This window comes from Herbaspirillum sp. 1173 (genome assembly GCF_031455335.1).
In the GTDB taxonomy this organism is placed as follows: domain Bacteria; phylum Pseudomonadota; class Gammaproteobacteria; order Burkholderiales; family Burkholderiaceae_D; genus Herbaspirillum; species Herbaspirillum huttiense.
On record NZ_JAVDSP010000011.1, the window covers coordinates 1 to 55938 of the forward strand.

Sequence of the window (55938 nt, forward strand, 5' to 3'; positions counted from 1 at the left end):
GAGCATTTAATATTTAAAGTTTCCAGAACCGAAGTTCTGTCGCACTTCATTAAACGCCCACGCTTATCGGCTGTTAATTTTTAAAGATCTGTCTGTCGCAAACGCGCTTGGCGCTGTTTGCATCGCTGCGAATCGTTTTGTTCGTCAGCAGGGGGCGAACTATAGCAACGCATCCGGCAGCGCGCAAGTACTTTTTGAAAAATAGTTCAAAATAATTTAGAAGGATATGGGCCAGGCTCCGTCTGGTACGCCGAAAAGCCTTACCCAGCTTGGGCCTCAGAGATTCTGGCCAGCACCGAAAAAAACCAAAAGAATCCGGGCCATCCCTGGCGGGACGGCCCGGATTCTTTTTTACTGGTCTAAATAATTCAAATAATTACCGGATTTTCTGCAAACCCAAGCGGCTCTGCTTAACCCGCCTTCACGGTCAGGTCGCTCTTCACATCGCGCACTCCCTCGACCCCGGCGACCAATTGCAAGGCATGCTGGCCCAGCTCGGCGCTGGGGACGGAACCCTTCAGAGTGACCACGCCATCCTTGGTGCTGACCTTGATCTTCATGGAAGAGATCTGCTTGTCTTCCACCAGCGCCGCCTTCACCTTGGCGGTGATCACGGAATCGTCAATATAGGCGCCGGCCTTCTGCGCAGAGGGCGCATTGGTGCTGGCGGAATCCGCCGCGCGGACTGCCGGCGCGGCAGCGGCCATCACCATGGCGGCGGCCAGCAGTCGTGCTGCAAGTGAAGATGTCTTCATGGAGTTCTCCTTGTTCAATGAGGTGGACCTGGCATTGCCCTTCCCTTCACCAAGGCGGGCAACTCTGGTCTATACGTTCGCAAATGCCATGCCACCCCAAGCTATCCTCAATGAAATCAGTGACTTATCGCGCGAACTCAGCAGTCCGGCAGCAAAGATGAGCCGGCAAACCCACCATTTCCGTCGGCCGGACCCGACATCATGTCCTAGCGACAAGCGCAACTCCTTGATTTCAAACGACTCCGTCCTGTCGCTCCATCACGACGGCCTCCTCGCCACCCCGGAATCGCCTTGGATCCAGTCCATTCTTCTGCAGCAGCCGGTAAAACTCGGTTCGATTGCGATCAGCCAGCCGGGCCGCGTCGGAGACATTGCCATCCGTCAGCTTCAGCAGCCGCACCAGGTAATCCCGCTCGAATTTCTGCTTGGCCTCTGCATAACGCAGCAGATCCAGCGTCGGCACCCGTAAAGCGCGCTGGACTAGCGACGCCGGGATCAGCGGCGCGGTCGACAACGCGCACACCTGCTCCACGACGTTATAGAGCTGGCGCACATTGCCCGGCCAGTGGGCCAGGCTGAGCACTTCCAGCGCATCCGGGGCAAATCCCGTCAGGCGCTTGGGATAGCGCGCGGCGATGGTCTTGAGGAAATGATTGGCCAGCAGCGCGATATCCTCACGCCGCTCTTCCAGCGGCGGCAGGCTGAGCGTGACCACATTGAGCCGGTAATACAGATCGGCCCGGAAGTGCCCCTCATTCATGGCCGCCTCCAGGTCGCGGTGGGTGGCCGAGATCACCCGTACGTCGACCTCGGCAGCCTGGTTGGCCCCCACCTGCCGCACGGTCTTTTCCTGCAGTACGCGCAACAGCTTGACCTGCAAGGCCAGCGGCATATCCCCGATTTCATCGAGAAACAGGGTACCGCCTTCCGCCGCCTGGAATAAACCTTCACGATGCTCTACAGCGCCGGTAAATGCGCCTTTCACATGGCCGAACAGTTCGGACTCCAGCAATTGCTCAGGAATGGCACCGCAATTGACGGCAATGAAGGGCTTCCCGGCACGCGGACTGGCGCGGTGAATGGCGCGGGCCAGCACTTCCTTGCCGGTACCGCTGTCGCCACGGATGAGGATGCTGGCGTCGGAGGCCGCCACCAGCCGGGCCTCGGCCAACAGTTCATCGACCCGCTGGCTGCGGCTGATGATGTCGGCGCGCCAGGCTTCATCCGGCGTCTCCTGGGCTGGCGCGGACAGGCTCAGGGCCTGCGCCACCTTGTCCAGCAGGACATGGCCATCAAACGGCTTGGTGAGATAGGCGAAGGCCCCCTGCGTGGTGGCCTCGACGGCATCGGGAATGGTGCCATGGGCGGTGAGCAGGATCACCGGCAAGGCCGGATAGCGGCTGCGGATCTCGGCAAACAGCGCCAGCCCATCCATGCCGGGCAGACGCACATCGGTGATCACCAGCGCCGGCAGCGCAATGGCCAGCTGGGCCAGGGCGGCCTCGGCGCTTTCCACGGCCAGGATGCGGTAGCCGCTGGCGTTCAGGCGCAGCGTCAGCAATCGCAGCAGGTCGGGATCATCGTCGACCAGCATCAGGGGGGCAGTCTTTCCCATCGGGACTCCAGTTCCAGTAAAGGGAACGGCCCCGGCGGGATGGCGGCATCCCCGGGTCTTCGGGGATGCAGATTACTTGCCGCCAGCCGGCAGGGTCCGTTCGATGTTCTTGAGCGCTTCCAGCTTGTCGTTGAGCTGATCGACCTTGCGCTGCGCTTCCTTCAGTTGCACCGAGGACTTCTCGGCACCGTCGGCCACGCGGCGCAGGTCGGAATAATGTCCAACCAGCAACTGCACCAGAGGCTTGAGCTTCTCCGCTTCGACGCTGCGATCAGCCATGACGTTCCATAGCTGGGCTTCGGCCTTGGCCAGGTCGATGGCGTCGCGCGTCAAAGACAGGGCCATGGCGCGGCGCACATTGGTCGCCGGACCGGCCGGATAGGTATTGACACGCTGCAACTCGCGGCCCAGTTCGGCCGGCGTCATCTTGCGCAGCTGGGCGTTGTAGGCCAGCAGTTCGTCGATGTTGCTGGAGGATTGGATGAGCTGGACGGTCGACGTCGGTGCGGACGGCTGCGGCCCCACACACGCGGCCAGCACGACGGAACAAGCCAGGATCAGGATCTTATTTTTCATCAGGCAACTCGATTCGGAAATGCGCCCCGCCCTCACGCGGGACCAGATAGACCTTGCCGCTATGCGCCTGTACGTACTCGCGCACCACGGACAGCCCGATGCCATTGCCACGGCGGGCACCGGTGGGCTGATGCAAGCCCTGGTAGAAGGGTTCAAAGATGCGGGCGGTATCGGTCGGTGCCACGCCCGGCCCCTGGTCCAGACATTCCACCCGCACCATGCCCGGAGCCTCGCTCAGCAGGAAGCGGATGAAGCCGCCCTGCGGGCTGAAGCGCACGGCATTGGACAGCAGGTTGGCCAGCACGATGGCCATCTTCTCGGGATCGACCACCACGGTACGGGCCGCACCCTCGATTTCCACCTTCAGTTCGCGCGCCAGCCATTGCAGGCGCTGGTCGTCGATCACCTTGTGCAGCAGCGCGCGCAGGTCCACCGGCACCGGATGGATACGCTGGGCATCGAAGGAGACTTCGTTATAACGCAGCAGATCCTCGATCTGGGTCTGCAGCGACTGGGTATTCTGGCGCAGGATACGGGCAATCTCGCGCTGGTTCTCGGTCAGTTGCCCGGCCACGCCGTCATCCAGCAGGGCCGCGCCTTCGCACAGCGCCGCCAGCGGGGTCTTCAATTCATGGGAGACATGGCGCAGGAAGCGCGACTTCTCCGCCTCCAGATCCGCCAGCCGTTGGCGCAGCCAGTCCAGCTGCTGGCCCAGGCGGCGGATGTCGGCCGGGCCGCGCACGTCGATGGGCTGGTCGAAGCGATTGTCACCCAGCCGGCCAATGGCCTGCTCCAGCCGTGCCATCGGACGCGACAGCCAGAGTCCGAAGCAGAACGCCAGCAAGACCGCCAGCACGATGGCCCCCACCACCTGTGCGGTGAGCAGCTGGCGCTGCTGCTCCAGCGCCGCCGATAACGCATTGTTGCGGCGATCCACCTCGCGCCGGCTCTCCAGCGCGATGCGTTCATTGAGCGCGGGCAGGCGCGCAAAATCCTGGAACAGCTTGGCCTGCTCGCCCTTGTCCTTGCGCGACTCCGCCTCCAGCACGCCGGCGACTTCATCCACATACACGCCCCACTGGCTGAACAGGTCGCGCGGGGCCATCGGCAGCGAATCCGACAATTCACCCAAAGCCTGGCGCGCCTGCTCGCGCGCCTCGTTGAAACGATCATGGAAAGCGCGGTCATCCAGCACCAGGTACTGGCGCGCACTGCGCTCCATGGCCACGGTGCGCTCGGCCAGCCGCTGGGCGGATTCGGTCAGCTGCACCGCCTGGCGCGCCGTCTCGCGGCTGTTGGCCGACATGCGGTCCAGTGTGAAGAGGGCGTGGATGGACGTACCGCTCAGGAGCGCGGCGATCAGCAGGAAAGCCGCCAGCAGCAACTGCCGGAACGACAATCCAAGATAGCCGGGCTTGCGGCCGGCGGGCGACTGGGGCGGATGAGTGTGCTCGATGGCGTTGAACATGCGATTGATCTCGGTCCCACAAGACTTGCCTGGTTATCCGGCTGGCGCACTGCCCTCCGGCCCGAAACATGCCGACAGGAAACGCCGGCCACGCTGTTGCGGGCACACATTGTAATCATTTGTCGGGCGGCCTGCGATGCGGCGACGTTTCCCCACAGCAATTCCGCGAGCGCGACCTGCCGCGCAGGACCGCAGGCGCGCCCGGAACGGCGTCGGCCTCAGTCTTGCGGACCGAGGAAATCCAGCAGCATCAGGGCGACCACCTTGGTGGCCTTCTTCAGGTCATCCAGCGCCAGGTTCTCATCGGCCTGCTTGGCATTGGATTCCATGAGCGTGCGCGGACCGGCCCCGAACAGCACCACCGGAATGCCTGCTTCGCCATACAGGCGGGCATCGGTATAGAGCGCCGAACCATTGGTGGTCAGGGTCTCGCCCATGACCTGTTCGGCATTGCGCAGCAGGCTGTCCACCAGCTTCTCGTGACCCGGCAGCGGGCGCAGCGCACGCGCCAGCAGCAGGCGGCGGATTTCCACACGGATGCCCGGCAGGCCGGCCACTGCGTCTTCGATCAGCTTGCGCACGCCAGCTTCGACCTGCGCCGGATCTTCCTCGGGAATCATGCGGCGGTCCATCTTCAGCACCACCTTGCCCGGCACCACATTGGTATTGGTACCGCCATCGATGCGGCCGACGATCATGGTCGGATGGCTGATGCCCGGGATGGAGGAGCGGATGTCCTTCAATCCCGGCAGCGCGCCATAGATCGCATTGAGAATGGCATTGGCCGCCTGCAGGGCATCATGGCCGGTCTCGGGCATGGAGCCGTGCGTGGCGCGGCCATGCACGGTCACCTCGAACTGCAGGCAGGCATTGTGGGCAGTCACCACGTTGTAGCTGAAGCCGGCCGCCAGCACATAATCCGGACGGGTCAGCTTCTGTTCCAGCAGCCAGCCCGGGCCGAGCACGCCGCCGAATTCCTCGTCATACGTGAAGTGCAGTTCCACTGCGCCGCGCAGCGCTGCCCCCAAGGACTCCAGCGCGCGCGTGGCGAAGATATAACTGGCGAAGTCGCTCTTGGAAACCGCTGCCGCACGGCCATAGATGCGGCCATCCGCCACTTCGCCACCATACGGGTCATGGGTCCAGCCTTCGCCCGGCGGCACCACGTCGCCGTGGGCGTTGAGCGCCAGGGTCGGTCCAGCGTCGCCATAGGGACGGCGCACGATCAGGTTGGTGATGCTCTGCATGCCATAGTCGCGCACCTGGTCGGCCGGTACCGCGTGCTTCTCGGCCTGCCAGCCCCAGGACTGCACCAGCTCGGCCACCGCATCGGCGTGCGGGGCGTTGTTGCCGGGCGGGGTATCGGTGGGGATGCGGATCAACTGCTGCAGGACCCCGACCTCTTCCTCGAAATGCTGATCGATCCATGCGCACAGGCGCTCCGACAACTGCTGTTTGGACATGCTTGCCACTCCGTGATCAAAGGCACCAGCCGCGCTGGCGCAAACCGCCATCATAGCGCAGCCGCCCCGCGTGTGGCCGCCGCCTGCGCATCCGGGCGTTCCCCGCTATCATTGACTGGCGCTGCCTTGCGGGGTGGCGCGCATTCCAGAACCTCCAAGACAACCACGACAACAAGCGGCAGCACCAGCACGCTTGCACCGCCAACACCCAACCAAACCATGTCCTCGCAGCCTTCCACTTCCGGCACGTCCGATCCTGCCCATCACATCGTCATCGCTGGCGAGGGCCTGCCGCCCGAGCAGCGCGGGCGCGCCATCCTGGCGCTGGGCATCGCGGTCGGCCTGGCCACGCTCGACACCGCCATCGCCAACACGGCCCTGCCCGCCATGGCATTGGACCTCAACACCACACCGGCAGCCTCGGTCTGGATCGTCACCGCCTATCAGCTGGCGATGATGGTGGCGCTGCTGCCGCTGGCGGCGCTGGGGGAAATCGTCGGTTACCGCCGCATCTATATCTGGGGACTGGTGCTCTTTACCGCGGCCTCGCTGCTGTGCGCGGTGGCCTGGTCGCTGCCCACGCTGGTGATGGCGCGCTTCCTGCAGGGACTGGGCGGGGCCGGCATCATGAGCGTGAACACCGCGCTGATCCGATTCATCTATCCGACCCGCTCACTGGGCCGTGGCGTCGGGCTCAATACCCTGATCGTGGCCATCGCCTTCACGGTAGGACCATCGGTCGCCTCCGGCATCCTCGCCATCGCACCCTGGCCGTGGCTGTTTGCGGTCAACGTGCCGCTGGGCGTGGCGGCCGTCATCCTGGCCCTGCCCTCGCTGCCGCATACCGCGCTGTCGACACACGCCTTCGACCTGCGCAGCGCCGTGCTCAATGCGGCTGCCTTCGGCCTGCTGATCCTGGCCATCGGTGAAGGCGCGCACCAGGCAGAGGCCAGCGTGGTCGGACTGGAACTGGGCGCCGCCATCGTCTGCGGCCTGTTCCTGCTCAAGCGCGAACTGTCGCATCCGGCACCGATGCTGCCGGTGGACCTGTTCCGCCATCCCATGTTCACGCTCTCGGCGATCACCGCCGTGTGTTCCTTCGCGGCGCAGGGCCTCGCCTTCGTCTCGCTGCCCTTCTTCTTCCACCATGACCTGGGCCGCAGCCAGGTCGAGATCGGTCTCCTGATGACACCCTGGCCGGTGGCCGTGGCGATCATGGCACCGATCGCCGGACGGCTGTCGGATCGCTATCCGGTCGGCATCCTCGGCGGCGTCGGGCTGGCGCTCCTGTGTGCAGGGCTGCTATCGATGACCTTCATGCCGGCTGCGCCCACCGTATGGGAAATCAGCTGGCGCATGCTGCTCTGTGGCATGGGCTTCGGCTTCTTCCAGTCGCCCAATCTCAAGGCACTGATGACCAGCGCCCCGCCGCATCGCAGCGGTGGTGCCTCCGGCATCGTGGCGACGGCACGGCTGCTCGGCCAGAGTGTCGGGGCCGCGCTGGTGGCGCTGTGCTTCAACCTGTCGGAGACCCAGGGCTCGCGCTTTGCCCTCGGCTTCGGCGCCGCCTTTGCGGGGGTGGCCTGCATTGCCAGCTTCCTGCGTTTGCTCACCAGCAACCCTTATGCGCCGCCACTGAAAAAATAAGTTTTTCTCACCATTCCTCACAGCCACCGTCGGCCGGATTCTCAGGCGGTGGCTGCCTGTCTCGGTATTACATCAATTTTTCAACGATCTTCAGATCAAACATTTTCCGCACATAAACTTCCGTGCGGACGCAGGTAAAATTCGTCGGCAAGATGACGACAAGCCGCGTAAAACTGATGCCATTCTGTTACGATAGCTCGTCAGTGGAATGATGTTCACAGAACATCGCCGAGCTTCATTCCTTCAGACAACAGGCGTCCATTTCATCAGGGAAATCGAACCGCTTTCAGTACGGGAACCAGCGACAGGCACAGACCTGAATTCGATATGTTGAAATCCATCGCCTTGGCTCAATTACGGTTGGGCATGTACGTTCATTCCATCCCCGGCGGATGGATCAATCATCCTTTCTGGCGCAAATCCTTCAAGATCGAAACGCTGGAAGACCTGCAAACCCTGCGCGAGTGCCCGGTCGACGAAGTGACCATCGACACGGCCAAGGGCCGCGACATCGCCCCCGAACACGATATCGACGACGAGACCGGCGAGGCGGAGCAGGATGACGCCGCGCCCCCCGCCGAGATCGCCATCGCCCACCAGGGTGCCAGCGCCACGGTGGCCGTGCGCAAACCAGCCACCCGCACCGAGACGGCGGTAGAACGTGAACGCGCGGCGCGCATCATCTCCTCCTCCAAGTCCACCGTGCTCAACATGTTTTCCGAAGCGCGCATGGGCAAGACGGTCGACGTCAAGGATGCCGCCGAACTGGTGACCGAGATCACCTCCTCGGTCTCGCGCAATGCCGATGCGCTGATCAGCCTGGCGCGGCTGAAGACCACCGATGATTACACCTACATGCATTCAGTGGCGGTCTGCGCGATGATGATCTCGCTGGCCAACCAGCTCGGCATGACGCAGGAACAGATCAAGCAAGCCGGGATGGCCGGCTTGCTGCACGATGTGGGCAAGATGGCCGTGCCGCTGGATATCCTCAACAAACCCGCCAAGCTGACCGAAGAAGAATTCGCCTCGGTGCGCTCGCACACCGTACAGGGCCACAGCATCCTCAAACAGATCGAAGGAATTGGCGAAGCCGCACTGGATGTCTCGCTGCACCATCACGAGAAGATCGACGGCAGCGGCTATCCGTTCAATCTCAAGGCCGACAGCATTTCCATCATGGCCAAGATGGGCGCGGTGTGCGACGTCTACGATGCCATCACCTCCAACCGTCCCTACAAGGCCGGCTGGGATCCGGCCCGCTCGATCCGCCACATGGCCGCCAGCGCCGGGCATTTCGATCCGATCACGATGGAAGCCTTCGTCAAGGCCATCGGCATCTACCCGACCGGCTCCTGCGTGATCCTGCAATCGGGCCGGCTGGGGATCGTAGTGGACCAGCGGCCGGAGCACCTGCTCACCCCGCGCATCAAACTGTTCTACTCGACCACCAGCCGCATGCCGCTCAAGCCGGAAATCATCGACCTGGCCCGTGGGGGCGACAAGATCGTGGCCTACGCCGATCCGGCCAAGTGGGGCATCCGCAGCCTGCCCAGCATCGACCTGGATTAAGCCCGCGAAAATCACGCAGCCCCAAAAAAAACGGCACCGCAAGGTGCCGTTCTCACATCCGCGCGAACCTGCGCCATCAATCGCGCTGGGCGAAGGCCGCCGTCGAGGCCAGCTCATTGAGCAGCGCCACGGTGGAACAGCTGGAAACATCGTAGGGATTGAGTTCGCCCGTGACCGAATACTTCAGCAACAGCGAGCGGTTGATCTTGTCCAGGCGGATCTTGCCCATGGTCCAGGAGGAATACTGGCGCTCGTCGATCGATTCATAAGCCAGCAGGATCACGTCCTGATGACGGTCATCACGCAGCAGTCGGCCATACAGGCGATTGACCTGATCGCGCCCGCCTTCGAGCACCTGCACGAAGGTCGTGTCGCTGTAGCACAGCACGCCGGTGATGCCCTGCTGCGGATTGCGCTGGCGCGAGGCAGCCAGGATGCCCTCGATGGTCTCGTGGGTGATGGTCTCCCGCGAGCGGCTTGCGTAGATCAGACGAACCAGCATGATTAACCTCGTTGACGTTGGGAAATCAGCGCCAGGAATTCACGGCGCAGGTTGGCATCACGCAGGAAGGAACCGCGCATGACGCTGTTGATCATCTTCGACTCCACATCCTTGACGCCGCGCCAGTGCATGCAGAAGTGATCGGCTTCCATGACGATGGCCAGGCCATCGGGCTGCAGCTTCTGCATCAGCAGGTCGGCGGCCTGGGAGACCGCTTCTTCCTGGATCTGCGGGCGGCTCATGATCCATTCCAGCAGACGCGCGTACTTGGACAGGCCGATCAGGTTGGAATGTTCATTGGGCATCACGCCCACCCACACCTTGCCCATGATCGGGCACAGGTGGTGCGAGCAGGCACTGCGCACCGTGATCGGGCCGACGATCATCAGCTCATTCAGGCGCTCGATGTTGGGGAACTCGGTCACCGGAGGCGCCGCCTGGTAGCGGCCCTTGAAAACTTCGTTCAGGTACATCTTGGCCACGCGCTTGGCGGTGTCCTGGGTGTTGTGGTCGCTCTCGACATCGATCACCAGGCTCTCCAGCACCGCGGCCAGCTTGGACTGTACCTCGGCCTGCAATTGCTCCAGTTCGCCTTCCCGGATGAAGGCGGCGATATTGTCGTTGGCGTGGAAACGCACGCCGGCCGCCTTGATGCGCTGGCGGATGCGGGCCGATACCAGCTGCTCATGCACGCTGGGCGCTGCAATCTCGGCGCTGGTGGCGGCCTGGTTCTTGTCTGTTGCCATGATGGAGTGCGATCACGCCAGGCGGGACCGCTGAGTTGGGGGTGGCGTCATTATGCACGGAAAAACGCAGACGCATTGAGGGCAAACCAGCGTCAAGCCCGAGTCAAAGCGATCACAACAGCGCGGCTGTGGCGTGCCGTCCACGGCAGCGCCGGCGACGAAACCGGGAGCCGCCGGATTCGTCCGTATGACCTCCCTGCCCCGTGTTTAATGCTCGTTCACAGGAGCATTCATCTGCGCTTAATGCTGTCCAGCGCACGACTTAACCGCCATTGATGATTGTTTGCCGCACTTTACACGGGCCTAACCGCTGCTTACGCCTGCAGCCACCATCATCCCTGCACGCGCCGCCCGCGCGTTCATGCTTCCTGCGAGGTGGCTGCCCGCCTCAGGCAAGCAGCAGCTCAGAAGCAGGCAACAGCGGGCGGTGGCTCGTGCCGGGCATCCAGCCTGGCCGCCATCGGGGGAGTACCATGACATTCCAGTATCGCCTTGCCGGTGCCTGCGCACTGGCCGTTTCGCTATCGGTCTCGCTGTCGGCCTGCAACAGCCCGGCGCCCATGGTGACCGGGCCCACCAGCGTGCGGCCGGCCTACCAGGTGGCCAACGTGGAAAACAATGGTGCCATCTTCCGCGTCTCCAGCGCGCAGCTGTTCGAAGAGCCGACCACCTACAACGTGGGCGACATCATCAAGATCGACATCTCCGAATCCATCAGCAGCAGCAACAAGGCGGCCACCACCAACAGCCGCGACACCACGCTCACGCAAAAGGGCCCGGGCTCGGGCGCGCCGCTGGGCGGACTGTTCACGCAACTGTACGACGCCAATTATTCGGCCAACGGCAGCAATACCTTCAAGGGCTCCGGCGACAGCAGCAATACCAACACCATGACCGGCACGCTGATGGTCTCCATCGTCGAAGTGCTGCCCAACCGCAACCTGGTGGTGGCCGGTGAAAAGCGCATCGGCGTCAACGGCAACACCAACACCCTGCGCTTCTCGGGGGTGGTGCGCACCCGTGACATTCGCGGCGGCATCGTGGCCTCGTCCAACGTGGCCGATGCACGGCTGGAACAGGTCGGCGGTGGCTCCATTGCGGATGCCAGCACCGATGGCAACTTCTTCCGCCGCCTGCTGACCATCTGGTGATCGGATGATGATGTGATCGGGTACGCGCTGCAGGCGCGAGGACACCCGGTCTGCAAACGACAACGGCAAGCGCGCAGCTTGCCGTTTTTCATTGGAGGCGCAACAGCGTGATCGCCGAGTGCGCCGTATCTCGTCTTCCGAATCCGGCTTCAGAATCCGTTGGCCGCGCTGCGCATGTTGTCCGGCGAATTGTCCGCCACCTGCGGATTGCCCGGGAACAGCGCATCGATCAGCGGTGCCAGCTTGTCACCCGCGCTGGCCCACTTGTCCTGGCCGAAGGAACCGAGCCGGTACTGCGCCGTGCCCAGCACGCGGCCTTCGCGGCGCAGGGTCAGTGCGGCATAGGTGAGATAGGGGGTATAGGCATCGGTGAAGACCTTGGTGTCCCATTTGACGTAGCCCACATAGCTCAGCGTCACGGGGCAGGCCAGCGACTGGGTACCGGCATCGTAGACCCGGCTCTGCACGCCGTGTTTCTGCAGCTCGCCCTGCAGGCCGGGCACGAAGTCGCTCAGCGCCACCGAGCCATTCCACTCGATGCAGACTTCGTGGATCGGATCCTTGCTGTAGACGATGGGATTCTGTACCGAGTTGGGCGTCATCGCGCGCACGCTGGAGGCGGTGGATCCGACCAGTCCCACGGCGTCGACCAGGGCATTGCCGGACGTGACGATGCAGCCCGACAGCGATGAAGCCAGCAAGGTGGCAATGATGATGGTGCGCATGATGCTCTCCCCGAGCGCAATCCCTTGGCTTTCACGATCCCTGCATGGCGCAGGTGGCCGGGATTACAGGCTGCCCATCATAGCGGCGCATATTGCAGCCTCAGGACCGTTTTACCTTGATTTACGCTGACCCTGTGCAGGCTTAACAGCCACGTACGTCACGCAAATACAAGGCTTGGCGGGGACCTGCACAGTACTGGCACAATAGCCGCCTGTGCCGTTTCATGTGCTGCCTTACAAGGAGACTTCCATGCCCTCGCTCATCATTCGTTCCCTGCTGGCCTCGCTCGCCTTCACCGGCCTGCTGCAGGCCGCCCAGGCCGATACCCTCAAATCCGACACCGAAGTGCGCGCCCTGGCCGACAAGGTCATGGCCCAGGCCGGTGCCGGCCGCACCGATGATGCCTATGGCCTGCTTTCGCCCTATGCGCTGGTGGACATCCGCGCCTTCGAGGGCGCACGCACCAGTGCACGCAGCGCGCGCACGGCCATCGAAGCCCTGGTCGGCAATTCGGTCGGCTACGAATTCATCCGCTCCGAGAAGGTGGGCGAATCGCTGATCAAGCTCACCTACATCGAAAAAACCGAACGCCAGGCCATCCCGTGGATGTTCATCTTCTACAAGACGCCTGGCGGCTGGGCCGTGAGCAGCTTCAGCAATGGCGACAATGTGGATGCGCTGTTTGATCGCTGATCATTGATCATTGATCATTGATCGGCAGCGCTCCGCTCAGAACGTGCGCTGCGGCTCCAGGTCGGCGCTCTCGATGGCGCTGGCCACGCCCGAGATCTTGTCGGCGATGATGGCCGAGGACCCGCAGGCCGTGGTCCAGCCATTGGAGCCATGGCCGGCGTTGAGCCACAGGTTGGCATAGCGGGTGGCACCGATGAGCGGTGCGCCGTCCGGTGTCATGGGGCGCAGCCCGGCCCAGTACTCGACCTTGGCCAGATCGGCGCCCTGTGGATAAAGATTCTTCAGCGACTTCAGCGCGGTGGCGCAATCGCGCGGGGTCACCCGCGCATCCCAGCTGCCGATCTCGGCCGTGCCTGCCGCGCGGATGTGATTGCCCATGCGGGTGATGGCGACCTTGTAGTACTCGTCCATGACACCGCTGCGCGGCGCGCTCTTGGGATCGGCCACCGGCACCGTGATGGCATAGCCCTTGACCGGATAGATCGGCAGGTCCAGCCCCAGGGGTTTCAGCATCGGTACTGACGCACTGGCGCAGGCGACCACGTAGGCATCGGCGCGCAAGGTACCAGTGGGTGTGCGCAGGCCGCTGACCTGGCCACCGGCCACCTCGATGGCCTGCACCTCTGTGGACAAGTGAAACTCCACCCCATGCGCCTGCAGCCAGCCGGCCAGCGCGCGCGCAAACAGCGGGCAATTGCCGGTTTCATCCATCGGCAACAGCAAACCGCCCTTCAATTCATGGCGGGCCGCATGCAAGCCCGGATCGAAGGCCACGCAGCCATCGGCATCCAGCAGCTCGAAAGGCACGCCGGCTTCGGCCAGCACCTTGGTCGACAGCCCGGCATTGTCCAGCCCTTCCTGAGTACGGAACAATTGCAGGTTGCCGCCGGTGGTCTGTTCGTAGCGGATATCGAGACGCTCGCGGATCTGCTTCAACTGGCCGTGGCTGTAGCGTGCCAGGCGCCCCATGCGTGCCTTGTTGACGGCATAGCGCTCGGGCGTGCATTGCGCCAGGAAGGTCTTGAGCCACTTCCACTGATGCGCATCCAGACGCGGCGTGAAACGCAAGGCCGCCTCGATCCCCAGCCAGCTCTGCACCGACCACTTCAGCGACTTGGCCGGCATGCCGGGAGCCGCCCACGGCGTGGCATACGAGGGGCAGACATGGCCGGCATTGCCGACGCTGGTCTCGGCCGCCACCTCGGCGCGGCGTTCCACCACGACCACTTCATGGCCGCGCTCGCGGAGGAAATAAGCAGTGGTGACGCCGACGATGCCGGCGCCCAGCACGATGATGCGCATGGTCTCAGTTCAACTTCCGAAAAATGTAAATGATGCTGATGATGTGAATGATATAAATGATTTAAACGATTTAAATCGTTTCTGCATTACAGGGTCAGTCCGCCATCCACGTGCCACACCTGTCCGGTGACGTAGGAAGCCGCCTGACTGAGGAGGAAGGCGATCACATTGGCGATCTCCTGCGGCTGTCCCAGACGCTGCAGCGGGATACGCGCCAGCGCCGCCTGCCAGGCGGCCGGGTCGATGGCCGACTTGGCCGGATCGCTTTTCTGAACGTAGCCGGGCGCTACTGCGTTGACCGTCACCCCGGCCGCGGCCACCTGCACCGCCAGCGATTTCACCAGGGCCTCGATGCCCGCCTTGGCCGCCGCCGATGCCGGAAAGCCCGATTCCCCCAGGCGGAACACGTGAGCCACGAAGGAGCTGACGGCCACCACACGGCCCTGACCGCTGGCCTGCAGCGGCTCGCGGCAAGCCGTGATCAAGCGGAAAAAGCCACCCAGGAGGGCATCGAGCGAACGCGACCAGTCCGTATCATCGAGTTCGCCGATGCGCTTGCGATCGGCAAAGCCGGCATTGGCCACGAGCGCATCGAGCCTGCCGTAGTGCGTGAGCGCAGCGTCACGCAACTGCGCTGCGGTGTGCGGATCGGCCAGGTCGCCCAGCGCCAGCGTGCACTGCGCGCCCTGCGCGCGGCATTGCTGCGCCACCGCCTGCAACTCCGGCGATTCGCTGCGGGCATGCAGGACCAGGGCGACATCGGGTGCCGCCACGGTGGTGGCCACCGCCGCACCGATGCCGCGCGCGGCACCGGTGATGAGGATGACACGCACAGAAAGGGGAGAACTGGCAGCAGGAATGGAAGAAAAAGGGGACGGGTTCATGATCCAAAAGGTGAAACAGCACGTTCCCGCTGACCGGGAATTTGGCATAACACTTCACTTGCGCAATCCCGTCATTTTAGCCAAAGCCCGCATCTACGGGGGTTCCCGGCGCATGATGAGACGTTTTGTTCAGTTCGTGCTCCAGGCGTTCTCCTTTACAATGGCCGGGTTCGCGGCACGCCGCAGCGTCGGTTGCGGTCGCCTGCAATCCATGCGCGGGCAGTTCTTCCCACGTCCTCCCTCCTCTCGGTACCCGGCGCACAACTGCCCCGGAGGGATAGGGCATGGTTCGTGCATGCGCTGCACACCCTGCCCTCCCCGGGCTCATGCAATTGGCAACCAAGGAAAATCGCAGATGTATCAATGGGACTTCGGCTCGCTCTGGCAATTCAGGAGCATCATCGGAATCGGCTTCGTCTATACCCTCTCCTACACCGTAGCCTGTATCGCGCTCGGCCTGCTGGTCGGTCTGGTGGTGGGCCTCGGCCGGCTGTCGTCGAACCCCTTCATCTCCGGACCGCTGCGCGCCTTCGTCGAAGTGTTCCGCTGCACGCCGGTGCTGGTGCAGCTGGTGTGGTTCTACTATGCGCTGCCGGTGCTGCTGGGCATCGAGATGTCGGCGGGCACGGCGGCCATGCTGTCGCTGGCGCTGTATGGCGGCGCGTTCTATTCCGAGATCATTCGCGGCGGCATCGTCTCCATCGATGTCGGCCAGTCCGAAGCGGGCTGGGCACTGGGCATGACGCGTTTCCAGCTGATGAAGCGCGTGATCCTGCCGCAGGCCTTCAAACGCATGACGCCACCGCTGGTGAACCAGTCCATCATGCAGCTCAAGAACACCTCGCTGCTGTCGGTGCTGGCCGTGCCCGACCTGCTGTACCAGGGCCAGATCATCGCCCACGAAACCTATCGTCCGCTGGAAATCTACACCCTGGTGGCGATCATCTACTTCGTGATCCTGCTGCCGGCCACCATCTGGGCCAAGCGCCTGGAAAACCGCCTGTCGGTCCAGCATGGTTGAGGAGAAGACGATGAACAATCAACATGCGGACGCGATGATCCAGATCAGCAATCTCAAGAAGGCCTTTGGCGAGCACGTGGTGCTCAAGGACATTTCCATCGCCGTGCCCAAAGGCAGCGTGGTGGCCATGATCGGCCCCTCGGGCTCGGGCAAGTCGACGCTGCTGCGCTGCCTGAACCTGCTGACCGTGCCGGACCTGGGCACGGTACGCATCGGCGAGCGCCACTTCGAATTCAATGGCCGCAAGTCGCGCCTGCCCAAGGACCGCGAGCTGGCCGCCTTCCGGGCGCGCACCGGCATGGTGTTCCAGCACTTCAACCTGTTCCCGCACATGACGGCGGTGGAAAACGTGATGGAAGGCATGGTCACCGTGCTGCGCACGCCCAAGGCCGAAGCGCGCGCCAAGGCCATGGCGCTGTTGCAGAAGGTGGGCCTGTCGGACCGTGCCGACATGTATCCGCAAAAGCTCTCCGGTGGCCAGAAGCAGCGCATCGCCATCGCCCGCGCGCTGGCCATGCAGCCGGACGTGATGCTGTTCGATGAAGCGACCTCGGCGCTGGACCCGGAACTGGTCGGTGAAGTACTCAACGTGATCCGTGGCCTGGCCGCCGATGGCATGACCATGATCCTGGTCACGCACGAGATCGCCTTCGCCCGTGAAGTGGCGGACCAGGTGGTGTTCATGCGCGATGGCGTGGTGGTGGAAGCCGGACCGCCGTCGCAGGTGATCGACAATCCGCGCGAGGCGGCAACGCAGGCTTTCCTGGCCCGCTTCAATGCCTGACCGGGAGTGATGGAGATGGCATCGAAACCGCGCTGACAGCAGCTTTTCAGCCGGACGAAAAAATGGCGCGCAGATTTCTCTGTGCGCCATTTTTTTCATCTGCCCTTGCCGGTCTCAGGCGCGGGCCTTATCGGAGATGATGCACCTCCTGCAGGCCATACACCGGTGTCGGAATACCCTCCATGCGCGCCTTCAGCTGCAGCGCCAGATACAGCGAGTAGTGGCGCGACTGGTGCAGGTTGCCGCCATGGAACCACAGGGCGGGCTGCTGCGTGGGCTTCCACATGTTGCGCTGTTCGCCTTCCCACGGTCCCGGATCCTTGGTGGTGGCCGATCCCAGGCCCCAGCACTTGCCGACCTTGTCGGCCACCTCGTGCGAGATCAGGTCGGCGGCCCAGCCATTCATGGAACCGTAACCGGTGGCATAGACGATCACGTCGGCCGGCAATTCGCTGCCATCGGAGAGCAGGATGGAGTGTGCGCGGATCTCCTTGACGTCGACGCCGCTCTTGAGACGGATCTTGCCGTCGGCGATCAGCTCGGAGGCACCCACGTCAATGTAGTAGCCGGAGCCGCGCCGCAGGTATTTCATGAACAGGCCGGAATCGTCATCGCCGAAATCGAGCAGGAAACCGGCCTCTTCGAGACGCCGATAGAAATCCGCATCGCGTTCGCGGATCTTGTCGAACACCTGCTTCTGCATCGACGGCAAGACCTTGTAGGGGATCGACGCAAACAGCAGGTCGGCCTTGCCTGTGGTGAGGCCGCTGGCCACTGCGCGCTCGGAATAGAGATCACCGAGGGCCAGTTCCATCAGGGAATCGGACTTGACGATGTGGGTGGAAGAGCGCTGCAGCATGGTCACGTCCACGCCGTTCTCCCAGAGTGCCGCACAGATGTCGTGCGCCGAATTGTTGGAGCCGACCACCACCACCTTCTTGCCGCGATAAGGATCGGGGCCGGGATGGCGCGAGGAGTGATGCTGATCGCCGCGGAAGTTTTCCGCTCCGGGAAACTGCGGCACATTGGGCTTGCCCGACATGCCGGTGGCCAGCACCAACTGTGCCGGCTGCAGCACGACTTCCCGGCCTTCACGCTCGACCACCACGTTCCACTTCTGCGTGGCTTCATCGAAGCTGGCGGACTTGCAGACGGTGGAGCCCCAATAGTTCAGTTCCATCACCTTGGCATACATCTCCAGCCAGTCGCCGATCTTGTCCTTGGGCGCAAAGACGGGCCAGTTCTCGGGGAAGGGAATGTAGGGCAGATGGTCGTACCACACCGGATCATGCAGGCACAGCGACTTGTAGCGCTTGCGCCAGCTGTCGCCGGCGCGCTCGTTGCGTTCGATGATGATGGTCGGCACACCCAGCTGGCGCAGCCGTGCACCCAGCGCAATGCCCCCCTGCCCGCCGCCGATGATGAGGCAATACGGTTGCTGCTGGTAGCCCAGTTCACGCGCCTCCGCTTCGCGTTCTTCCTTCCAGGTACGGCGCTGCGTATGCACGCCATGCACCGCCCCGCGCGGGCGGTTCACGCCCTTGGGTTCTTCGTGGCCCTTCAGTTCGGCGGCGGTGGTCAGCAGGGTCCAGATCTTGCCGTCGCGCAGGCGCAGGTAGCCCTTGCCGCGGGCGACGGCGGTCTCCAGCAGGATCCAGCCCTGGGTTACGCCATCGGCTTGCGAGGGCGTCTCATCGGGGTCGGGACGCAGCTGTATCGATCCCAGCTGCGGCAGCTGCGATTGCAGCATGGCGCAGATCTGGTCGCGGCCTTCCAGGGTCTTGATGTTCCAGGTGAAGGCAATCAGGTCGCGCCAGTAGCCGTCCTCCCCGAACAGGGCGGCGGCCTTGGCGGCATTGCCTTCGCGCAGGGCGGCCTGCAGGGTTTCCAGCAGCTGCGCGATGGTCTGGCTGGGGGTTTCTTCGGGCATGACAAGTCTCCTCTATCTCGACAATAGATCTCGTGGTTGGATGGGGGGTGGCGGTTCTGTGACCGCCTCGGTGAAGCCTGCCGCGCTAACGTCGATGCGGCGGCAGGATGCGGTAGCGCGCCATGCGCCGGTACAGCGTGGCGCGTGACATGCCCAGCAATTGGGCGGCGTGCGGCGCACGCCATTTGCATTCGGTCAGGGCGGCGACGATCTGGTCGCGCTCCTGGCGTTCATTGGCTTCGATGACGGGGCTCTCGCTGCTTGTGGCCACCGGCGTCGCCGCCGCATGGGCACGGGCCGGACGCACCGCACGCGAGACGGGTGCGCGTACGCGGCCATAGAGCGTGCTGCCGCCATGCAGGCGCAGCAGGTGCAAGCCTTGCAGGGCGCGGCTGTCGAGCAGGCGTTCGAACTGCAGGTCGAAGATCTCGCCCATGGGGCGCGGCAATTGCTGCAATCCGGCGATGCATTCGCGCGCGCGGCGATTGGCCGCGATGATGTTGCCCAGGGCATCGAAGGCGATGAGGATTTCCGGTTGCGCTTCCACGTAATGGCGGCTGCGATGGACCAGCAGCACCCAGGCGCAGGCCATGGCATTGAGGAAATAGCCATCCTCGATCAGGGTGGCGCTTTGCTGGACGATGCGGTTGACCAGGTTCTGGCTGTCGCGCGCATCGGGCGAGCGGATCGCCGAGGCATCGAGCACGCCGATCAGCTCACCCGACGGCGAGAAGATGGGGGCGGCGCTGCAGGTCAGCGTGGTGAAGGCGGCGCGGAAGTGATCGCTCTTGTGGACCGTGATCGGCAAGGCATCCTGCAGCACGGCGGCCACTCCGCAAGTCCCCTCTTCGCTCTCGGACCAGCAGGAACCGAGATAGAGACCGGCCCGCTTGAAATCATGCCGGCGCTCGCGGTCCACGCGATAGTCGATGGTGGTGCCGCCGGCATTGGTGAGCATCACGCAGTAATCGGCTTCGCGCACGGTCTGGTGCAGCACCGACAGGCACTGCCCTGATGCCCGCAGGAAATCTTCCTCGCCCTGCTGGACCTGGCGCAGCTCGCCGGAACTCAGCACGCGCGGACCGCGCATGTCGGCCGGGTCGAGATGGTGCTGGTCGAGCGAACGCAGGTAAGACGAGCTCAGCCGTTGCAGGTAGGGACTGGCGGCAGGATCGGGCTGGCCGTCGAGCAAGCGGCGCACGCGGTCGAGATGGCTGACTTTCGCAACGTAGGGCATGGGGGCTCCTGGCTGGACGGCACTGCGCGGATCCATCGGCATCAATGCGGATCAGGGCGCAAACGACGGTGAAGCGATGGGTGATGTTGTAGCACAGCGTGCGCGGCGAGTTGTCCTGCGGCGCAGCATCGGGGGATGGTGAGACGCTTGTCTCAAGGCGCGAAGGGGGGCTCATGTCGACGCTGATCGGAGCATGAGGGGCGGTTCACAGGCCCCGGCCAGCAAGACAAAAGCCCGGCAGCGGCGTTCTTGTGCTTGCAAATTGTCAGCGAATATTTTTCTGCTTCATGATGCCGGCTTGCAGAAAGACGCTACCAGCGTGCGAGAGATGCTCCGCAAAAAATCGAGACCCTCCTGCAAAAATCTGCAATGGCCTCGACTTCAGGCAGGGCATCAGGCAAGTTCGCGGTTCTCCCCTTTCCCTGTCAGGAGGTTCATCATGCGTACTGCTGCCGTCGCAACCATCGTGGTCGAAGCCACCGCGCAAGAAGAGAAGATCATCGCTGCCAAGGCCCGCAAACTGGGGCTGCAGATCTCGGAGCTGATGTGTCTCGGTGCCCTGGCGTATGAGGCTGCGCAATGGGAAGAGGAGCTGGACACACTGGCCATTCTGGCGCAGGAAGCCGCCGAACGGGCCGGAGCCAGCGCCGATGCGTCGCTGGCCTTCATCGAGGCCAGCAATGCACGGCTGGCTGCGCTGGACGCATCCGCCCGGTCCTGGAGCGCCTGATGTTCGGCATTACCGGCCGTATCTGGAGCGCCTTGGCGACCGTCATCAAGCTGGAGGACAAGGTGATCCGGCAAAGCGAAGCCCTGCGTCAGCAACAGATACGGATCGAAAACCTCACCGAGCGCATGATCAAGCTGGAAACCCTGCTGGAGGTGGTGCTCCAGGCCAGCGAGTTCAAGCGAATCAAATGATTCAATTGCATCAGAGGCGATCCGCCCTGCCATGAAAAAACCCGCACGGCATCACCGGTGCGGGTTTTTACCTTGTTCACTGCATGGCCTGGAGGCCCATGGATTACAGCGGAATCTGCGCCGGTACATCCTCCGGCTTCACCCCGGAGAGCTTCTGCAGATTGCCCAGCACGGTCGGCTTGATCTTGCCGGCGGCGCGCTCGGCGGCGATCCACTTGTTGATGGTCTCGACCCAGGCCTTGTCCTCTTCCTTGGGTACGCCGATGTTGGTGGAAGTCGCTTCCAGCGGCTGCGGCACATACATCTTGCCCAGCGCAGGATTCTTCTTGAGGATGTTCAGGGCCAGCAGCCACACCAGCACCTGCGCATCGACGCGGCCGGTCTGCAGCGCCAGGGTGGCGTCGTCCGCCTTTTCCAGGCGCACGATGGTGGCGTTGGGACAGACGCGGCTGATCATCTGGTCGTGCGAGGAACCGATGTCCACGGCGATTTTGACTTCCGGCTTGTTCAGGTCGGCCCAGGTCTTGAACTCCTTCTTGGAGACCACCGTGAAGGCGTTCAGGAACAGCGGTTCGGTAAAGCCGATCACTTCGCGGCGCGCCGGGGTCGGGTTCATGCCGAAGAACAGGTCGATCTTGTGCGTCTGCAGGTCCAGCACCGAATTGCCCCAGGTGGTTTCGGTGATGTCCAGCTTCACGTTCAGGCTGGCCGCCAGGCTCTTGGCGAAATCGATCATGAAACCGCCCCACTCGCCGCTGGCCAGGTCCTTGTTGTAGTACGGTGCGGCACCGCGCACGGCACCGATGCGCAGGGTCTTGGTCCGCTGCACGCGGGCCAGGGTCGGTTCCGTGGAGCCGGTCGCAGCGGCGGCCTGGGCGAAGACATTGGGGATGGCAGTGGCGGCGGCAAGGCCGGCCACGCCGGTGATGAAACTGCGACGGTTGGTCATTCTCGGTTCTCCCTGATTTGGCGGATGGTACCGCTGCGCTATGGTCGGCAGCATGGCACACGTGGTCTGCCGCCCGGCCCTGGCCGGACGGCGTCGATGATTTTAGCCCAGCCGCCAGCCGCTCGCGCAGGCAAATGCCATGCACGGGGAGCCACATGGCCCTGCCTCCCAGCAGGCAGGAAATTATTTACGTGCACGTGAAGTAGCCGCCGCCCTGACACGCCTGTACGAAAATTGACAGGTCACGCTATTTTTCGAACGCCATTGAAGATTTTTTTACAGCCACGCCATCCGGGTAAAACCGGGTAAGCCACCCCCAACGGCAGCCATGCCGCGCGTAGGCTTGCCCTGTCGTGTTGATGCCGCAGGGCAATTCTGCCGACGGCACGCGTCACGAGCACAACGGGGGATCTCATGCGCACTCAACGTCAACATCATCGCCGCCGCGCCAGCCTGGCCGCAGCCTGCCTCGGTGCTGCCGCCTTGGGCGGCTGCGCCAACTTCAGCGAAGTCAGCGCCGGGCGTGGCGATCTCTACACGGTCTCGGCCACGGGGGTGAGCTATACCATGTCGATTCCGGCCCTGACTTCGGCCGCGCGCGAGAAGGCGACCGCCTTCTGCGGCAAGCAGCAGATGCAGGCCGACCTGCGCCAGCTCATCCGTGGCTGGCGTCCGATGCAGGTAGAGCTGATTTTCCGCTGCCAGCCTGCAGGAACCAGCCTGCAGGCGCTGCTGGACTGAGCCCGCCGATCAGGCCGCCGGCAGATCGCGCGGACGCACCGGCTGTCCGTGCTCATCAAAGCCATCGGCCAGGCGCACAGCCGTCACGCCCAGCGAGGCCACCGCATCGGCGGCATCGAACAGCACCGCCTGCAGATCGCCCTCGACCAGATGTTCAGAGCGGGCCAACGTGGCTTGCGCATTGCGCAGTACGACCTGCAGGGTGGTCTCGTCGTCCTCGTCCACCAGCGCGATGTAGGCACTCGCCTCTGCCGCCTGTGCAGCGGATTGCGCCAGACCGGCTTCCAGTTCGGAGAGCATCTGCAGGGTGCGGTATTCGCCATTGCCGGTGTGCTTGGCGCCATGGAACAGATCCTGGTACAGGAAGTGCAACTGGCACTGCGCCGCCTCGCCGGTTTGCCCGGTCAGGCATTGCTGCATCAGCGGCGTGATCTCTTCGCTCCACTGGCGGAAGCGTTGCGCGCGCGATTCGAAGTAGGCATCGGCGGCCGCTTCTTCCTGTGGAATCGCATAGAAGGGATCAGTCACCTCCTTGAGCGAAAAGCCCAGCAGGAAGCGCAGTTCCAGCGCCTCATCGTCGGCCGCGAAATGGCTGGCCGGCCAGCCGCGCATGCTGCGCTCGATGGCCGGTACGCTCAGGATCTTCTTGTCGGTCAGCGAGGCAAAGGCATCGCGATTCATGGCTTCCACTTCACTGAAGCTCAGGGCGTTGATCTCTTCCGGATGATAGAGATGATGCACCAGCACCACGCGCGCCTTGGGACTTTCCAGTCCGGCTTTTTGGATGCTGTCGCGCAGGGTATCGAAAGCTTCGCCATCGGCCAATGCCTGCTCCTCGCGCAGGCCACCGCGCGTGCGCGCCAGCAGGGGGATCAGGAAGGCATTGATTTCCAGTTCCTTCTCGCCCCGGCGCAGCACGATGATGTCGGCGCCCTCTTCCACCACTTCACGCAGGAAAGCATGGCCACGCGGATCGTCGTATCGCAGCTGTTCCAGCGCTTCGTAGAGGGTGTCGTCATCGCGCTCGCGCAGGGTATTGCGCACCATGCGTTCCAGTTCATCCTGGCCGACGCGGCGGCCTGCGCGGTCCGGCGCATCGGCGGCCACCGCACTGGCCAGCGCCACCATCTGCTGCACGCGCAGTTCATCTTCATCCAGGCTCTGCGAAGCCGCATGCGCCTGGTGCTGGCGACGGCGGGCGGCTTCGGTGGAGACGTGGGTCTTGGGCTTGTCGCGTGCCGGGCCCGCGGTCGCGGGCTTGGGGCCCGCCTTCGCGGCTGGCTTGGCGTGGCCCGGGGGGGCTTTCTTGGGGCCGGGGGAATGTGGTTTGCCGGTGGGGCGTTTGGTTTGATTCATTTTTTTCCTCGCTCAGTTCAGCGGTAACTTGTCGGCAGTATTGCGGCCCGGCAGCGTGGCCAGGAACATCCCGGCCAGGGCCACGGCGAAGGCACCGGCCTGCAGGGCCGAGAGACTTTCACCCAGCGCCAGCACACCGACCACGGCGGCCGAGACCGGCAGCATCACGGTAAAGACGCCGGCACGCGCAGCCGGGACCACCTTCAATCCCGTCATCCACAGCCACACGGTCCAGACGCTGGCGGCCAGGGCATAGAACACCAGCAGCAGCCAGATGTTGGCCGGCACGGTGGAGAAATTGAACTGCAGCGCGGTGTAAAGGCCCATGGGAGTCATCAGCAACAGGCCCCACAGGTTGATGACGGCGCTGATGCGCTTGGGCGTGAGGACCGTGGTCAGCTTCTTGCCGATGACGGCATAGGCGGCCTCGCACAGCACCGCGCAGAACACCAGTACGTTGCCCAGCCAGGCGCTCTGCCCGCCGCTGGCAGCGGCCGCGCCATGGCTGTCCTTGGCCAGCGACAGCAAGCCGATGCCGATGGCCCCGCAGGCCACCGCGCCCCAGACGCGCAGGCTGATTTTTTCCTTGAGGAAGACCCAGCTCATCACCGCCACCACCGCCGGAATGGAGGACATGATCACGCCCGCCGAGACCGCATTGGTCATCGACACGCCGGTAATCATGCACAGCGTGAAGAGGAAATTGCCGAGGAAGGATTCGAGGAAGACCAGCCAGCGCGACTGCGTGGAGAGCGGTTTTTCATCGGCCGGTTTTTTCAGCCAGCGCAGCATGGCGACCGCGCCGATGGCGAAGCGCAGCCAGGCCAGCAGGAACACCGGCAGCAGCGCCGCCAGCGGCTTGGTCAGCGCGACGTAAGCGCCGACCAGGGACATGCTCAGGATCAGGCAGCCATAGCCCATGGGGCGGCTGGGGGTGTAGCTCATGTTCGGTTCGGATATCGTGTCGAGGCCGGCGGTATGGACGACGCTGGCTCCGGTGAATGGAGCCAGCATTTTACCTGCTCGAACGAGGGGAACCGGATGAGGGCGTGCAGCCCTGTGGAAAAGATGGATGCGGTCAATGAATCAAATCACCAAGCCGCCAAAATCCCTCCCTTGAACTCCGTCTCGATATACCGCTTCACTTCCGGTGACTGATACGCCTGCACCAGCTTGCCCAGCCAAGGCTGCGCACGGTCCTTGTCGCGCACGGCGATCAGGCAGGCATAGGGGCTGTCGCCGCTTTCCACGAGCAGGCTGTCGCGCGCCGGATTGAAGCCGGCCTTGGAGGCGTAGTCGGCATTGATGGCCGAGGCATCCAGGTCATCGAGCGTGCGCGGCAATTGCGCGGCGTCGATCTCGACGAACTTCCACTTCTTCGGATTCTCGGTGATGTCGATGGGCGTGGCATTGGTGCCGGTCAGCGGATCGATGCCCTCGCGCAGCTTGATGAGGCCCTGCTTCTGCAACAGCAGCAGCACGCGGCTCTCGTTGGCCGGGTCATTGGGAATGCCGATCTTTGCCCCCACCGGCAGGTCCTCCAGCTTGCGATACTTGCGCGAATAGATCGCCATGGGCCCGATCATGGTCTTGCCCTCGGCATAGAGCTTGTAGCCGCGCGCCTTGATCTGCGCATTGAGGAAGGGACGATGCTGGTAGCTGTTGGCATCGAGCTCGCCTGCGTCCAGCGCCGCATTGGGCTGGATGTAGTCGTTGAACTCGATGATCTTGACCTTGTAGCCCGGATTGTCACGCTCGAAGACGCGGCGTGCCTGCTCGAAAATCTGCGCATGCGGACCACTGGTCACGCCCACGCGAATCACCTGGTCGGTGGCGGCCTGGGCCGTGATGCTGGCGCTGGCCAGCACGCCGATGGCAAGGTGCGAAAGCCAGTTGGTGACGATCGATTTCATTGTTTTCCCCGGTTGAAAAAAGGCCAATGTAGCGAGCCCTCAACCGGTGCGGAAGGAATCATTTCCGCTTTGCTTATGTGCTGCGCGCATGTGCCTGCGCGCAGCCACCAGGCGATTTTCTTCAGGCGTGCTCGACCGCCGCTCCCGCCCGGAAACCCGCACCCACGTGCTCTTGCGGCAAGGTGGCACCGCGCTGGAAAAGTTTTTCACGCAAAGTTCCCTGGGCGTATTCGCGCTTGTAGGAACCGCGTTCCTGCAGGACCGGAATGACCAGGTTCACGAAGTCTTCGAAACTCTCCGGCGCGACCGTACGGGTCAGGTTGTAGCCGTCGATGCCGGTGTCGGCGACCCAGCTTTCCAGTTCATCGGCGATGCGGTCGGGCGCGCCCACGATGCTGGCATAACGGCCACCCAGTTCGAGCTGTTGCAGCAGCTTGCGCTTGGTCCAGTTCAGCTCCGGTTGCGTAACCACCTTGGTCAGCGATTCGATGGCATTGGTCTTGGCCGCGCGGATCGGTTCATCCAGTTCATACTTCGAAAAATCGATGCCGGTGCCCGCCGAGAAATGCGCGAGCCCCGCTTCGGGACTGGCGTAGCTGGCGTATTCGCGGAAGCGCTCCTGGGCCTCCTCGTCAGTGCGGCCGGTCACCACCGTCAGGCCCATGAAGATCTTGATGGCATCCGGATCGCGTCCCTCGCGCACCGCACCGTCACGAATGCTCTGCACCAGCTTGCGCGTGGCGTCCTTGCTCTGGCTGGAGATGAACACGCATTCCGCATGGCGTGCACCGAAGGCCTGTCCACGTCCGGACGAACCGGCCTGGTACAGCACGGGCGTGCGCTGGCGCGACGGCTCGCTCAGGTGGATGCCTTCGACGTGGTAGTAGTCGCCGTGATGCGCGATCTTGTGCACCTTGGCCGGGTCAGCATAGACGCGGCGCGCGCGGTCACGCACCACGGCACCGTCTTCCCAGCTGCCTTCCCAGAGCTTGTAGACCACTTCCATGAATTCATCGGCGCGGTCATAGCGCTGATCGTGTTCCAGCTGTTCATGCAGGCCCATGGCGCGTGCGGCGCTGTCGAGATAACCGGTAACGATGTTCCAGCCCACGCGGCCACGACTTAAATGATCCAGCGTGGACATGCGGCGCGCAAACAGGAACGGCGCCTCATAGGTCAGGTTGGCGGTGACGCCAAAGCCCAGATGTTCGGTGACTGCCGCCATCGCCGAGACCAGCATCAGCGGGTCGTTCACGGGCAGCTGGATGGTCTCGCGCAGGGTGAGATCGGTATTGCCCTGGTAAACGTCATAGACGCCCACGATATCGGCCAGGAACAGGCCGTCGAACTTGCCGCGTTCCAGCAGGCGCGCCAGGTCGGTCCAGTAGGCGATGTCGGTGTAGTCCTGCGAGCGGTCGCGCGGGTGCGTCCACAGGCCGTGGTTGATGTGGCTGACGCAATTCATGTTGAATGCGTTGAGACGGATTTCCTTCTTGGCCATGCGGGCTCCTCAGATCGCGCCGTGGCGCGGCGGCTTCTTGCCATTCAGGACGTAATTGCCGATGGCGTGATATTTCCAGCGCACCGGATCATGCAGCGTATGGGTGCGGGCATTGCGCCAGTGGCGGTCGAGATTGTGTTCGGACAGGGTCGATTGCGAACCGGCCAGCTCAAACAGTTTGCTGCCGGCCGCCAGCGAGACTTCGGTGGTCAGCACGCGTGCCTCGGCCACCGCAATGGACGCCTCTGCGATGCTGTCTTCCGTGGGCGCGGCAGCGGCGGCATCGACCTTGCGGCCGGCGCGGCGCACCAGCGCTTCGGCGGCGTGCAGCTGAATGGTCAGGTCGCCCACTTCGCGAATGGTGAGCGGATCGTCGCCGGCGCGTTCCACACCGCTGTCAACCCAGGGCCGCGAGCGGGTGCGCACGAATTGCAGCAGGTCCGCATAAGCTGCGCGCGCAATGCCCAGATCGATGGCCGCGTGCTGGATCTGCGCCATCGGGCCGATCTGCGTGGGCCGCGAAAAGGCAGTGGCAAACCCGATCACGGCATCGGCCGGTACATGGACGTTCTCGAATACGGCACTGCCGCTGCCGGTGGTGCGCTGGCCGAAGCCGGACCAGTCATCGATGATGGTCAGGCCCGGTGCATGGCGCGGTACGATGGCCAGCTGCTGCACACCCTCTTCGTCGATCACCGAGGTCGGCACCCAGTCGGCATAGAGCGCGCCGGTGGCGTAGAACTTGCGGCCGTTGATGCGGTAGCCGGGGCCATGTTCGTTGCGGGTCAGACGGGTCTTGCGGTCATGCGAAGTCTTGGTGCCGAGTTCGGCCAGGGCGTTGCCGAAGCGGTCGCCCTGCAGCACCCGGTCGAAGAAGAAACGCTTCTGCGATTCGCTGCCGTTGACGCGGATCAGTTCCACCGCATAGAAATGGTTTTGCGGAATCTGTCCGATGGAACCATCCGCCGCCGAGATGGTGGCGATGACTTCGGCCAGGGTCCCGTAGCTGACGCCTGCGCCGCCGTATTCCTTGGGCACGGTGATGCCCCACAGGCCCGAACGCACGTAGCGTTCCAGCTCGTCCCAGGGCAGCTTGCGCTCGCGGTCGCGCAGCGCGGCTTCGCGGCTGAAGTCCTCGGCCAGCTTGCGCGCGGCGGCGATGGCTTCGGCGTCGTCGCGGATGCGCGCCACCAGGCGCGGTGGCGTGCCCGACGGCGGCGGCAGGGAATCGAGCGTGGTGTGGGTGGCCTGGGCGGCAGCGGTCTGGGTCATGATGGTTCGCGTTTGAATGAGGGAAGGCCGGGTCCGGGCATCAGCTCCAGGAGTGGCGCGGCGGCGGCGTGCCGTTCAGGGCGTAATTGCCGACCGCAAAATATTTCCAGCGCACCGGATCATGCAGCGTGTGCACGCGCGCATTGCGCCAGTGGCGGTCGAGGTTGTGGCTCGCCAGGGTCGCAGCCGAGCCGGAGAGTTCGAACAGTTTTTCCGAGGCCAGCAGGGCCACTTCGGTGGACAGCACCTTGGCCTCGGCCACGGCTACCGAGGCTTGCGCCATCTGCTCGAAGCTGATCTTGGCGGGCAGGCTGTCGAGCACGGCGGCCGCCTCTTCCAGCAGCGCTTCGGCCGCATGCAGGCGCAGGCTCAGGTTGCCGATGTCGCGCAGGATGTAGGGGTCGTCGCTGGCACGCTCCAGGCCGCTGTCCACATAGGGACGCGAACGGGTGGTGACGAAGGCGATGGTGTCCTGCACGGCCGCATGGGCGATGCCAGCATCGATGGCGGCCTGGATCAGCTGCGAGACCGGGCCGATGTTGTTGGGCTGCTGCAGCGCGTCCTTCAGGGGCAGCACCTGCGACGCCGGCACGCGCACGTTGTCGAACACCACCGTACCGCTGGCCGTGGTGCGCTGGCCGAAGCTGGACCAGTCATCGATCACCCGCAGACCCGGCGCATCGTGGCGGCTGTAGACCACCAGCGGCTGGCCCTCATCATCGATGGCGCGGCTGGGAATCCAGTGCGCATAGAGCGCACCGGTGGAATAGAAACGCGTGCCATTGAGCAGGTAGCTACCATCCCCTGCTGCGGTGTCGAGGGTCGCGCGGGTACGCACGTCGAGCACGTTCTTGCCGTTGCGCTCGGGACCGGCATTGCCCAGTCGCGCGCCTTCGAGCACCTCGTTGAAGAAGAAGCGCTGTTGCTCTTCGCTGGCGAGCTTGGCGATCAGGTTGAGATTGCCGAAATGATTTTGCGGAATCTGGCCGATGGAAGGGTCGGCCGCAGAGATCAGCCGAAACACCTCGGCCACCGTCTGCCATGATGCGCCGATACCGCCATGGGAGCGCGGCACGGTGATGGCCCACAGGCCGCTGTGCGAAAAGCGTTCGATCTGGTCGAACGGCAGGATGCGCTCACGGTCGCGCTCGGCGGCGCTTTGCGCGAACTCGGCGGCCAGCTCGGCGGCAACCTGCAGCGCCTGCGCTTCACTGGTGATGCGCTGGGCCTGGCGCAGGCCGGGACGGCGGACGGTTTCTAGGATGTGCGCGGACATGAACCACTCCTGAGGGATAGTGCGGGCAGCGCCGAATGGCGCGCGCGAGGGGTCTCATTAGAGCAAAGCGAGGGGGGAATCCGAACGAAGCATTGCGCATGTGCTTGCTTGTTTTTCGCATGCTGCAGAGAACGCGGATGCTTATGCGGAAATTGCATGGAGGCCCGGCAAGCCCGGCCATACTGTGTTTTCAACCAGTATCGGCGGCTGAAATGGAGTAGAATGCGCCGACGTTTTACCTTACGTCTTTATCAAGAAATACCGCCATGCTCACCCTCACCGAACTCGAAGATGCAATCAACTACTGGCGCCACCAGCGCCCGGCCAGCGGAGAGGAGTGCGCACTGTCCCCGGAAGTCAATGCCCTGGCGGGCTTATACGCGATGATGATTTTCCATCGCCGCCATGAAGTGGACCTGGAGCAGATCGATGCCCAGGCGCGCCAGCTGATCGAGGCCTGGCTGGCCAGCTGAACTCCAGGTTTTTCGTACGTCCGCGTACAGTGACGGTCACTTCCGTGTAAGCGCGTTATCCTAGACTCCTTCTGAACATTCAGAACGTTCACGTTGTTCCCGGATCAATCCGGTATCCCCAGAAAGGAAGAACGATGCGCAAGGATCAGGATCAGTCGCCGCCCTCCCCCCGCCGCAAATCCGCCCCCGCCGCCGTGGCTGCCAAGCCGCGCGTGGCGCTGGTGCTGCAGGGAGGCGGTGCGCTGGGCGCTTACCAGGCCGGGGTCTACCAGGCCCTGCACGAGAACGACCTGACCCCCGACTGGGTGGTCGGCACCTCCATCGGTGCCATCAACGCCGCCTTGATTGCGGGCAACCCGCGCGAGACCCGCATCGCCCGCCTGCGCGAATTCTGGGAGACGGTGGCGCATCCGGACGTGTTCGACCTGCGCCAGGTCCCGGACGCCTTGCGCCCCTGGGCCACCCGCCTGACCACGCTCGATACGTTTCTGCGCGGCACGGCCGGCTTCTTCCGGCCGCGTCCGCTGAACCCCTTTGCGCTGGGCCTGCCGGTGCCGCCCGACGAGGCCAGTTTCTACAGCACTGCCGAGCTGGGCGAGACGCTGTCGCGCCTGGTCGACTTCGATTACCTCAACGGTCCCTCCGGCATCCGCATGACGGTCGCGGCGGTCAAGGTCACCTGTGGCACCCTGGTCAATTTCGATTCGCGCCAGCGGCCGCTGGGACCGGAACATGTCATGGCCAGCGGCGCCCTGCCCCCGGGCTTTGCGCCGGTGCGCATCGACGGCGAGCTGTACTGGGATGGCGGGCTGTATTCCAATACGCCGCTGGAAGCCGTGCTCAACGATGAGCCGCGTACCAACCTGCTCTGCATGATGGTCGACCTGTGGCATGCCGACGGACCGGAGCCGCGTACCCTGGAAGAGGTGCAGACGCGCGAGAAGGATGTCACCTTCGCCTCCCGTTCACAGCGCCACATCGATGCCTATCTGCAGCAATACAAGCTGCGCCGCGCGGCCCACGCGCTCTACAAGCGCCTGCCGCCCGACATGCTGACCCAGCAAGACCGCCAGATGATGGCCGAACTGGGTGCCGACAGCACCATCCACATCGTGCGGCTGGCCTATGCCGGGCGCGACTGGAACATGGCCTCCAAGGACGTCAACTTCGCCAAAGGCTCGGTGATGTGGCGTTGGGAGCAAGGGTATCAGGATGGCCTGCGAGCCATCGCGCTGGGCAAGGGCTGTCCGTTTTCCGAGAGCGATACCGGCATCGTGGTTCATGACCTCCCCAGCGGCGACACCCACGTCCGCCCGGAGAAAACGACCGAACGTTCGGCTTGATCGCCCGCAAAGCCGCTGCTGGTGCGGCGTAGCAAAATGTCCACGCGGCGGATTATTTTTTTGTGCGCCGCACAAATAACACTTGATTTCACCAAAGAAGTGCATAAAATAAGAATTGTTGCGGCGCACAAATCATGATTGTTGATTGATTCTGGTCGAAAGCCGCGCTCGAACGCCGATTGTTTTGATCGTCACGCTCGTCGGCAAGCTCATTTGTTCATATCACCTAGGAGATGCACATGTTTTCGTACCAAGATCAGTTTTCCGCCGCCACCAAGGCCAACCTGCAAGCCCACCTGGACCTCATCAACAACCTGACCGCCAAGGCCTTCGAAGGCGTGGAAAAGATCGTTGAACTGAACCTGTCGGCCACCAAGGCCACCTTGGAAGAAGCCACCGCTGCCGCCAAGCAGCTGGCCGCCGCCAAGGACCCGCAGGAACTGCTGTCGCTGGCCGCCGCCCAAGCCCAGCCGGGCGCTGAAAAGGCCACCGCCTACAGCCGTCACCTGGCCGGTATCGTGTCCTCGACCCAGGCTGAATTCACCAAGGCTGCCGAAGCCCAGATCTCCGAAACCAGCCGCAAGCTGTCGGCTCTGATCGACGAGATCAGCAAGAACGCGCCCCCGGGTTCGGAGCAAGCCGTCTCCATCCTGAAGGCCACCCTCACCAACGCCAACGCTGCCTACGAGCAACTGTCCAAGAACTCCAAGCAAGCTGTGGAAACGCTGGAAGCCAACCTGGCCAACGCGACCAAACAGTTCACCGCTGCTGCTGAAAAGACCGTCGCTTCGGCCCGCGCCAAGAAGTAATCTTCACTTCAGGCCGTAAAAACAAAACGCCGCCCCGGGTCACCGGAGCGGCGTTTTGCTTTGGGCGGTCCTGGGATCAGCCCTGTCCCACCATGTCCAGCGCCAGCGCCTCGGCCACGCGGATGCCGTCGATGGCCGCCGACATGATGCCGCCGGCATAACCGGCACCTTCACCGGCCGGGTACAGGCCCTTGGTATTGAGGCTCTGCAGGGTGTGGTCGTCACGCTTGATGCGGATGGGCGAGGAGGTCCGCGTCTCGATGCCGGTCAGCACGGCGTCATGCATGGAGTAGCCACGGATCTGCTTTTCGAAAGCCGGCAGCGCCTCGCGGATGGCATCGATGGCGTACTTGGGCAGCGACGGGTTGAGGTCGCCCAGGGTCACGCCCGGCTTGTACGATGGCTCCACGCTGCCCAGCTGGGTCGAGGGACGATTGGCGATGAAGTCGCCCACCAGTTGCCCCGGTGCATTGTAGTTGCCGCCGCCCAGTTCGTAAGCGCGGCTTTCCCACTCGCGCTGGAAGGCGATGCCGGCCAGCGGATGGCCCGGATAGTCGGCCGGCGAGATGCCCACCACGATGCCGCTGTTGGCATTGCGCTCGTTGCGCGAATACTGGCTCATGCCGTTGGTGACCACGCGGCCCGGCTCGGAGGTGGCCGCCACCACCGTGCCGCCCGGGCACATGCAGAAGCTGTAGACCGACCGGCCGTTGGAGGCGTGGTGCACCAGCTTGTAGTCGGCCGCGCCCAGGATGGGATGGCCGGCACCGGGACCGAAGCGGCACTTGTCGATCAGCGACTGCGGGTGCTCTGCGCGGAACCCGATGGAGAACGGCTTGGCCTCGATGTAGACACCGCGCTCGTAGAGCATCTCGAAGGTATCGCGGGCGCTGTGGCCGATGGCCAGCACCACATGGTCGGCTTCGATCTGTTCGCCGGTGTTCAACGTCAGGCCACGGATCTGGCCGTCTTCGATCAGCACATCCTCGACGCGCTGTTCGAAGCGGAATTCGCCGCCCAGCTTCTCGATCTTCTCGCGCATGAGCTGGATCATCTTGACCAGGCGGAAGGTGCCGATGTGGGGCTTGCTGACGTACATGATTTCGGGCGGCGCATCGGCGGCCACGAATTCAGCCAGCACCTTGCGGCCATAGTGCTTGGGATCCTTGACCTGGCTGTAGAGCTTGCCGTCGGAGAAGGTCCCGGCCCCGCCCTCACCGAACTGCACGTTCGATTCCGGTTTCAGTTCGCGCTGGCGCCACAGGCCCCAGGTGTCCTTGGTGCGCTCGCGCACGGTCTTGCCGCGTTCCAGGATGATGGGATTGAAACCCATCTCGGCCAGGATCAGTGCCGCAAAGAGGCCGCAGGGACCGAAGCCGATCACCACCGGACGCTTCTTGATGCTCGCCGGGGCGCGCGTGACGTAGTGATAGGAGGTATCGGGCGTGGGGCCGACATTGGTGGTCTTCGCATGGCGTGCCAGGACCGCCGCCTCGTCCTTCACCTCGACGTCGATGGTGTAGTTCAGGGTGATGGCCGTCTTCTTGCGGGCATCGTAGCTGCGGCGAAACAGCGTGAAGGACAGCAGGTCGCCGGCCGGGATGCCCAGGCGGTCGAGGATGGCGGCGTTCAGTTCGTCTTCCGTATGGCTCAACGGAAGGGTCAGTTCAGAGATGCGCAACATGTGCGGGGACTTTCAACAAGACTGGGGATGCAGGAGGTGGCGCAGGCCACGATGGCCGGTGTGCTCACGGCGGAAGGCTGCGCGAAAGGCGACATTTTACTCCAGCCCGGCAGGCGCTCCCAGCCCGGCCCCGCCAGTTGCGCAGGTGCGACAGCCAACATGGCCCGGGCTGCCAAACAAGTTGCATAACGCAAGCATCTGGCGCAGCATTGATTGCACTTCGCAACCATTACCGGATCTTGCCATGGACTATGACGGCCTGCAGTCTCCCCCGCGCGACCAGACCATCCGCCAGTTGCGCGAGCTGTCGCGCAAGCTGGTGCGGGAACTGGGCTTCATGCGCAGCACCCTGGCCGGCAGCGACCTGGCCCCCTCGGCGGTGCACGCGCTCATCGAGATCGGACTCAAACCCGGCCTGCAGGCGCGCGAGCTGGGCGAGCTGCTGTACCTGGACAAATCCAACACCAGCCGCCAGCTGGCCAAGCTGGAGGCACTGGGGCTGGTACGGCGCAGTCCGGTGCCGGGCGACGGGCGGGCCTACAGTCTGGCGCTGACCGAAGAGGGGCAGGCGCTGCGCAAGAAGATCGACAAGTTCGCCACCGACCAGGTCTCCGGCGCCCTGCGGCGCATCCTGCCGGAAGACCAGCAGGGCCTGGTGCGGGCGCTGGCGCTGTATTCCGAGGCCCTGTCGCGCGACAACCCCAATGCAGCAGCGCGCCCGGCCAAAGGCGCGACATCGGAATTGAGCACCGGCTACCAGCCCGGCTGCATCGGCGATATCGCCAGCCTGCATGCGCGCTACTACGCCGCGGCGGCCGGCTTCGGGGTGTTCTTCGAGCACAAGGTGGCCAGCGAACTGGGCAGCTTCGCACAAACCCTGCCCCAGGCCGGCAAGCAACTCTGGACCCACGTCGAACACGGGCGCTGCCTGGCCTCCATCGTGATCGATGGCGATCTGCAGCATCGGCAAGCGCACCTGCGCTGGTTCATCGTCGACGACAGCCTGCGCGGCAGCGGCGTGGGACGGCGCTTGCTGGAACAGGCCATGGCCTTTGTCGATGCCCATCGCCTGGCCTGCTATTTGTGGACCTTCCAGGGACTGGATGCGGCACGCCACCTGTATCTGTCGGCCGGCTTCGAACTGGTGGAGGAATCGCCGGGTGAGCAATGGGGAAGCCGCGTGGTGGAGCAACGCTACGAGCGCCCGGCGCGCAGGAAATGAGCGGTGCAGGGTGCGCGGCATGTATCGGTATGCCGCGATTTGTTACCGGATTCCCCCGCGCTGCGCTGCCTTCGGGCTGCAATACGGCAGCGCTGGCAGGCACGGACACAACTGGAAACACAACATTACAGTCTTAAAGAAGCCCGGCTCCTACAGTGGTTTTCACAGCGCGGCCCCGCTTGCGCTGCATCCACGCACCACCACCTTGCAGGAGTCCAACATGAAAACCAAGATCACTCGCCTCGCCTTCGTCCTTCTCACGACCCTGTCAGCGCTCGCTGCCACCGCAGCCCTGGCGCCTGCCGCGCAAGCGCAGGTAGTCGGCGTCGATGTGCGCATCGGCACGCCACCGCCCGCCCCGCGTTATGAAGTGGTACCCGCCCCGCGTCACGGCTATGCCTGGGCACCCGGCTACTGGGCCTGGAACGGCCATCGCCACATCTGGATCGGCGGCCACTGGGAACGCGTGCGCCGCGACTACGCCCGCTATGAGCCGGCCCACTGGCAACCGGGTCCGGGTGGCTGGGTATTCATTCCGGGTCACTGGGTGCGTTGAGGCCGATCGCTGAATCCGCGCCGAAACGGGCCGGGTCCAGCGCCGCCACCAATTCGCGCGGCAGCGGCAAGGGCTCACGCTCGATCATCGCGGCCAGCAACTCGGCCATCAGCGGTGCCCAGATCAGGCCGCGCGAGGCATAGCCCAACAGGCCAAAGATCCCCGCCTCACCCGGCAAGGCACCGACCAGCGGCAAGCGGTCCGGCGCGATGCAGCGCTGGCCGACCCGCCCAGGAAGATCCGCATCCGCCTGCGGCAGCGACATGTGTGCCGCGATCTGCGGCAGCATGTGCTGCAGGCGGGCCAGGTTCTCGGCATGGCTGTCGGCACGCAGGGCTGGATCGTCGAAGCGATCATAGCTGGCCCCCATGCACACCTGCCCGGCATAGGGGCGCGTGAGGTAACCGTCACCACACAGCGCATGCGGCAAATCGGGGAAGCCTGTTGCCGGCAGGTGCGTGACCTGGCCGCGTACTGCATTGAGCGGCAAACCCGCCGCCTGCTCCAGCACGCGCGCCTGCGCGCCCGCAGCGAGGATCACCACCGGCGCTTGCGCGATCAGCAGGCCAGCGGCATCGAGCGCCTGCCATTGACCGTCCACGCGTACCAGACGGGCGACGGCGCGATTGAAATGCGTGCGCACCTCGCCGTGCGCCTGCGCCACCGCCAGCATGCGGCGGCACACCGAGGGCGGATTGAGCCAGCCCGCTTCCGGGAAGAAATAGCCGCCACCCATGGTCGGCATGCCCAGTGCGCTTGCCGTCTCACCGGCGGACATCCAGCGCGCATAACGCGGCGGATACTGCCACTCCTGCGCGCCCTGCTCGAAGGAGATCGCCTGCTTGGCATCGCGGCCGAATTGCAGGATGCCGCAGCGCTCGCCACGAATGGCAGCGTGATCGTCCAGACCGACCCCGCCCAGATCATCGAGACGCTGCGAGGCAAACAGAAAAGCCGCACGCGTGAGCCGCGCCAGCGGGCTGTCATCGCGAGCCAGCGCGGGCATGAAGAGACCACCGTGATTGCCTGAAGCGCGGGTGGCCACCTCCGGGCCCGCATCGATGAGATCGACGCACCAGCCGCGTGCCGTGAGCCGCTCGGCCGCAGCGGTTCCGGCCAGCCCGGCGCCGATCACCAGCGCTTGCCGCGCATGCGGCAGATCGCGCCGCAAGGGCGTATCGGACGCCGCCACGTGCGTGGCCGGACGCGCCCAGGCCGGTGCATAACGCAAGGTCAGCGCGCCGTCACGCGCTTCTCCATGGAAACCGACCTGGCGCATCGCCGCCATCAGCGCCACATCGGCCGCCGCACCGAACACCAGCGCCCGCGCCCCGGTCCAGGCCAACCGCGCCAGGCGCTTGCAGGCATGCGCATGCCAGGATGGCGCGGCGGGATCGAAGCGGGTCGGATCCGCATGCAGGTAGAACAGGTCTACCGGCGCTTCCATCCGGGCCAGCTCTTCTTCCAATGCACCCCAGATCAAAGTCAGCGTGACGCGGCCTTCATCGAGCAAGAGGCGGTGCGTGCCCGGCAAGGGCAGCGGCCATGCAGCGCGCAAGGCCTGTGCATAAGTCAAATCTTCATGGAGGACATCGGCGGTCGGCGGATGCGGCAGGATCGCAATGTAGTGCAAATGTGCGGCCCCCTCCCCTTGCGCGCGCTGGCGGGCGAAGGCATGCCAGGTGGCGAAGAAGGACTGACCCAGCCCGAAATGCAGGTCCAGCACGGTGGCGCTGCGCTGTTCGCGCAGGCAGTCCGGAACGCCCTGCAGTGCGGAGGAAATCGTGCCGGCCTCGGCACGCCAGGCGGCCAGCAATTCGGAAGAGGCAAGTTGAAGGGGACGCGCAGGCATCGTGAAAAGCCCTGTGGATAAATCAGACAAGGCCGCCATTCTACGCCGCCCGCCCCGTGCGGCATTGCGCCTTGACAAAGCAGGAGCGGCTCCGTAGGGTCTGTTCCCACCTCCGACGCCGGTCAACCCGCCACGCCATGCTCGCCATCTTCAACATCGTCTTCCCGATTTTTTCGTTGATCTTCCTGGGCTGGATGTGCCGCAAGCGCCGCATCCTCTCGGCAGGCGCGGCCAGCGAGCTGAACCGTTTCGTGATCTGGCTGGCGCTGCCGGCGCTGCTGTTCGATTCCATGTCGCGCCTCAAACCCGCGGACTTCGCCAACCTGCGCTTCATCGCCGTCTTCGCCATCGGCGTGGCGGTGGTGTTCCTGATCACCGCTGCGCTGCGCCTGCGTCAGAAAGCGGCCGCACCCGACGTCATCATCGACAGTCTCGGCAGCTCCTATGCCAATACCGGCTTCATCGGCATTCCGCTGTGCTACCTGGCCTTCGGCAGCGACGGCCTGCCGCCCTCGGTGATCGCCATGGTGATGACGGCCTGCCTGCTCTTTGCGGTCGCCATCGTGCTGCTGGAAACCTGCCTGCATGCCCAGGCGGCCTTCGGCCAGACCGTCGCCAAGGTGGGCCGCTCGCTGCTGCGCAATCCCATCATGATCGCGCCGGTGGCCGGCATCATCGTGGCCTTGAGCGGCGTGGCCATTCCCACTGGCGTACAGCAGCTCTTCAAGATTCTGGGCGGTGCGGCCGGTCCTTGCGCGCTGGTGTCGCTGGGGCTGTTCCTGGCCCAGCCGGTGCGCACGGCCGGAGGCTCGCCGGTGTGGCTGCTGGTGGCCTTCAAACTGCTGCTGCAGCCGGCCGTGACCGCCGTGCTGGCCTACTGGATCCTGCCCATGCCGCGCCTGTGGGCCGACAGCGCGGTACTGCTGGCGGCGCTGCCCATCGGTACCGGCCCCTTCATGCTGGCCGAGCTGTATCAACGCGAAGTCACTGCCATGTCGCGCGCCATCCTGTACTCCACCACCCTCTCGCTGCCCACCATCGCGCTCATCCTGGCCTGGATTGCGCATCATTGAGTCCAATATGAAAAAGGCCGCAGCGGCATTGCCGTGCGGCCTGATTCCAGAACAGCGCGTGAAGAAAAATTACAAAATCACCCGCTCTTCGCGCAGGATCTGCTCGAACTTCTCGGCCGCCACCGGCGGGCTGAACAGGTAACCTTGGATCTCGTCGCAGCCATAGTGGCGCAGGTAGTCCAGCTGCTCATCGGTCTCCACGCCTTCCGCAATCACGCGCAGTTTCAAGTGGCGCGCCAGCGAGATGATGGAGGCGGTGATGGCCGCATCATCGGCATCGATGGTGATGTCGCGCACGAAGGAACGGTCGATCTTGAGCACGTCGATGGGGAAGCGCTTCAGGTAGGCCAGCGACGAATAACCGGTACCGAAGTCGTCGATGGAAAGACGGATGCCCAGTTTCTTCAAGCCCGCCAGGATGCCGATGGCATGCTCGACGTCGGTCATCATGAGGCTCTCGGTGAGTTCGATTTCCAGCGAGGCCGGCGGCAGGCCGGTGTCTTGCAGCACATCGGCAATCGAGGAGACCAGATCCTTCTGCAGGAACTGGCCCACCGAGAGGTTGACCGAGACGCTGATGTCTTCATGCCCGGCCAACTGCCACTGGCGGCACTGGGTGCAGGCGGTGCGCAGGACCCAGGCACCGATGGGCAGGATCAGGCCGGTCTCTTCGGCCAGGCCGATGAAGCGCGCCGGCGAGACCATGCCCAGCTGCGGATGCAGCCAGCGGATCAGCGCCTCGCTGCCCACCACGCGGCCCGAGGCCAGGTCCACCTTGGGCTGGTAGTGCAGCAGGAATTCGCCGTGATCCAGCGCATTGCGCAGGTCGCCTTCGATGCGCAGGCGTTCCAGCGCCTGCTCGTTCATGGCCGGGGTGTAGAACTGGAAATTGTTGCGGCCGGTCTGCTTGCCGCGATACATGGCGATGTCGGCATGCTTGATCAGCGTCTCGCCATCGGTACCATCGTTGGGGTAGCAGGCCACGCCGATGCTGCAGGTCATGAACAGCGTATGGCCGCCCAGCGTCACGGGGGCCGCCACCGCATCCATGATGCGTTGCAGGCTGCGGGTATCGAGCGAGAGTTCGTCCTGCTCCGGCAGGATCATGATGAATTCGTCGCCACCCAGCCGCGCCACGGTATCGGCTTCACGCACGGCCGCACGCAAGCGACCGGCCACCGTGCGCAGCAGGGTATCGCCGGCCTTGTGCCCGAGGGTGTCGTTGACGAACTTGAAGCGGTCCAGGTCTACGAACACCACCCACAAGGCCTGCTTCTGCCGCTCGGCCGTGCCGATGGCCTGCTCCAGATGATGGCGCAGCATGTGGCGGTTGATCAGGCCGGTGAGCGTGTCGCGGCTGGCCTGGAATTCCAGTTCGGCTTCATAGCGCTTCATCGAGGTGATGTCGTAGAGCGCCGCCACGAAATGCGTCACCACGCTACTCTCGTCGCGCACCGGGGCGATGTAGAAATCGTTCCACAGCTCCGAGCCATCCTTGTGATAGTTGCGCAGTACAACATTGTGTTCGCGCTGTTCGCGCATGGCGATCCACACAGTCTCGAAACCTTCAGGATCGCTGTCGCGGCCTTCCAGGAAACGAATGCTCTTGCCCACCGCTTCGCCGCTGCTGTAGCCGGTGATGCGGGCGAAGGCCGGATTGACGTATTCGATGGCGTAGTCCGGCTCCTGCGCCGAGAGGATCAGGATGGCATTGGCACTGGCCTCGATGGCCTGATGACGCAGGCGCAGCGCACGTTCGGCCAGGCGGCGCGCCTTGATGTCATCCGACAGCAGGGCATTGGTGGTGCGCAGCTCGGCGGTCTTGTCTTCCACCAGTTGCTGCACGCGGTGCGAACGCATCGACAGCGCCCGCATGTAGGCCGCGCCCAGCAACGAAGCGATCACGCCGACCAGGCCGATGAGCAGCGAACCGTAGTGGTCCGAGAAGACCGACCGTGGCGGGATGCTGATCTCCATGTGCCAGGTCTGGCCGGCGATGTCGAAGCTGGTGATGGTGGTGGAGGGATGGCGGAAGAAGCTGCCCGGCTTGATGACCTGGTCCATCCACTGCATGGCGCGGGGCTGGCTGTCGTGGCGGTAGACCAGGTTGGCCGGATTGGCCTGGGGTCCGACGTAGAGGCGCAGGCCGATCTCATGGTCGGACATCAGCCCGGCACCGTCGAGGATCTTCTGCACCAGGCCGTTGAGTTCCAGTACGGCGGTGGTATCGCCGACCAGCAGTGCGCGACGGGCCGCCGTATCGGTCGGCTGTACGCCACCGCGATAGACCGGCTGGATCACCAGCAGGCCGCGCTCATCCGGGCCGGTCTGGGCCAGCCGGATCGGCGGCGTTGAAGAAGGATTCCCGCTGACCACGGCGGCGTCGAGCGCGCCCATGATGGCGGGATTGCGTGAGACATCCAGCCCGAGCGCCGCTTCATTGCCGGCCACCGGTTCCACGTAATCGACCACCAGATAGGTCGGCTGCTGCGAGGCGCGCACGGTGCGGTCACCATCGAGCGCAGTGATTTCAAAGCCCGGCTTGGCCCCCTGGCGCAGAGCTTCGAAGACCAGGCGGTCTTCGTCGGCCACGAAGCGCTGCACGCTGAAGGCGCGCACATAGGGATAGCGTTCCAGCAGCGGCCGCGTGAAGCTCTCGAACTGTTCGCGCGTGGGATCGCCCACGGTGGCATAGAAATGGTTCACCACCGACTGTACCTGCACCGCCTCTTCCAGACCGCGCTGTATGGTGAAGGCGCGCAGGCCCGCCCGACGCTCGAAGTCGAGCTGGACGGCATCCTCTTCCAGATGGCTGGTCGCGACGAACACCGTCGCAGTGGCACACAAACCCAGCATCAGCGTGAGCGATGCCGACAACGTTGCCCCCAGCTTGTTGATCACACGCTGCATAAACGAATCGTTATATCCCTTAGGAGAGCCCGATCATAATCCGGGACACCCCTTGTTATCGGTCAAAGCGCATTTATTTTTAACCGGACCAGCCTGCTCGCATGTTTCCACATGGGAACAAACGCATTTGTTCAGCGTGACCGGGCTCAATAAACCGATGGCGACTGGCGCTGCTCGCGTGCTTCGCGCTCAATCGCCTGGGCCTGCATGAAGGCATCGAAGGAACGCTCGATGGTCGCGCGCTCGACATCGCGGGTGATGAAGACGATGCGGCTGCGGCGGTCTTCCGAGGGCCACTCCGGCAGCGTGGCCGTAGGGTGGAAGATGTGCTGCACGCCGTGGATGACGGTCGGCTTGTCCTCGCCCTTGAGATTGAGGATGCCCTTGATGCGCAGGATGTTGGGGCCCTTGAAGCCGACCAGCAAGCTCAGCCACTCATCGAAGAGCACCGGATCGATGGGTTCGTCAAAGGTAAAGCAGAAGGCGCGGATGTGGTCATCGTGACGATTGACGTCATGGGCGTGATCGTCATGGTGGTGGCCATGATGATCGTGGTGTCCGTGCTCGTGGCCATGGCCGTGGTGATGGTGCGCATGATGGGCGTGCGCCTCTTTCTCGGCGAAGGCTTCCTCGTTGAGCCAGCGCGCGACGTCAGGCATCTTCTCGCCGGGCTTGAAGAGGCCCGCGTCGAGCAGCTCGGCAGCAGCGATCTGCCCGACCTGCGGCTGCAGCTGGCGCGCGCCGGGATTGAGCGTGCGCAGGCGCGCCTGCAGGGCCGACAGCGTATCGGCGTCCACCAGGTCGGTCTTGGTCAGCAGCAGGCGGTCGGCGACGGCGGCCTGCTGGATCGCTTCCGGATGATGGTCCAGGGTCGACATGCCGTTGACGGCATCCACCGTGACGATCACGCCATCGAGGCGATAGCGCTCCGAGATGAAGGCATCGGTCATCAGCGTATGCAGGATGGGCGTGGGCGAGGCCAGGCCGGTGGTCTCGATGACCACACGGTCGAACTTGCGCTGGCCGCCTTCGGCGAAGCGCCAGGTGATGTCCTTCAAGGTCTTCTTGAGGTCGCCACGGATGGTGCAGCACAGGCAGCCGCTGCTCATCTCGACGATGGTCTCTTCCTGGCTGTGGGCCACCAGCAGGTGATCCAGGCCGATCTCGCCGAACTCGTTGATGATGACCAGGGTGTTCTTCATCTCCGGCTGGGTGATGAGATGGTTCAGCAGCGTGGTCTTGCCGCTGCCCAGAAAACCGGTCAGCAGGGAAACGGGTATCGGCGCGCTGCCGGCAGGGACGGATGGATTCATGGTGTAAGGACGGGGAGTAAGGACGATGCAGCCGTCATGCTACCTGATGCGTCAAGCGGACTGCCTCCGCGAGACAAAAAAAAGACGGACCGCATGGGGTCCGTCCTGGCGGCAAGCCGCACCCGGCGGGAACCGGTGTCTTTACCTGGTTTTACCGCAGGGCAGGAATTCACGCTCTGAATGGCTGCCCGCGCTGCATTCACCCGCGTGATGGATGCGCATCACTCGTTGTCGTGCGCATCCAGCGGCACTTTTTCCGTCTTCTCTTCGGCCTTGGCCAGTCCCGGCAGCAGGTGGCCCAGCTTGCGCGCCTTGGTGCCCAGGTAGCCGATGTTGAAAGGATTGTGGTTGGCGATCAGGGCGATGCGCTCGGCCACCGTGATGCCGCTGTCCTCCAGCGCCTTGACCTTGCGCGGGTTGTTGGTCATCAGGCGCAGGCTGGTGATCTTCAGGTGCGCCAGCATGGGCAGCACGATGGTGTAGCGGCGCATGTCGGCGGGGAAGCCCAGGCGCTCGTTGGCTTCGACCGTATCGGCGCCCTGGTCCTGCAGGTGATAGGCGCGGATCTTGTTCAACAGGCCGATACCGCGGCCTTCCTGGCGCAGGTAGAACAGCACGCCACGGCCTTCCTTGGCGATTTTCTTCAGGGCCGCTTCCAGCTGGGCACCGCAGTCGCAGCGCTGGGAGAACAACGCGTCGCCGGTCAGGCACTCGGAGTGCACGCGGCCCAGCACCGGCTCGCCGTTGCCGACATCGCCCAGGGTCAGGGCCAGGTGTTCCTTGCCGGAAACTTCATCGTAGAAGGCGTGCAGTTCGAAGGTCGCCCAGGGCATGGGCAACTTGCACGAACTGACGAAAACCAGTTTTTCTTCCGGCGCGGCAGCGGCCGGTGCGATCGGTGAGGACATGACAACCTGCTTTCGAATCGAATGCTCAGAACCGCGTATCTTACCTTGCGCCCGGGTTTATTTCAGCGCGCGGGCCGCTCCGGTGAAGGCAATTGTCCAATTCGTGCAGGGAATTTGAACAGGCCGGGCCGGCCGCGTCATAATGCCAGCCAGTCCGGGACACACCGGACACGGCGTCAGCCCCAAGGGCGGCGCCCCCTTGAAAGCCGGTCAACGATAACAAAGGGAGACAACCGTGCTGTTCGATTACGTCATCGCCGGTGGCGGCTCGGCGGGTGCCACGCTGGCCGCCCGCCTGTCGGAAGATCCACGCGTCACGGTCTGCCTGCTGGAAGCCGGCGGCCAGGGCGACAGCCTTCTGGTGCGCACCCCGGCCGCCGTGGTGGCCATGCTGCCCGGCTACGGCAAGCTCAACAACTGGGCGCTGCAGACCACTCCCCAGGCGGGCCTGAACGGCCGCCGTGGCTACCAGCCGCGCGGCCGCGCCCTGGGCGGCTCTTCGGCCATCAACGCCATGCTCTACATCCGTGGCCAGCGCCAGGACTACGATGGCTGGGCCCAGGCTGGCTGCCCCGGCTGGGACTGGGAGTCGGTCCTGCCCTACTTCAAGCGCTCCGAGAACAATGTGCGCGGGGCCGATGCCTGGCACGGGGCCAGCGGCCCGTTGCAGGTCTCGGAACAGAATCGCCCGCGCCCGATCACGCGCGCCTTCATCGAAGCGGCGCAAGCACGCGGCTATCCGCTGTGCCAGGACTTCAATACCGGCGACAACGAAGGCGTGGGTCTGTACCAGGTCACGCAATTCCACACGTCCGATCATCGCGGCGAGCGCTGCTCGGCGGCGGCGGCCTACCTGCATCCTGTGATGGGGCAGCGGCCCAACCTGACCGTGCTGCGCCAGGTGCGCGCACAACGTGTCTTGTTCGAGGGCAAGCGTGCCGTGGGCGTGGCCTATCGCCAGCAGCAGCAAGAAGCGCAGGTGCGCGCCACGCGTGAAGTCATCATCGCCGCCGGGGCCTTTGGCTCGCCGCAATTGCTGCAACTGTCGGGGGTGGGCCGGCCCGAGGACATCCTGCCGCATGGCATCGCCCTGCATCACGCCCTGCCCGGCGTGGGCCAGAACCTGCAGGATCACCTCGATTTCACGCAAGGATGGACCACCCGCGACACCGACAACTTTGGCCTCGGCGTGGTCGGCGGCCTGCGCCTGCTGGGCCAGCTGCTGCCCTGGAAGCGCCATGGGGAGGGCCTCATCGCCACGCCCTTTGCGGAAGGCGCAGCCTTCCTCAAGACCCGTCCGGAGCTGGAGCGGCCGGATATCCAGCTGCATTTTTGCATCGCCATCGTGGATGACCATGCAAGAAAGCTGCATGCCGGTTATGGCTTCTCCCTGCACATGTGCATGCTGCGCCCGCATTCGCGCGGCCGCGTGGGGCTGCAATCGGCCGATCCCATGGCCGATCCGATGATCGATGCGGGCTATCTCTCCGACCCGCGCGACCTGGCCACCATGATCGCCGGGGCCCGCATCGCGCGCCAGATCGTCATGACCGAACCGCTGCGCCGCTATTGCCGGCGCGAACTGTTCGGCGGCCGCGAGGGCATGGATGACGCGGCCTGGGAAGCCATGATCCGCCAGCGTGCCGATACCATCTACCATCCGGTGGGCACTTGCCGCATGGGCGAGGATCAGATGGCGGTGGTCGATGCGCAATTGCGCGTGCATGGACTGCAGGGCCTGCGCGTGGTGGATGCGTCGGTCATGCCCACGCTGGTCAGCGGCAACACCAATGCACCCACCATCATGATTGCCGAGAAGGCAGCTGACATGATCCGCGCCAGCCAGGCGCATGCCGAGGCAGCCTGACACTGTTCGATGACACCATGCAAGGATGCATCAATGACTGATACCACCGCTGCAGAATTGCAGCAGCTCTTCATCGAGCAACAGCAGGCGTTTGCTGCCGACAGTGATCCCTCGCATGCAGTGCGCATGGACCGGCTGGCGCGCCTGCAGACCCTCATGGGCGAGCACGAAGCCGCCCTCATCGCCGCCATCGACGCCGACTTCGGGGGCCGCTCGCACCATGAGACACGGATGGCCGAACTGTTCGTTCTGCGCGCCGGAATCCGCCATGCGCAGTCGCACCTGAAACGCTGGATGCGTCCGCAACGCGTGGCCACTGCCCTGCACTTCCTGCCCGGCAGCAATCGCCTGCTGGCGCAGCCGCTGGGCGTGGTGGGCATCATCTCGCCATGGAATTACCCGCTGCAACTGGCGCTGGGCCCGGCGCTGGCGGCCCTGGCGGCGGGCAACCGGGTGCTGCTCAAACCCTCCGAACTCACGCCCCGGCTCTCGGCCCTGCTGGCCGAGCTGGTCGCGCGTTACTACGCCCCGGAGGAAATGGCCGTGGTCACCGGGGACGCCGGCATCGGACAGGCGTTTGCATCGCTGCCGTTCGATCACCTGTTCTTTACCGGATCGACCCAGGTCGGGCGCCAGATCGCGCAACTGGCGGCGGCCAATCTCACACCCGTCACGCTGGAACTGGGCGGCAAGTCGCCTGCCATTCTCGATGCCTCGTGCCGCTTGCCGGCCAGTCTGCAGCGCATCGCCTTCGGCAAGCTGCTCAATGCCGGGCAGACCTGCGTGGCACCGGACTATCTGCTGGTACCGCGCGGACAAGCGGCCGGGGTGGCGCAACAACTGACCGAAGCGATGGGCCGTCTGTATCCGCGCCTGCATGACAACCCCGACTACACCGCCATCATCAGCCCGCGCCATCGGGCGCGATTGCAGGCGATGGTGGAAGAAGCGCGTGCGGCGGGTGCGCAGGTGATCGAGGTGAACCCGGCGGGAGAACAGCTGGGCCAGAGCCGCAAGCTCGCGCCCACGCTGATTCTGGGCGCGACTGCGTCGATGCGGGTGCTGCAGGAAGAGATCTTCGGGCCGGTGCTACCCATCCTCGAATACGAAACACCCGAGCAAGCCATCGCCCATGTGCGGCAAGGTCCGCGCCCGCTGGCGCTGTACTGGTTCGGCGAGGATGCGGCACGGCGCGAGCAGGTACTGCGGCAAACCCATGCGGGCGGCGTGACCATCAATGATTGCCTGTGGCACCTGGTGCAGGAGGAGCAGCCCTTTGGCGGCGTCGGCGAAAGCGGCATGGGCGCGTATCACGGACGCTGGGGTTTCGATACCTTCAGCAAGCGCAAGCCGGTGTTCCGGCAGGCGCGTTGGAACGGCGGGTCGCTCTTGCATCCGCCTTATGGAAACAAATTTGAATGGGTGATGGAGCTGATCAGGCGATTGAGCTGACGCGGCTCATCCGGGAGCAGGCAGCAGATCCAGATACAAGCGCAGCGAACGCTGCACGCTCTCGGCCACGAGGGTGGTGATGGCCGCATGGTCGCCGCTGACGCAGGCCTCATCAAGGGCGTCGTAATACGCCAGCCGGTCTTCCTTGCGGATGACCGCCGGGGGATAGCCGGATTTCATCAGTTCCAGGTTCAACAGCAGGCGGCCGCTGCGGCCATTGCCATCGATGAAGGGATGGATCTTCACGAAGCGCGTATGCAATTGCGCCGCACGTTCGACCGCATGCAGGCTGCCGGCCTGTTGATGCCACGCCAGCAAGGCGCGCATTTCATCGTTGAGATGCAGGAAATCCGGCGGAGTGGTGCTGGCACCGGCAATCACCACGCTCTCGCGGCGATAGCGGCCCGCCTCATCGGCATCGATCCCCTTGAGCACCAGACTGTGGATGTCCTTGATGTGCGCTTCGCTCAGGGGCTCGTGGCCGGCCACGACCTGCTCGACGAAGAGGATGGCATCACGGTGATTGATGGCCTCGAAGTGCTCGCGCAGCGACTTGCCGCCGACGGTGATGCCTTCCAGCACCACCTTGGTTTCGCGCAGGGCCAGTGTGTTGCCGCTTAATGCGTTGGAGTGGTAAATCCAATCAAGCGTCAACTTAGTTCGAACTGCTGCGGCAGTGTATCGTGGGATCAGGCTGGCGTTAGGTAGCTTCGCATATGAGGCATCAATTTTTAACAGTAAATCCAAAGATTTGTCCATTTGATGATTTACTCGTCCGGCGTGGTGAGAAAAGCAAATTGCTCTTTGCCTCCTCACTACTTCAATTGGAATAACATGAGAAAGATAGGATCACCTGATCAAGGTTGAAAATCCTAAGTTACAGGTAATCGATATAAACTCGAAATCCGATGATTAGCTAACTATATGCAATTTAAACTAATCAATCTCGGTTGAGCGCAACATATCCACAATCTAAATCTATTCAAACGGGGAGAATAGGGGATGAGCTTTATCGAAAATAAGCCCAGATGGCGCCTTTTTTCTTTACGAGATTTTTTGCTACGTGTACATACTGACCTCTTACAAATTGAGAGATCAGTCGATCGACTTAGCATCTACGGCACCGAGCAACTGTCAGCTGTCGAACAAATGGTGTTGATACTTGAGGACCGGCGCTTCTTTAAACACGGTGGAGTAGATCTAAAGTCCGTGTGCAGAGAAACGGTAAAAGCGTGCTTAGGAAGACGCCATGGTGGCGCTAGCACTATCGACATTCAGTTCGTACGGACAGTAACCGGCTACCGTGAGCGGACTATTAAAAGAAAAATCTATGAAATTTTTCTCGCCAGTCTCATACAAATCAGATACAGCAAAATAGTTATCCTGAGATCTTATTTGGGCTGTGCATTTCTTGGCTCACATTTGCGTGGAGTGCAGTCGGCATCCTTGAAGATGTTCAACAAACCAGCAGTGGACTTGAATCTCCAAGAGGCATCTACCATTGCAGCGATGCTCGTATATCCTCGTCCGCTTAGGCCTACAGATAACTGGAACTTAAGAATTCAACGTCGAGCGGATTATGGTCAGAGAATTTACATTTCGACTAAACAGCGCCTTGAAAAGAAACCAAGTAGAAAACCTGGTTAGATTTGCCTGAGTAAAAGTTATTTCTTCTCCCTCGTACAAAACCTTTTTGCGGTTAATAGCGAGATCCAATAAGCGCTTATTAAAATTCGTAGCATTAGCTTGAAGAACGATGGCTGACTTAAGCGCTGCGCGTGCCTCTTGGGCCAATCCCTCCTTACTTTCTAATCGCTTTTTTAGTAGTCGCGAGATTACGTCAGACAATTTTTTCATCGGATCCTGGATACTGCGCTCTAACATATTTGCTTCACCTTCGCTAATTAGAAGGGAAAGACGCACATAAAACGACGTGAGGCGAATATTCCAGCGCTTGATGATGTCGTCGTAGTCTAAAACCTTGGATTCGAATTTCTCGTCAGGATCTTCTGCAACAGACAAGAGAATTCTTTGACTCAGATAAATCCGTTCGCCGAGGAGCTGAGCGATCTCATCTATCAATTCTTTCAGCGCAGCATATTCTTTTTCGTTGCTATTGAAACGCTGTTGTGAGATCCAGTTACGGTTCTGCCAATGTTGCAGTAGGCGATTCCCGATTAACCCGCTGAGAATAAATCCCGCTACCACTGGTATTAATGAAGTGAACATAGCCTTATCGCATCTCTCGGATATTTGAGCACGACTGCTGCAGTGGTAAAACTGAGCACGCCGCTGGATCTAAACGGCGTGACTGTTCCTTAAGGAAATCAAACCAACCCGTGCGCCTGCTGATCCGCATGGTAGCTCGAGCGCACCATCGCGCCCACGGCGGCATGCACGAAGCCCATCTTGTAGGCCTCTTCCTCGTACATCTTGAAGGTGTCGGGGTGCACGTAGCGGCGCACCGGCAGGTGGTCGCCGCTGGGCATCAGGTACTGGCCGATGGTGAGCATGTCGACGTTGTGCGCGCGCATGTCGCGCATGACCTGCAGCACTTCCTCGTCGGTTTCGCCCAGGCCCACCATGATGCCGGACTTGGTCGGCACTTCCGGATGCAGGTCCTTGAAGCGCTTCAACAGGCTCAGCGAATATTCGTAATCCGAACCCGGACGCGCTTCCTTGTAGAGGCGCGGGGCGGTTTCGAGGTTGTGGTTCATCACATCCGGCGGGGCCATCTTGAGGATTTCCAGCGCACGGTCCATGCGGCCGCGGAAGTCCGGGGTCAGGATTTCGATGCGGGTCTCGGGCGACAATTCACGTACGCGCTGGATGCAGGCTGCGAAGTGCGCTGCACCGCCATCGCGCAGGTCGTCGCGGTCCACGCTGGTGATGACCACGTAGGACAGGCGCAACTGGGCGATGGTCTTGGCCAGGTTTTCCGGCTCGTTGGGGTCCAGCGGATCGGGGCGGCCGTGGCCGACGTCGCAGAAGGGGCAGCGGCGGGTGCACTTGTCGCCCATGATCATGAAGGTCGCGGTGCCCTTGCCGAAGCACTCGCCGATGTTGGGGCAGGAGGCTTCCTCACAGACCGTCACCAGGTTGTTGGCGCGCAGGATGTCCTTGATCTCGTAGAAACGCGTGGTGGGCGAACCGGCCTTGACGCGAATCCAGTCCGGCTTCTTCAGCTTTTCGGCGGCCACCACCTTGATCGGGATCCAGGCGGTCTTGCCGGCGCCCTTCTGCTTGTCCAGCGGATTGGCGCGCGCCGAGCCGGTGGCATTGGAGGAAGAATCTGCTGCGGGAGTGAGTTCGGTAGTCATGTCGGTCGTTCCGGCCCCGGGCGCACGCGGCGCGTGGGGCTCAAGCCATGCCCGCGAAGCGGGCGATCAGTTGGTCGGCAAGCAAGTCCTGGACAGCGTCCAGCCGGGCATCGGCAGCCCCGAGGGTCTGCATGTCCACGGTGGCCAGGCCTTCATAGCCGCAGGGGTTGATCCAGGAAAACGGTGCCAGGTCCATCGCCACATTGAGCGAGACACCATGGTAAGTGCAGCCGTTGCCCCGTATCTTCAAGCCCAGCGCGGCCACCTTGGCGCCCTGCCAGGGGCCGTCGGCGGCGTAGATGCCGGGCGCCCCCTCCTTGCGTACACCGGCCAGATTATACGCCGCCAGCGTGGCGATCACCGCCTCTTCGATGTTGTGCACGAATTCGCGGGCGAACAGGCGCGCCCCGCTGCGGTTGCGGCGCAGGTCCATCAACAGGTAGATCACCACCTGGCCAGGGCCGTGGTAAGTGACCTCGCCGCCACGGTCGGTCTGGACAATCGGGATGTCGTGCGGATTCAACACATGGGCTCGGTCGGCACCCAAGCCCAGCGTGTAGACAGGGGGATGCTCGACGATCCAGAGCTGGTCGGGGGTATCGGCGGTGCGCGCATCGGTGTAGGCGCGCATGGCGGCGAAGCTGGCCTCGTAGGGCTCGACGCCGCGCCGGACGATCTCGGGCCGGCGGGCGCCAGCCATGGGCGTGCTGGCGGTGGGCAGTGCGGTTTGCATGCCCGCCAGTGTAGCGAAATTCGTCTTTGCCCGTATCAGAACCAGCGGATCAGGCCGTGCGGCAAGAGCTTGGCAATACGGATCGGATCGTCACCGCACCCCTTGGGAGGCAAGGGCGTGACCGTGAACTCGGCCGCGCCGTTGACCGCTTCGAAGATGGCGTCGCCGCGCCCGTGATAGTCGAAGCAGCGGCCGGGCTGGAGCCAGATGTCGTCGCGGCAGCCGGCAATGGTCAGCCACACCAGTCCGGAGGTCACGCGGATGCGCACGCCGCCCTGCAGGCGGCGGGTCTGTACCTGGCCTTGCTGCAACTGGCCGGGAAGGCTGGGATCTGTGAATGAAATTGTCATGGCGCTGGCTCCTGTGCTCGACTGTCTGATTCGCCAGGCAAGCCGCGTCCCTGCCGCGATGCCCGGGAGGGTGCGACTGCAAGGGGGAAGATGCCTGGAGTGATGCGTGATGAGTCATCATTGTAGGAAAGCCCGCAAGCGCAGCAAAACGATATATATTGCTCGTCCTTGCTAATTTAATTCACAAGGAGCCGTCATGGCCGATTTGCGCAAGCTCCCCAACCTGGCCGCCCTGCGCGCCTTTGATGCGGCCGCCCGCCATGGCTGCTTCTCGCGTGCGGCTGAAGAAGTGCACGTCACGCCGGGGGCGATCAGCCACCAGGTGCGCGCATTGGAGGAAGACCTGGGCCTGCAGCTGTTCCATCGCCATGGCAAGCGCATTTCCATCACCGAGACCGGCGAACGCTTCGCCGCCACCATCCGCAAGGCCCTGGGCGAGATCGCGCAAGCGGCCGACCACCTGCGCAGCCAGACGCGCCAGCAGCGGCTGGTGATCTCGGCCACGCCCTCCTTCGCTTCACGCTGGCTGGCGCCGCGCCTGTGGAAGTTCATCGATGTCCATCCGGAAATCGAGGTGGTGCTGCAATCGGGCAGCCATCTGGTCGACCTGCGGCTGGACGGGGTGGACATCGGCATCCGCTTTGGCCGGGGCCAGTACGCGGGCGTGGTCACCGAGAAACTGAGCGAGGACTACTACTACCCGGTGGCCGCGCCCGGCTATCGCGGCAAGCAGAACAAGAAGCTGGTGCGTCCCGCCGACCTGGTGCACTGCACCCTGCTGCGCATGGACACGCGCGAATCCTGGCAACCGTGGCTGACCCTGGCCGGGCTGGACCTGCCCGAGCCGCGCGGCACGCTGGTGGTGGAGGATTCTTCGCTGACGCTGCGCCACGCGGTGGAGGGCAAGGGGGTGGCGCTGTCACGCCATACGATTGCCTGGCAGGAGATCGCCAGCGGCACGCTGGTGCGGTTGTTCGACGTCGCGCAGCTGTGCGAGGAGGCGCACTACCTGGTGCACCTGCCGGAAGGGCTGGAGAAGCCGGGCGTGGCGGCCTTCAGGAAATGGATCGTGGAAGAGATGCGGCAATTCCAGGCGCAGTCGGAATGGCCGGGCAAGGTGCAGAAAACGTCAACCCGCAAGAAGTGATGTGCGCATGAAAAAACCGGCGCGCCTTGCGGGCTGCGCCGGTTTTCGCCAGGGGGATGGCGGACCTCAGAGCACGAACTTGACCATCTCGTGCGTGGAGAGCGCGCGATAGATGTTGTCGAGCTGGGTGCGGCTGGTGGCGCGCACGGTCAGGGTCAGCGACAGGTACTTGCCCTGAGTGGAGGGACGCATCTCGACCTTGCCCGCGTGAAACTCGGGGTCATGCTCGGTGACCATGGCGACGATGGTCTCGGCGAAGGCGTCATGGGTGATCCCGACCACCTTGATGGGGAAGTCGCTGGGATACTCGATCAGGGATTCTTCAGGGGAAATAGTGGGCATAGTCATGGCAAACCGCCTTGGCGTTGTCCGCCTGGCGCTCCGGTTTCAATGCTCCCAGATGGGGATGAACAAGCCGGGTTCAAGCGGAGGTGTTGGGTGGGGAATGCCTGCATTCTACGCCATGCGGGCGGGGCGGCGTGCAGAAAACCGCAGCGCCACCCGCTGGTCATGACAAGCTGCAAATGTCTTACAGGCGCGCCTTGGCCGCCTGATACGCCGCATACACCTTGGCAAACACCGGCCCCGGCTGGCCGCTGCCGACCGGCTGGCCATCGAGTGTGACCACCGGCAGCACTTCCTTGCTGGCCGAGGAAATCATGAGTTCATCAGCCGCCAGCACTTCCTCACGCGTGATGCGGCGCGACTCCAGCACGATGCCCTGCTCTGCGCACAGCTCTTCCATCAGGCCATAGCGGATGCCTTCCAGGATCAGGTTGTCCTTGGGCGGCGCGGAAATCTTGCCATCCTTGACCACCCACACGTTGGAAGACGACGCCTCCGACAGATAGCCATCGCGGAACTGGATCGCTTCGGTCACCTGATGCTCGGCCGCAAATTGCGCCGCCAGCACATTGCCCAGCAGCGACGTCGACTTGATCTGGCAGTTCAGCCAGCGGCGGTCTTCCATGCTCACGCAGGCCACGCCCTTCTCGATGGATGCAGCCGGCGGCAACGCCATCGGATTGGTCATGATCAGCACCGTCGGCACCACCTCCTTGGGGAAGGCATGCACCCGCTTGGCCACGCCACGGGTGACCTGCAGGTAGATCATCTGGTCGTCCAAACCGTTGGCCTCGACCACCTGGTCGATGAGGGCATTCCAGCCGGCTTCGTCATGCGGATTCGGAATACCGATGCTGTCGAGGCTGCGGAACAGCCGCGCCAGGTGTTGCTGGCCACGGAACGCCTTGCGGCGATACATGGGGATCACCTCATAGATGCCATCGCCAAAGATGAAGCCGCGGTCCAGCACCGGCACGCGGGCTTCAGAGAGGGGCGTGAGTTCGCCGTTGAGGTAGACGATGGGATCGTTCATGATGGGCTTTCCGGTAATCGAGAGTGATCGGGTGAAGGCGGCAACCGTGCCGCGATGAATCCATTCTGTCACGCGGCTTCCGGCGTCCCCATGCAAAAACGGTATAACGTCCCCCTGCCCTCACGCCGCAATCGGCAGCGCCTCCACACGATGTCCGGCATCCTCGCCGGCGGCGGGCGGCACGAATTTCCAGCGCACGTCATGGAAGCGCGCCAGCGTCTCGCGGTGGGCGATGCTGATCACGGTCACGCCCGGCAGCTCGCGCGGCAAGGCGGCATAGAGTGCTTCCTCGGTCTCGCCATCCATGGCGCTGCTGGCCTCGTCCAGGAACACCAGGCGCGGACGGTTCAGGAACACCCGCACGAACGCCAGCCGCTGCTGCTCGCCCGGTGACAGCGCCTGGCTCCAGTTGGCTGCCACGTCCAGCCGCGATGCAAGATGCGCAAGACGGCACAAACCCAAGTAACGCGTAATGAGCGCATCCTCGAAACTGCCCTCGGCAGCCGGATAGGAGAGCGCTGCACGCAGCGTGCCGATGGGCAGGTAGCTGCGCTGGGGCAGGAACATCGCGGGCGCATCCTGCGGCAGCGCGATGCGGCCCTCGCCGTAAGGCCAGATGTCGGCCATGGCGCGGATCAGGGTCGACTTGCCGCAACCGGAAGGACCGCTGATGAGCACGTGCTCGCCCGACTCCACGCGTGCATCCAGGCGGCGCAGCATGAGGCTGCCATCGGGGAAGGACAGCTGCACGCCCTCCAGCGTCACCGCACTGCCGCCATGCTGCGTGACGGCCAGCGTGCGCGGCATGCCGGCAGCGCGTTCGACATCCGCGTGGAAGCCCGCCAGCCGGTTGATGGAAGCCTTCCAGCTGGCCAGCGTGGTGAAGGCATTGATGAACCACGACAGCGCATCCTGCACCTGCCCGAAGGCATCGCTGATCTGCATCAGCACGCCCAGCGAAATGGCCCCGGAAAAATAGCGCGGTGCCGACACCAGCATGGGGAAGATCACCGCGAACTGCCCGTAGAAATTGACGGCCACGTTGAGCTTCTTGGTCAGCCGCATGATGTTCCACCAGTTCTCGCGGATGTCATCCAGCCGTGCGGTCAGCTGTGCGCGTTCCTGCGGCTCGCCGCGATACAGGGCCACGGCCTCGGCATGCTCGCGCACGCGGATCAGCCCGAAACGGAAATTGGCCTCGAAGCGTTCCTGGTTGAAGCTCAAACCCACCAGCGGACGGCCGATCCACCACACCACACCGGAGCCGATGGCGGCATAGGCGATCACGAACCAGACCATGTAGCCGGGAATGACCCACGATTGCCCCAGCGCCGTGAAGGACAGCGGTCCGCTCACCGACCACAGGATGTGGATGAAGGAGAACAGCGTCACGCTGCTGGAAATGAAACCCAGCACCAGCGACAGCGTATCGCTGGTCAGCGCATGCAGGTCCTCGGCAATGCGCTGGTCTGGGTTGTCGGAGAGGCGGCCCTCCTGTCCCTGCTCGATGCGGTAGTAGGCGCGATGCGCCAGCCAGCGGTCAAGGT

At 63.6% G+C, this 55938-nt stretch carries 51 protein-coding genes (1 of these 51 only partly in view); 19 read left to right on the plus strand and 32 right to left on the minus strand.

The annotated features are described in order from the left end of the window. Positions 1 to 410: 410 nt before the first annotated feature. The 5 genes from J2X56_RS23960 to J2X56_RS23980 form a co-directional block, all read right to left on the minus strand. Entirely contained in the window at positions 411 to 755 is a 345-nt protein-coding gene (locus J2X56_RS23960) for a BON domain-containing protein (RefSeq protein ID WP_209570020.1), read from the minus strand. Positions 756 to 987: 232 nt separating this feature from the next. After that, positions 988 to 2370: a sigma 54-interacting transcriptional regulator gene (locus J2X56_RS23965; RefSeq protein WP_039790255.1), complete on the minus strand. Its 1383-nt coding sequence runs from the start codon at positions 2368 to 2370 to the stop codon at positions 988 to 990. 72 nt (positions 2371 to 2442) lie between these two features. After that, positions 2443 to 2946: a hypothetical protein gene (locus J2X56_RS23970; protein ID WP_034339018.1), complete on the minus strand. Its 504-nt coding sequence runs from the start codon at positions 2944 to 2946 to the stop codon at positions 2443 to 2445. Next, on the minus strand, positions 2936 to 4414 hold the full coding sequence (locus J2X56_RS23975) for a HAMP domain-containing sensor histidine kinase (protein WP_121037516.1): 1479 nt from the start codon (positions 4412 to 4414) through the stop codon (positions 2936 to 2938). The genes J2X56_RS23970 and J2X56_RS23975 overlap by 11 nt, the downstream gene beginning before the upstream one ends. Before the next feature lie 218 nt (positions 4415 to 4632). Continuing rightward, positions 4633 to 5877: a M20/M25/M40 family metallo-hydrolase gene (locus J2X56_RS23980; protein WP_121037513.1), complete on the minus strand. Its 1245-nt coding sequence runs from the start codon at positions 5875 to 5877 to the stop codon at positions 4633 to 4635. A 219-nt stretch (positions 5878 to 6096) separates the two neighbouring features. Here J2X56_RS23980 and J2X56_RS23985 point away from each other — a divergent pair, with 219 nt between their 5' ends. Then, positions 6097 to 7524 (plus strand): MFS transporter, encoded by a 1428-nt coding sequence (locus J2X56_RS23985; RefSeq protein WP_121037510.1) that lies wholly within the window; start codon positions 6097 to 6099, stop codon positions 7522 to 7524. A gap of 327 nt (positions 7525 to 7851) precedes the next feature. Continuing rightward, on the plus strand, positions 7852 to 9096 hold the full coding sequence (locus tag J2X56_RS23990; protein WP_034339001.1) for an HD-GYP domain-containing protein: 1245 nt from the start codon (positions 7852 to 7854) through the stop codon (positions 9094 to 9096). Positions 9097 to 9172: 76 nt separating this feature from the next. Here J2X56_RS23990 and J2X56_RS23995 read toward each other — a convergent pair whose 3' ends face one another. Together J2X56_RS23995 and folE are read right to left on the minus strand one after the other, a co-directional pair. After that, entirely contained in the window at positions 9173 to 9598 is a 426-nt protein-coding gene (locus tag J2X56_RS23995; RefSeq protein WP_034338998.1) for a BLUF domain-containing protein, read from the minus strand. 2 nt (positions 9599 to 9600) lie between these two features. After that, complete coding sequence (gene folE / locus J2X56_RS24000; protein WP_039790264.1) at positions 9601 to 10344, minus strand: GTP cyclohydrolase I; 744 nt, start codon at positions 10342 to 10344, stop codon at positions 9601 to 9603. Between the two features lie 473 nt (positions 10345 to 10817). Here folE and J2X56_RS24005 point away from each other — a divergent pair, with 473 nt between their 5' ends. Beyond that, a complete protein-coding gene (locus J2X56_RS24005) occupies positions 10818 to 11495 on the plus strand; it encodes a flagellar basal body L-ring protein FlgH (RefSeq protein WP_039790266.1) in 678 nt (225 codons plus the stop codon). A gap of 149 nt (positions 11496 to 11644) precedes the next feature. On the opposite strand, the gene J2X56_RS24010 is transcribed toward J2X56_RS24005, so the two are convergent. Continuing rightward, positions 11645 to 12220, minus strand: a complete 576-nt coding sequence (locus J2X56_RS24010) for a hypothetical protein (RefSeq protein ID WP_034338990.1) — start codon at positions 12218 to 12220, stop codon at positions 11645 to 11647. Between the two features lie 250 nt (positions 12221 to 12470). Here J2X56_RS24010 and J2X56_RS24015 point away from each other — a divergent pair, with 250 nt between their 5' ends. Continuing rightward, the gene (locus J2X56_RS24015) at positions 12471 to 12914 is read left to right on the plus strand and encodes a hypothetical protein (protein ID WP_034338987.1); all 444 of its coding nucleotides are present in this window, start codon (positions 12471 to 12473) and stop codon (positions 12912 to 12914) included. A gap of 36 nt (positions 12915 to 12950) precedes the next feature. Here the strand turns inward: J2X56_RS24015 and J2X56_RS24020 are convergent, their stop codons facing one another. Together J2X56_RS24020 and J2X56_RS24025 are read right to left on the minus strand one after the other, a co-directional pair. Next, on the minus strand, positions 12951 to 14216 hold the full coding sequence (locus tag J2X56_RS24020) for a D-amino acid dehydrogenase (RefSeq protein WP_252697464.1): 1266 nt from the start codon (positions 14214 to 14216) through the stop codon (positions 12951 to 12953). An 86-nt stretch (positions 14217 to 14302) separates the two neighbouring features. Then, on the minus strand, positions 14303 to 15100 hold the full coding sequence (locus J2X56_RS24025) for an SDR family NAD(P)-dependent oxidoreductase (RefSeq protein ID WP_310163337.1): 798 nt from the start codon (positions 15098 to 15100) through the stop codon (positions 14303 to 14305). A 355-nt stretch (positions 15101 to 15455) separates the two neighbouring features. Between J2X56_RS24025 and J2X56_RS24030 the strand changes: the two genes are divergently transcribed. Then, on the plus strand, positions 15456 to 16121 hold the full coding sequence (locus J2X56_RS24030; RefSeq protein ID WP_008333808.1) for an amino acid ABC transporter permease: 666 nt from the start codon (positions 15456 to 15458) through the stop codon (positions 16119 to 16121). Between the two features lie 10 nt (positions 16122 to 16131). Then, positions 16132 to 16905, plus strand: a complete 774-nt coding sequence (locus tag J2X56_RS24035; RefSeq protein WP_134223948.1) for an amino acid ABC transporter ATP-binding protein — start codon at positions 16132 to 16134, stop codon at positions 16903 to 16905. Between the two features lie 127 nt (positions 16906 to 17032). Here the strand turns inward: J2X56_RS24035 and J2X56_RS24040 are convergent, their stop codons facing one another. After that, complete coding sequence (locus J2X56_RS24040; protein ID WP_310163345.1) at positions 17033 to 18835, minus strand: NAD(P)/FAD-dependent oxidoreductase; 1803 nt, start codon at positions 18833 to 18835, stop codon at positions 17033 to 17035. Between the two features lie 85 nt (positions 18836 to 18920). Continuing rightward, a complete protein-coding gene (locus J2X56_RS24045; protein ID WP_134137699.1) occupies positions 18921 to 20072 on the minus strand; it encodes a sigma-54-dependent Fis family transcriptional regulator in 1152 nt (383 codons plus the stop codon). 439 nt (positions 20073 to 20511) lie between these two features. Here J2X56_RS24045 and J2X56_RS24050 point away from each other — a divergent pair, with 439 nt between their 5' ends. Next, a complete protein-coding gene (locus J2X56_RS24050) occupies positions 20512 to 20802 on the plus strand; it encodes a hypothetical protein (protein WP_121037493.1) in 291 nt (96 codons plus the stop codon). After that, a complete protein-coding gene (locus tag J2X56_RS24055; protein ID WP_134137698.1) occupies positions 20802 to 20993 on the plus strand; it encodes a hypothetical protein in 192 nt (63 codons plus the stop codon). The genes J2X56_RS24050 and J2X56_RS24055 overlap by 1 nt, the downstream gene beginning before the upstream one ends. A 103-nt stretch (positions 20994 to 21096) precedes the next feature. Here J2X56_RS24055 and J2X56_RS24060 read toward each other — a convergent pair whose 3' ends face one another. Further along, positions 21097 to 21942 carry a transporter substrate-binding domain-containing protein gene (locus tag J2X56_RS24060; protein WP_039790280.1) on the minus strand — a complete coding sequence of 282 codons (846 nt, stop codon included), beginning with the start codon at positions 21940 to 21942 and terminating at the stop codon, positions 21097 to 21099. 414 nt (positions 21943 to 22356) lie between these two features. Between J2X56_RS24060 and J2X56_RS24065 the strand changes: the two genes are divergently transcribed. Continuing rightward, positions 22357 to 22683, plus strand: a complete 327-nt coding sequence (locus J2X56_RS24065; RefSeq protein ID WP_034338950.1) for a hypothetical protein — start codon at positions 22357 to 22359, stop codon at positions 22681 to 22683. Between the two features lie 9 nt (positions 22684 to 22692). On the opposite strand, the gene J2X56_RS24070 is transcribed toward J2X56_RS24065, so the two are convergent. From J2X56_RS24070 to J2X56_RS24095, 6 genes are all read right to left on the minus strand, one after another. Then, positions 22693 to 24039: a DUF2863 family protein gene (locus J2X56_RS24070; protein ID WP_209570008.1), complete on the minus strand. Its 1347-nt coding sequence runs from the start codon at positions 24037 to 24039 to the stop codon at positions 22693 to 22695. Between the two features lie 12 nt (positions 24040 to 24051). After that, complete coding sequence (locus J2X56_RS24075) at positions 24052 to 24984, minus strand: DMT family transporter (protein ID WP_121037538.1); 933 nt, start codon at positions 24982 to 24984, stop codon at positions 24052 to 24054. A 146-nt stretch (positions 24985 to 25130) separates the two neighbouring features. Then, positions 25131 to 25952, minus strand: coding sequence for a MetQ/NlpA family ABC transporter substrate-binding protein (locus tag J2X56_RS24080; RefSeq protein ID WP_039790299.1), 822 nt, complete (start codon positions 25950 to 25952; stop codon positions 25131 to 25133). A 121-nt stretch (positions 25953 to 26073) separates the two neighbouring features. Beyond that, positions 26074 to 27453, minus strand: coding sequence for an LLM class flavin-dependent oxidoreductase (locus J2X56_RS24085; RefSeq protein ID WP_134137695.1), 1380 nt, complete (start codon positions 27451 to 27453; stop codon positions 26074 to 26076). A gap of 9 nt (positions 27454 to 27462) precedes the next feature. Further along, positions 27463 to 28725: an SfnB family sulfur acquisition oxidoreductase gene (locus J2X56_RS24090; RefSeq protein ID WP_121037475.1), complete on the minus strand. Its 1263-nt coding sequence runs from the start codon at positions 28723 to 28725 to the stop codon at positions 27463 to 27465. Positions 28726 to 28765: 40 nt separating this feature from the next. Next, a complete protein-coding gene (locus J2X56_RS24095; protein ID WP_121037472.1) occupies positions 28766 to 30001 on the minus strand; it encodes an SfnB family sulfur acquisition oxidoreductase in 1236 nt (411 codons plus the stop codon). Positions 30002 to 30267: 266 nt separating this feature from the next. On the opposite strand from J2X56_RS24095, the gene J2X56_RS24100 reads away from it, so the two are divergent. From J2X56_RS24100 to phaP, 3 genes are all read left to right on the plus strand, one after another. Continuing rightward, positions 30268 to 30474: a DUF3717 domain-containing protein gene (locus tag J2X56_RS24100; RefSeq protein ID WP_034331418.1), complete on the plus strand. Its 207-nt coding sequence runs from the start codon at positions 30268 to 30270 to the stop codon at positions 30472 to 30474. A gap of 134 nt (positions 30475 to 30608) precedes the next feature. Beyond that, positions 30609 to 31817, plus strand: coding sequence for a patatin-like phospholipase family protein (locus J2X56_RS24105; protein WP_121037469.1), 1209 nt, complete (start codon positions 30609 to 30611; stop codon positions 31815 to 31817). A gap of 239 nt (positions 31818 to 32056) precedes the next feature. Further along, positions 32057 to 32626, plus strand: coding sequence for a TIGR01841 family phasin (gene phaP, locus J2X56_RS24110; RefSeq protein WP_006463404.1), 570 nt, complete (start codon positions 32057 to 32059; stop codon positions 32624 to 32626). A gap of 76 nt (positions 32627 to 32702) precedes the next feature. Here phaP and J2X56_RS24115 read toward each other — a convergent pair whose 3' ends face one another. Next, the gene (locus J2X56_RS24115) at positions 32703 to 34310 is read right to left on the minus strand and encodes an NAD(P)/FAD-dependent oxidoreductase (protein ID WP_121037466.1); all 1608 of its coding nucleotides are present in this window, start codon (positions 34308 to 34310) and stop codon (positions 32703 to 32705) included. A gap of 244 nt (positions 34311 to 34554) precedes the next feature. Here J2X56_RS24115 and J2X56_RS24120 point away from each other — a divergent pair, with 244 nt between their 5' ends. Continuing rightward, entirely contained in the window at positions 34555 to 35532 is a 978-nt protein-coding gene (locus J2X56_RS24120; protein WP_310163368.1) for a helix-turn-helix domain-containing GNAT family N-acetyltransferase, read from the plus strand. 220 nt (positions 35533 to 35752) lie between these two features. Beyond that, positions 35753 to 36088, plus strand: coding sequence for a YXWGXW repeat-containing protein (locus J2X56_RS24125; RefSeq protein ID WP_121037460.1), 336 nt, complete (start codon positions 35753 to 35755; stop codon positions 36086 to 36088). Here the strand turns inward: J2X56_RS24125 and mnmC are convergent. Beyond that, the gene (gene mnmC, locus J2X56_RS24130; RefSeq protein WP_310163371.1) at positions 36063 to 37940 is read right to left on the minus strand and encodes an FAD-dependent 5-carboxymethylaminomethyl-2-thiouridine(34) oxidoreductase MnmC; all 1878 of its coding nucleotides are present in this window, start codon (positions 37938 to 37940) and stop codon (positions 36063 to 36065) included. The genes J2X56_RS24125 and mnmC overlap by 26 nt on opposite strands. A gap of 137 nt (positions 37941 to 38077) precedes the next feature. Here mnmC and J2X56_RS24135 point away from each other — a divergent pair, with 137 nt between their 5' ends. After that, on the plus strand, positions 38078 to 39013 hold the full coding sequence (locus J2X56_RS24135) for an AEC family transporter (RefSeq protein ID WP_121037454.1): 936 nt from the start codon (positions 38078 to 38080) through the stop codon (positions 39011 to 39013). Positions 39014 to 39082: 69 nt separating this feature from the next. Here the strand turns inward: J2X56_RS24135 and J2X56_RS24140 are convergent, their stop codons facing one another. The 3 genes from J2X56_RS24140 to ribA all read right to left on the minus strand — a co-directional run bounded on the left by J2X56_RS24140 (position 39083) and on the right by ribA (position 44144). Further along, positions 39083 to 41923: an EAL domain-containing protein gene (locus tag J2X56_RS24140; RefSeq protein WP_121037451.1), complete on the minus strand. Its 2841-nt coding sequence runs from the start codon at positions 41921 to 41923 to the stop codon at positions 39083 to 39085. A gap of 146 nt (positions 41924 to 42069) precedes the next feature. After that, positions 42070 to 43236, minus strand: a complete 1167-nt coding sequence (locus J2X56_RS24145) for a GTP-binding protein (RefSeq protein ID WP_039790314.1) — start codon at positions 43234 to 43236, stop codon at positions 42070 to 42072. Between the two features lie 221 nt (positions 43237 to 43457). Beyond that, on the minus strand, positions 43458 to 44144 hold the full coding sequence (gene ribA / locus J2X56_RS24150) for a GTP cyclohydrolase II (RefSeq protein WP_121037448.1): 687 nt from the start codon (positions 44142 to 44144) through the stop codon (positions 43458 to 43460). 235 nt (positions 44145 to 44379) lie between these two features. Between ribA and J2X56_RS24155 the strand changes: the two genes are divergently transcribed. Next, entirely contained in the window at positions 44380 to 46011 is a 1632-nt protein-coding gene (locus J2X56_RS24155) for a GMC family oxidoreductase (RefSeq protein ID WP_134137690.1), read from the plus strand. Between the two features lie 33 nt (positions 46012 to 46044). Further along, a complete protein-coding gene (locus J2X56_RS24160; protein WP_134137689.1) occupies positions 46045 to 47463 on the plus strand; it encodes a coniferyl aldehyde dehydrogenase in 1419 nt (472 codons plus the stop codon). Positions 47464 to 47469: 6 nt separating this feature from the next. Here J2X56_RS24160 and J2X56_RS24165 read toward each other — a convergent pair whose 3' ends face one another. Next, positions 47470 to 48117: a Fic family protein gene (locus J2X56_RS24165; protein WP_310163383.1), complete on the minus strand. Its 648-nt coding sequence runs from the start codon at positions 48115 to 48117 to the stop codon at positions 47470 to 47472. A 495-nt stretch (positions 48118 to 48612) separates the two neighbouring features. On the opposite strand from J2X56_RS24165, the gene J2X56_RS27060 reads away from it, so the two are divergent. Beyond that, positions 48613 to 49110, plus strand: coding sequence for a biosynthetic peptidoglycan transglycosylase (locus tag J2X56_RS27060; RefSeq protein ID WP_409025228.1), 498 nt, complete (start codon positions 48613 to 48615; stop codon positions 49108 to 49110). Here J2X56_RS27060 and J2X56_RS24170 read toward each other — a convergent pair. The 4 genes from J2X56_RS24170 to J2X56_RS24185 form a co-directional block, all read right to left on the minus strand. After that, positions 49018 to 49692 (minus strand): hypothetical protein, encoded by a 675-nt coding sequence (locus J2X56_RS24170; RefSeq protein ID WP_134137685.1) that lies wholly within the window; start codon positions 49690 to 49692, stop codon positions 49018 to 49020. The genes J2X56_RS27060 and J2X56_RS24170 overlap by 93 nt on opposite strands. A 98-nt stretch (positions 49693 to 49790) precedes the next feature. Further along, a complete protein-coding gene (gene lipA, locus J2X56_RS24175) occupies positions 49791 to 50783 on the minus strand; it encodes a lipoyl synthase (protein ID WP_008333855.1) in 993 nt (330 codons plus the stop codon). Between the two features lie 40 nt (positions 50784 to 50823). Continuing rightward, complete coding sequence (gene lipB / locus J2X56_RS24180) at positions 50824 to 51516, minus strand: lipoyl(octanoyl) transferase LipB (protein WP_134137683.1); 693 nt, start codon at positions 51514 to 51516, stop codon at positions 50824 to 50826. Positions 51517 to 51551: 35 nt separating this feature from the next. After that, on the minus strand, positions 51552 to 51866 hold the full coding sequence (locus tag J2X56_RS24185; RefSeq protein WP_051057580.1) for a DUF2917 domain-containing protein: 315 nt from the start codon (positions 51864 to 51866) through the stop codon (positions 51552 to 51554). 196 nt (positions 51867 to 52062) lie between these two features. Between J2X56_RS24185 and gcvA the strand changes: the two genes are divergently transcribed. Then, positions 52063 to 53013: a transcriptional regulator GcvA gene (gcvA, locus tag J2X56_RS24190; protein ID WP_134137682.1), complete on the plus strand. Its 951-nt coding sequence runs from the start codon at positions 52063 to 52065 to the stop codon at positions 53011 to 53013. Positions 53014 to 53079: 66 nt separating this feature from the next. On the opposite strand, the gene J2X56_RS24195 is transcribed toward gcvA, so the two are convergent. The 3 genes from J2X56_RS24195 to J2X56_RS24205 form a co-directional block, all read right to left on the minus strand. Beyond that, the gene (locus tag J2X56_RS24195; RefSeq protein WP_034335218.1) at positions 53080 to 53361 is read right to left on the minus strand and encodes a DUF493 family protein; all 282 of its coding nucleotides are present in this window, start codon (positions 53359 to 53361) and stop codon (positions 53080 to 53082) included. 181 nt (positions 53362 to 53542) lie between these two features. Beyond that, on the minus strand, positions 53543 to 54391 hold the full coding sequence (locus J2X56_RS24200) for a D-amino acid aminotransferase (protein WP_134137680.1): 849 nt from the start codon (positions 54389 to 54391) through the stop codon (positions 53543 to 53545). A gap of 120 nt (positions 54392 to 54511) precedes the next feature. Continuing rightward, positions 54512 to 55938 carry the 3' portion of an ABC transporter ATP-binding protein/permease gene (locus J2X56_RS24205; RefSeq protein WP_204726325.1) on the minus strand. It continues 349 nt past the right edge of the window, so 1427 of the gene's 1776 nt are visible here — the last part of the coding sequence; the start codon falls outside the window, past its right edge; its stop codon occupies positions 54512 to 54514.

Excerpts from the sequence above, each read along its gene's own strand:
- J2X56_RS23960 (WP_209570020.1), bottom strand. The coding sequence starts at position 755 with ATGAAGACATCTTCACTTGCAGCACGACTGCTGGCCGCCGCCATGGTG.
- J2X56_RS23965 (WP_039790255.1), bottom strand. The coding sequence starts at position 2,370 with ATGGGAAAGACTGCCCCCCTGATGCTGGTCGACGATGATCCCGACCTG.
- J2X56_RS23970 (WP_034339018.1), bottom strand. The coding sequence starts at position 2,946 with ATGAAAAATAAGATCCTGATCCTGGCTTGTTCCGTCGTGCTGGCCGCG.
- J2X56_RS23975 (WP_121037516.1), bottom strand. The coding sequence starts at position 4,414 with ATGTTCAACGCCATCGAGCACACTCATCCGCCCCAGTCGCCCGCCGGC.
- J2X56_RS23980 (WP_121037513.1), bottom strand. The coding sequence starts at position 5,877 with ATGTCCAAACAGCAGTTGTCGGAGCGCCTGTGCGCATGGATCGATCAG.
- J2X56_RS23985 (WP_121037510.1), top strand. The coding sequence starts at position 6,097 with ATGTCCTCGCAGCCTTCCACTTCCGGCACGTCCGATCCTGCCCATCAC.
- J2X56_RS23990 (WP_034339001.1), top strand. The coding sequence starts at position 7,852 with ATGTTGAAATCCATCGCCTTGGCTCAATTACGGTTGGGCATGTACGTT.
- J2X56_RS23995 (WP_034338998.1), bottom strand. The coding sequence starts at position 9,598 with ATGCTGGTTCGTCTGATCTACGCAAGCCGCTCGCGGGAGACCATCACC.
- folE (WP_039790264.1), bottom strand. The coding sequence starts at position 10,344 with ATGGCAACAGACAAGAACCAGGCCGCCACCAGCGCCGAGATTGCAGCG.
- J2X56_RS24005 (WP_039790266.1), top strand. The coding sequence starts at position 10,818 with ATGACATTCCAGTATCGCCTTGCCGGTGCCTGCGCACTGGCCGTTTCG.
- J2X56_RS24010 (WP_034338990.1), bottom strand. The coding sequence starts at position 12,220 with ATGCGCACCATCATCATTGCCACCTTGCTGGCTTCATCGCTGTCGGGC.
- J2X56_RS24015 (WP_034338987.1), top strand. The coding sequence starts at position 12,471 with ATGCCCTCGCTCATCATTCGTTCCCTGCTGGCCTCGCTCGCCTTCACC.
- J2X56_RS24020 (WP_252697464.1), bottom strand. The coding sequence starts at position 14,216 with ATGCGCATCATCGTGCTGGGCGCCGGCATCGTCGGCGTCACCACTGCT.
- J2X56_RS24025 (WP_310163337.1), bottom strand. The coding sequence starts at position 15,100 with ATGAACCCGTCCCCTTTTTCTTCCATTCCTGCTGCCAGTTCTCCCCTT.
- J2X56_RS24030 (WP_008333808.1), top strand. The coding sequence starts at position 15,456 with ATGTATCAATGGGACTTCGGCTCGCTCTGGCAATTCAGGAGCATCATC.
- J2X56_RS24035 (WP_134223948.1), top strand. The coding sequence starts at position 16,132 with ATGAACAATCAACATGCGGACGCGATGATCCAGATCAGCAATCTCAAG.
- J2X56_RS24040 (WP_310163345.1), bottom strand. The coding sequence starts at position 18,835 with ATGCCCGAAGAAACCCCCAGCCAGACCATCGCGCAGCTGCTGGAAACC.
- J2X56_RS24045 (WP_134137699.1), bottom strand. The coding sequence starts at position 20,072 with ATGCCCTACGTTGCGAAAGTCAGCCATCTCGACCGCGTGCGCCGCTTG.
- J2X56_RS24050 (WP_121037493.1), top strand. The coding sequence starts at position 20,512 with ATGCGTACTGCTGCCGTCGCAACCATCGTGGTCGAAGCCACCGCGCAA.
- J2X56_RS24055 (WP_134137698.1), top strand. The coding sequence starts at position 20,802 with ATGTTCGGCATTACCGGCCGTATCTGGAGCGCCTTGGCGACCGTCATC.
- J2X56_RS24060 (WP_039790280.1), bottom strand. The coding sequence starts at position 21,942 with ATGACCAACCGTCGCAGTTTCATCACCGGCGTGGCCGGCCTTGCCGCC.
- J2X56_RS24065 (WP_034338950.1), top strand. The coding sequence starts at position 22,357 with ATGCGCACTCAACGTCAACATCATCGCCGCCGCGCCAGCCTGGCCGCA.
- J2X56_RS24070 (WP_209570008.1), bottom strand. The coding sequence starts at position 24,039 with ATGAATCAAACCAAACGCCCCACCGGCAAACCACATTCCCCCGGCCCC.
- J2X56_RS24075 (WP_121037538.1), bottom strand. The coding sequence starts at position 24,984 with ATGAGCTACACCCCCAGCCGCCCCATGGGCTATGGCTGCCTGATCCTG.
- J2X56_RS24080 (WP_039790299.1), bottom strand. The coding sequence starts at position 25,952 with ATGAAATCGATCGTCACCAACTGGCTTTCGCACCTTGCCATCGGCGTG.
- J2X56_RS24085 (WP_134137695.1), bottom strand. The coding sequence starts at position 27,453 with ATGGCCAAGAAGGAAATCCGTCTCAACGCATTCAACATGAATTGCGTC.
- J2X56_RS24090 (WP_121037475.1), bottom strand. The coding sequence starts at position 28,725 with ATGACCCAGACCGCTGCCGCCCAGGCCACCCACACCACGCTCGATTCC.
- J2X56_RS24095 (WP_121037472.1), bottom strand. The coding sequence starts at position 30,001 with ATGTCCGCGCACATCCTAGAAACCGTCCGCCGTCCCGGCCTGCGCCAG.
- J2X56_RS24100 (WP_034331418.1), top strand. The coding sequence starts at position 30,268 with ATGCTCACCCTCACCGAACTCGAAGATGCAATCAACTACTGGCGCCAC.
- J2X56_RS24105 (WP_121037469.1), top strand. The coding sequence starts at position 30,609 with ATGCGCAAGGATCAGGATCAGTCGCCGCCCTCCCCCCGCCGCAAATCC.
- phaP (WP_006463404.1), top strand. The coding sequence starts at position 32,057 with ATGTTTTCGTACCAAGATCAGTTTTCCGCCGCCACCAAGGCCAACCTG.
- J2X56_RS24115 (WP_121037466.1), bottom strand. The coding sequence starts at position 34,310 with ATGTTGCGCATCTCTGAACTGACCCTTCCGTTGAGCCATACGGAAGAC.
- J2X56_RS24120 (WP_310163368.1), top strand. The coding sequence starts at position 34,555 with ATGGACTATGACGGCCTGCAGTCTCCCCCGCGCGACCAGACCATCCGC.
- J2X56_RS24125 (WP_121037460.1), top strand. The coding sequence starts at position 35,753 with ATGAAAACCAAGATCACTCGCCTCGCCTTCGTCCTTCTCACGACCCTG.
- mnmC (WP_310163371.1), bottom strand. The coding sequence starts at position 37,940 with ATGCCTGCGCGTCCCCTTCAACTTGCCTCTTCCGAATTGCTGGCCGCC.
- J2X56_RS24135 (WP_121037454.1), top strand. The coding sequence starts at position 38,078 with ATGCTCGCCATCTTCAACATCGTCTTCCCGATTTTTTCGTTGATCTTC.
- J2X56_RS24140 (WP_121037451.1), bottom strand. The coding sequence starts at position 41,923 with ATGCAGCGTGTGATCAACAAGCTGGGGGCAACGTTGTCGGCATCGCTC.
- J2X56_RS24145 (WP_039790314.1), bottom strand. The coding sequence starts at position 43,236 with ATGAATCCATCCGTCCCTGCCGGCAGCGCGCCGATACCCGTTTCCCTG.
- ribA (WP_121037448.1), bottom strand. The coding sequence starts at position 44,144 with ATGTCCTCACCGATCGCACCGGCCGCTGCCGCGCCGGAAGAAAAACTG.
- J2X56_RS24160 (WP_134137689.1), top strand. The coding sequence starts at position 46,045 with ATGACTGATACCACCGCTGCAGAATTGCAGCAGCTCTTCATCGAGCAA.
- J2X56_RS27060 (WP_409025228.1), top strand. The coding sequence starts at position 48,613 with ATGGTGTTGATACTTGAGGACCGGCGCTTCTTTAAACACGGTGGAGTA.
- J2X56_RS24170 (WP_134137685.1), bottom strand. The coding sequence starts at position 49,692 with ATGTTCACTTCATTAATACCAGTGGTAGCGGGATTTATTCTCAGCGGG.
- lipA (WP_008333855.1), bottom strand. The coding sequence starts at position 50,783 with ATGACTACCGAACTCACTCCCGCAGCAGATTCTTCCTCCAATGCCACC.
- lipB (WP_134137683.1), bottom strand. The coding sequence starts at position 51,516 with ATGCAAACCGCACTGCCCACCGCCAGCACGCCCATGGCTGGCGCCCGC.
- J2X56_RS24185 (WP_051057580.1), bottom strand. The coding sequence starts at position 51,866 with ATGACAATTTCATTCACAGATCCCAGCCTTCCCGGCCAGTTGCAGCAA.
- gcvA (WP_134137682.1), top strand. The coding sequence starts at position 52,063 with ATGGCCGATTTGCGCAAGCTCCCCAACCTGGCCGCCCTGCGCGCCTTT.
- J2X56_RS24195 (WP_034335218.1), bottom strand. The coding sequence starts at position 53,361 with ATGACTATGCCCACTATTTCCCCTGAAGAATCCCTGATCGAGTATCCC.
- J2X56_RS24200 (WP_134137680.1), bottom strand. The coding sequence starts at position 54,391 with ATGAACGATCCCATCGTCTACCTCAACGGCGAACTCACGCCCCTCTCT.